At 65.2% G+C, this 45678-nt stretch carries 53 protein-coding genes, 2 other RNA genes and 1 pseudogene; 33 read left to right on the top strand and 23 right to left on the bottom strand.

The window, feature by feature from the left end; genetic code table 11:
* Window positions 1–114: 114 nt before the first annotated feature.
* From SPR01S_RS12055 to SPR01S_RS12030, 7 genes are all read right to left on the bottom strand, one after another.
* On the bottom strand, window positions 115–558 hold the full coding sequence (locus SPR01S_RS12055; RefSeq protein WP_245661977.1) for a DUF6628 family protein: 444 nt from the start codon (window positions 556–558) through the stop codon (window positions 115–117).
* Window positions 559–624: 66 nt separating this feature from the next.
* Window positions 625–1953, bottom strand: coding sequence for a bifunctional folylpolyglutamate synthase/dihydrofolate synthase (locus tag SPR01S_RS12050; protein WP_066589919.1), 1329 nt, complete (start codon window positions 1951–1953; stop codon window positions 625–627).
* A gap of 188 nt (window positions 1954–2141) precedes the next feature.
* A complete protein-coding gene (gene accD, locus SPR01S_RS12045; RefSeq protein ID WP_066589918.1) occupies window positions 2142–2999 on the bottom strand; it encodes an acetyl-CoA carboxylase, carboxyltransferase subunit beta in 858 nt (285 codons plus the stop codon).
* A complete protein-coding gene (trpA, locus tag SPR01S_RS12040) occupies window positions 2996–3796 on the bottom strand; it encodes a tryptophan synthase subunit alpha (protein ID WP_066589917.1) in 801 nt (266 codons plus the stop codon). The genes accD and trpA overlap by 4 nt, the downstream gene beginning before the upstream one ends.
* Window positions 3793–3969: a hypothetical protein gene (locus SPR01S_RS21595; protein ID WP_157082206.1), complete on the bottom strand. Its 177-nt coding sequence runs from the start codon at window positions 3967–3969 to the stop codon at window positions 3793–3795. Before SPR01S_RS21595 ends, trpA begins: the two co-directional genes overlap by 4 nt.
* Window positions 3966–5207 carry a tryptophan synthase subunit beta gene (gene trpB / locus SPR01S_RS12035; RefSeq protein WP_066589916.1) on the bottom strand — a complete coding sequence of 414 codons (1242 nt, stop codon included), beginning with the start codon at window positions 5205–5207 and terminating at the stop codon, window positions 3966–3968. Before trpB ends, SPR01S_RS21595 begins: the two co-directional genes overlap by 4 nt.
* Window positions 5208–5300: 93 nt before the next feature.
* Window positions 5301–5936, bottom strand: coding sequence for a phosphoribosylanthranilate isomerase (locus SPR01S_RS12030; RefSeq protein ID WP_066589913.1), 636 nt, complete (start codon window positions 5934–5936; stop codon window positions 5301–5303).
* 29 nt (window positions 5937–5965) lie between these two features.
* Here SPR01S_RS12030 and SPR01S_RS12025 point away from each other — a divergent pair, with 29 nt between their 5' ends.
* Complete coding sequence (locus SPR01S_RS12025) at window positions 5966–6568, top strand: P-loop NTPase family protein (protein ID WP_066589911.1); 603 nt, start codon at window positions 5966–5968, stop codon at window positions 6566–6568.
* Here SPR01S_RS12025 and SPR01S_RS12020 read toward each other — a convergent pair.
* The 4 genes from SPR01S_RS12020 to SPR01S_RS12005 all read right to left on the bottom strand — a co-directional run bounded on the left by SPR01S_RS12020 (window position 6535) and on the right by SPR01S_RS12005 (window position 8836).
* Window positions 6535–7041 (bottom strand): GNAT family N-acetyltransferase, encoded by a 507-nt coding sequence (locus tag SPR01S_RS12020; protein ID WP_157082204.1) that lies wholly within the window; start codon window positions 7039–7041, stop codon window positions 6535–6537. The genes SPR01S_RS12025 and SPR01S_RS12020 overlap by 34 nt on opposite strands.
* Window positions 7042–7052: 11 nt before the next feature.
* Window positions 7053–7727, bottom strand: a complete 675-nt coding sequence (gene pyrF, locus SPR01S_RS12015) for an orotidine-5'-phosphate decarboxylase (RefSeq protein WP_066589909.1) — start codon at window positions 7725–7727, stop codon at window positions 7053–7055.
* On the bottom strand, window positions 7724–8086 hold the full coding sequence (locus tag SPR01S_RS12010; protein WP_066589907.1) for a hypothetical protein: 363 nt from the start codon (window positions 8084–8086) through the stop codon (window positions 7724–7726). Before SPR01S_RS12010 ends, pyrF begins: the two co-directional genes overlap by 4 nt.
* A gap of 93 nt (window positions 8087–8179) precedes the next feature.
* A complete protein-coding gene (locus SPR01S_RS12005) occupies window positions 8180–8836 on the bottom strand; it encodes an alpha/beta hydrolase (RefSeq protein WP_066589905.1) in 657 nt (218 codons plus the stop codon).
* Between the two features lie 101 nt (window positions 8837–8937).
* Between SPR01S_RS12005 and SPR01S_RS12000 the strand changes: the two genes are divergently transcribed.
* The 5 genes from SPR01S_RS12000 to ffs all read left to right on the top strand — a co-directional run bounded on the left by SPR01S_RS12000 (window position 8938) and on the right by ffs (window position 11879).
* Entirely contained in the window at window positions 8938–10014 is a 1077-nt protein-coding gene (locus tag SPR01S_RS12000) for a cysteine desulfurase family protein (protein WP_066589904.1), read from the top strand.
* Window positions 10011–11090 (top strand): cysteine desulfurase family protein, encoded by a 1080-nt coding sequence (locus SPR01S_RS11995; protein WP_066589900.1) that lies wholly within the window; start codon window positions 10011–10013, stop codon window positions 11088–11090. Before SPR01S_RS12000 ends, SPR01S_RS11995 begins: the two co-directional genes overlap by 4 nt.
* Entirely contained in the window at window positions 11087–11419 is a 333-nt protein-coding gene (locus SPR01S_RS11990) for a 2Fe-2S iron-sulfur cluster-binding protein (protein WP_066589899.1), read from the top strand. The genes SPR01S_RS11995 and SPR01S_RS11990 overlap by 4 nt, the downstream gene beginning before the upstream one ends.
* 111 nt (window positions 11420–11530) lie before the next feature.
* Window positions 11531–11731, top strand: coding sequence for a hypothetical protein (locus SPR01S_RS21590; protein ID WP_157082202.1), 201 nt, complete (start codon window positions 11531–11533; stop codon window positions 11729–11731).
* A 50-nt stretch (window positions 11732–11781) separates the two neighbouring features.
* Window positions 11782–11879: signal recognition particle sRNA small type (gene ffs / locus SPR01S_RS11985), an RNA gene on the top strand.
* Window position 11880: 1 nt separating this feature from the next.
* On the opposite strand, the gene SPR01S_RS11980 is transcribed toward ffs, so the two are convergent.
* Window positions 11881–12294: an NIPSNAP family protein gene (locus SPR01S_RS11980; protein WP_218016751.1), complete on the bottom strand. Its 414-nt coding sequence runs from the start codon at window positions 12292–12294 to the stop codon at window positions 11881–11883.
* Between the two features lie 167 nt (window positions 12295–12461).
* Here SPR01S_RS11980 and SPR01S_RS11975 point away from each other — a divergent pair, with 167 nt between their 5' ends.
* From SPR01S_RS11975 to SPR01S_RS21585, 4 genes are all read left to right on the top strand, one after another.
* Window positions 12462–12812 (top strand): hypothetical protein, encoded by a 351-nt coding sequence (locus SPR01S_RS11975; protein WP_066589897.1) that lies wholly within the window; start codon window positions 12462–12464, stop codon window positions 12810–12812.
* 40 nt (window positions 12813–12852) lie between these two features.
* The gene (locus SPR01S_RS11970; protein WP_066589896.1) at window positions 12853–14487 is read left to right on the top strand and encodes a DNA polymerase III subunit gamma/tau; all 1635 of its coding nucleotides are present in this window, start codon (window positions 12853–12855) and stop codon (window positions 14485–14487) included.
* The gene (locus SPR01S_RS11965) at window positions 14484–14807 is read left to right on the top strand and encodes a YbaB/EbfC family nucleoid-associated protein (protein ID WP_066589895.1); all 324 of its coding nucleotides are present in this window, start codon (window positions 14484–14486) and stop codon (window positions 14805–14807) included. The genes SPR01S_RS11970 and SPR01S_RS11965 overlap by 4 nt, the downstream gene beginning before the upstream one ends.
* 196 nt (window positions 14808–15003) lie before the next feature.
* On the top strand, window positions 15004–15540 hold the full coding sequence (locus SPR01S_RS21585) for a hypothetical protein (protein WP_157082200.1): 537 nt from the start codon (window positions 15004–15006) through the stop codon (window positions 15538–15540).
* Window positions 15541–15687: 147 nt separating this feature from the next.
* On the opposite strand, the gene mtgA is transcribed toward SPR01S_RS21585, so the two are convergent.
* From mtgA to SPR01S_RS11940, 5 genes and pseudogenes are all read right to left on the bottom strand, one after another.
* Complete coding sequence (gene mtgA, locus SPR01S_RS21260; RefSeq protein ID WP_084251140.1) at window positions 15688–16395, bottom strand: monofunctional biosynthetic peptidoglycan transglycosylase; 708 nt, start codon at window positions 16393–16395, stop codon at window positions 15688–15690.
* 117 nt (window positions 16396–16512) lie between these two features.
* Window positions 16513–17706 (bottom strand): annotated as a pseudogene (locus SPR01S_RS11955) (flavin monoamine oxidase family protein); the annotation flags it as partial.
* A 55-nt stretch (window positions 17707–17761) separates the two neighbouring features.
* Entirely contained in the window at window positions 17762–18445 is a 684-nt protein-coding gene (locus tag SPR01S_RS11950) for a hypothetical protein (protein ID WP_066589892.1), read from the bottom strand.
* Window positions 18446–18572: 127 nt separating this feature from the next.
* A complete protein-coding gene (rpoH, locus tag SPR01S_RS11945; RefSeq protein ID WP_066589889.1) occupies window positions 18573–19475 on the bottom strand; it encodes an RNA polymerase sigma factor RpoH in 903 nt (300 codons plus the stop codon).
* A 70-nt stretch (window positions 19476–19545) separates the two neighbouring features.
* A complete protein-coding gene (locus tag SPR01S_RS11940) occupies window positions 19546–20496 on the bottom strand; it encodes an RluA family pseudouridine synthase (RefSeq protein ID WP_066589888.1) in 951 nt (316 codons plus the stop codon).
* Between the two features lie 18 nt (window positions 20497–20514).
* Here SPR01S_RS11940 and SPR01S_RS21255 point away from each other — a divergent pair, with 18 nt between their 5' ends.
* From SPR01S_RS21255 to SPR01S_RS11880, 13 genes are all read left to right on the top strand, one after another.
* Entirely contained in the window at window positions 20515–21378 is an 864-nt protein-coding gene (locus tag SPR01S_RS21255) for a Mov34/MPN/PAD-1 family protein (protein ID WP_157082198.1), read from the top strand.
* Between the two features lie 63 nt (window positions 21379–21441).
* Window positions 21442–22086 (top strand): histidine phosphotransferase family protein, encoded by a 645-nt coding sequence (locus SPR01S_RS11930; RefSeq protein WP_066589887.1) that lies wholly within the window; start codon window positions 21442–21444, stop codon window positions 22084–22086.
* 58 nt (window positions 22087–22144) lie between these two features.
* Window positions 22145–24457, top strand: a complete 2313-nt coding sequence (locus SPR01S_RS11925) for a chemotaxis protein CheA (protein WP_066589885.1) — start codon at window positions 22145–22147, stop codon at window positions 24455–24457.
* Window positions 24454–24897 (top strand): chemotaxis protein CheW, encoded by a 444-nt coding sequence (locus tag SPR01S_RS11920; protein ID WP_066589883.1) that lies wholly within the window; start codon window positions 24454–24456, stop codon window positions 24895–24897. The genes SPR01S_RS11925 and SPR01S_RS11920 overlap by 4 nt, the downstream gene beginning before the upstream one ends.
* A gap of 62 nt (window positions 24898–24959) precedes the next feature.
* The gene (locus SPR01S_RS11915) at window positions 24960–25325 is read left to right on the top strand and encodes a response regulator (RefSeq protein WP_066589882.1); all 366 of its coding nucleotides are present in this window, start codon (window positions 24960–24962) and stop codon (window positions 25323–25325) included.
* A 16-nt stretch (window positions 25326–25341) separates the two neighbouring features.
* On the top strand, window positions 25342–26400 hold the full coding sequence (locus SPR01S_RS11910; RefSeq protein ID WP_066589880.1) for a chemotaxis protein CheB: 1059 nt from the start codon (window positions 25342–25344) through the stop codon (window positions 26398–26400).
* Window positions 26394–27212 (top strand): CheR family methyltransferase, encoded by an 819-nt coding sequence (locus tag SPR01S_RS11905; protein ID WP_066589879.1) that lies wholly within the window; start codon window positions 26394–26396, stop codon window positions 27210–27212. The genes SPR01S_RS11910 and SPR01S_RS11905 overlap by 7 nt, the downstream gene beginning before the upstream one ends.
* Window positions 27213–27268: 56 nt before the next feature.
* Window positions 27269–27958: an N-acetylmuramoyl-L-alanine amidase gene (locus SPR01S_RS11900; protein WP_066589877.1), complete on the top strand. Its 690-nt coding sequence runs from the start codon at window positions 27269–27271 to the stop codon at window positions 27956–27958.
* Window positions 27959–28036: 78 nt separating this feature from the next.
* Entirely contained in the window at window positions 28037–28324 is a 288-nt protein-coding gene (locus SPR01S_RS21580) for a hypothetical protein (RefSeq protein WP_157082196.1), read from the top strand.
* A gap of 34 nt (window positions 28325–28358) precedes the next feature.
* An RNA gene (rnpB, locus tag SPR01S_RS11895) (RNase P RNA component class A) lies at window positions 28359–28724 on the top strand.
* Window positions 28725–28775: 51 nt separating this feature from the next.
* Window positions 28776–30743 carry an energy transducer TonB gene (locus tag SPR01S_RS11890; RefSeq protein ID WP_157082194.1) on the top strand — a complete coding sequence of 656 codons (1968 nt, stop codon included), beginning with the start codon at window positions 28776–28778 and terminating at the stop codon, window positions 30741–30743.
* 40 nt (window positions 30744–30783) lie between these two features.
* Complete coding sequence (locus SPR01S_RS11885; RefSeq protein ID WP_066589873.1) at window positions 30784–31323, top strand: J domain-containing protein; 540 nt, start codon at window positions 30784–30786, stop codon at window positions 31321–31323.
* The gene (locus SPR01S_RS11880; protein WP_245661975.1) at window positions 31305–31685 is read left to right on the top strand and encodes a (2Fe-2S) ferredoxin domain-containing protein; all 381 of its coding nucleotides are present in this window, start codon (window positions 31305–31307) and stop codon (window positions 31683–31685) included. Before SPR01S_RS11885 ends, SPR01S_RS11880 begins: the two co-directional genes overlap by 19 nt.
* Here the strand turns inward: SPR01S_RS11880 and SPR01S_RS11875 are convergent.
* Window positions 31649–32803 (bottom strand): glycosyltransferase family 4 protein, encoded by a 1155-nt coding sequence (locus SPR01S_RS11875; protein WP_066589871.1) that lies wholly within the window; start codon window positions 32801–32803, stop codon window positions 31649–31651. The two genes, SPR01S_RS11880 and SPR01S_RS11875, sit on opposite strands and share 37 nt — an antisense overlap.
* Window positions 32804–32872: 69 nt before the next feature.
* Here SPR01S_RS11875 and SPR01S_RS11870 point away from each other — a divergent pair, with 69 nt between their 5' ends.
* On the top strand, window positions 32873–33583 hold the full coding sequence (locus SPR01S_RS11870) for a glutathione S-transferase N-terminal domain-containing protein (protein ID WP_066589869.1): 711 nt from the start codon (window positions 32873–32875) through the stop codon (window positions 33581–33583).
* Here SPR01S_RS11870 and SPR01S_RS21250 read toward each other — a convergent pair.
* Window positions 33580–33969 (bottom strand): endonuclease domain-containing protein, encoded by a 390-nt coding sequence (locus tag SPR01S_RS21250; protein ID WP_369405272.1) that lies wholly within the window; start codon window positions 33967–33969, stop codon window positions 33580–33582. The two genes, SPR01S_RS11870 and SPR01S_RS21250, sit on opposite strands and share 4 nt — an antisense overlap.
* Window positions 33970–34101: 132 nt before the next feature.
* Between SPR01S_RS21250 and radA the strand changes: the two genes are divergently transcribed.
* The 5 genes from radA to SPR01S_RS11845 all read left to right on the top strand — a co-directional run bounded on the left by radA (window position 34102) and on the right by SPR01S_RS11845 (window position 38805).
* Window positions 34102–35472: a DNA repair protein RadA gene (radA, locus tag SPR01S_RS11865; RefSeq protein ID WP_066589865.1), complete on the top strand. Its 1371-nt coding sequence runs from the start codon at window positions 34102–34104 to the stop codon at window positions 35470–35472.
* A gap of 14 nt (window positions 35473–35486) precedes the next feature.
* Complete coding sequence (locus tag SPR01S_RS11860) at window positions 35487–36128, top strand: CvpA family protein (RefSeq protein WP_084251136.1); 642 nt, start codon at window positions 35487–35489, stop codon at window positions 36126–36128.
* A gap of 66 nt (window positions 36129–36194) precedes the next feature.
* Window positions 36195–36635, top strand: a complete 441-nt coding sequence (locus tag SPR01S_RS11855; RefSeq protein WP_066589923.1) for an iron-sulfur cluster assembly scaffold protein — start codon at window positions 36195–36197, stop codon at window positions 36633–36635.
* Window positions 36635–38470 carry a cation:proton antiporter domain-containing protein gene (locus SPR01S_RS11850; RefSeq protein WP_084251135.1) on the top strand — a complete coding sequence of 612 codons (1836 nt, stop codon included), beginning with the start codon at window positions 36635–36637 and terminating at the stop codon, window positions 38468–38470. The genes SPR01S_RS11855 and SPR01S_RS11850 overlap by 1 nt, the downstream gene beginning before the upstream one ends.
* Complete coding sequence (locus SPR01S_RS11845; RefSeq protein WP_066589863.1) at window positions 38467–38805, top strand: DUF423 domain-containing protein; 339 nt, start codon at window positions 38467–38469, stop codon at window positions 38803–38805. The genes SPR01S_RS11850 and SPR01S_RS11845 overlap by 4 nt, the downstream gene beginning before the upstream one ends.
* A 6-nt stretch (window positions 38806–38811) precedes the next feature.
* Here the strand turns inward: SPR01S_RS11845 and SPR01S_RS11840 are convergent, their stop codons facing one another.
* The 4 genes from SPR01S_RS11840 to SPR01S_RS11825 are packed head-to-tail and all read right to left on the bottom strand — an operon-like array spanning window position 38812 to window position 41681.
* Window positions 38812–39579, bottom strand: coding sequence for an energy transducer TonB (locus SPR01S_RS11840; protein ID WP_066589861.1), 768 nt, complete (start codon window positions 39577–39579; stop codon window positions 38812–38814).
* Between the two features lie 40 nt (window positions 39580–39619).
* Window positions 39620–40051, bottom strand: a complete 432-nt coding sequence (locus SPR01S_RS11835) for a hypothetical protein (RefSeq protein ID WP_066589859.1) — start codon at window positions 40049–40051, stop codon at window positions 39620–39622.
* A complete protein-coding gene (gene aroB, locus SPR01S_RS11830) occupies window positions 40048–41145 on the bottom strand; it encodes a 3-dehydroquinate synthase (RefSeq protein WP_066589858.1) in 1098 nt (365 codons plus the stop codon). Before aroB ends, SPR01S_RS11835 begins: the two co-directional genes overlap by 4 nt.
* Window positions 41142–41681: a shikimate kinase gene (locus tag SPR01S_RS11825; protein ID WP_066589857.1), complete on the bottom strand. Its 540-nt coding sequence runs from the start codon at window positions 41679–41681 to the stop codon at window positions 41142–41144. Before SPR01S_RS11825 ends, aroB begins: the two co-directional genes overlap by 4 nt.
* 115 nt (window positions 41682–41796) lie before the next feature.
* On the opposite strand from SPR01S_RS11825, the gene SPR01S_RS22120 reads away from it, so the two are divergent.
* The 4 genes from SPR01S_RS22120 to SPR01S_RS11810 are packed head-to-tail and all read left to right on the top strand — an operon-like array spanning window position 41797 to window position 45596.
* Window positions 41797–41919: a hypothetical protein gene (locus tag SPR01S_RS22120; protein WP_281178784.1), complete on the top strand. Its 123-nt coding sequence runs from the start codon at window positions 41797–41799 to the stop codon at window positions 41917–41919.
* Complete coding sequence (locus tag SPR01S_RS11820) at window positions 41900–43726, top strand: hypothetical protein (protein WP_066589856.1); 1827 nt, start codon at window positions 41900–41902, stop codon at window positions 43724–43726. Before SPR01S_RS22120 ends, SPR01S_RS11820 begins: the two co-directional genes overlap by 20 nt.
* Window positions 43726–44637 carry a tyrosine-type recombinase/integrase gene (locus SPR01S_RS11815; RefSeq protein ID WP_066589855.1) on the top strand — a complete coding sequence of 304 codons (912 nt, stop codon included), beginning with the start codon at window positions 43726–43728 and terminating at the stop codon, window positions 44635–44637. Before SPR01S_RS11820 ends, SPR01S_RS11815 begins: the two co-directional genes overlap by 1 nt.
* An 11-nt stretch (window positions 44638–44648) precedes the next feature.
* Complete coding sequence (locus SPR01S_RS11810; RefSeq protein ID WP_066589853.1) at window positions 44649–45596, top strand: acetyl-CoA carboxylase carboxyltransferase subunit alpha; 948 nt, start codon at window positions 44649–44651, stop codon at window positions 45594–45596.
* Window positions 45597–45678: the final 82 nt, after the last annotated feature.

The raw sequence follows: 45678 nt of genomic DNA, 5'->3' as shown, positions 1-45678 counted from the left end.
GGGGGGGGGCCGGACGCCACCAACTAACGGCCTGCGTCCTCCCCCTCCGACGCGCTTCGCGCGCCACCTCCCCCTGGCGGGGGAGGATTGATCTAGGATCGATCTTTCCAACTCCTACTCAACGCCGATCGGCAGACCCGCATCCGCGAATGCCGCGGACAGCGCTGCCGCCGTCGCTACGATGGCATCGGCACGGCGCTGCGCCATCAGGTCGGCGAGCAGCAGGCGCGCGGTTTCGGGGCGACGCTCCGCATGGCCGATCGCGGTGATCATCGTCTGCTCCGCCCAAGTCATTCGGGCGCAGCAGCACGGCGCGATCGGAATCGTCGTGGTCGAGGTTGCGGCGAGTTCGGCCATGAAGGCGCGTGCCAGTATTAGCGGCCGGCGGAACCCTGTGCCGAACGCGCTCAGAAAGGTGTTGGCGGCGACCGCATCGTTGAGCCCATGCGCGCCCATCCGCCGGATCGCGAGGAGCAGGAGGCGCGCGGCCATGTTTTCCGGCAGGCTGTGCGGCAGGGCTTCGCTGACCAGCGAGGCGGGCATTGGGGAAGGGGCCATCGAGCGACTCCGTGGTGGAGCCGCATAGTCGGAAACTCGCTATTGATAGTCAATCGCAATAATTTGTCATGCCGGCGCTTCGCCGTTCGCCGCGAGCACTTCGCCTGCCAGATAAAGCGAGCCGAGGATCATCACTGTCACTGGTCCCTCGGCGTCATCGGCGATCGCGTGCAGGGCGGTCTCCACTGTCTCCGCAGCCTGCGGCCTGATGCCGATGTCGCTGGCGACCGCGCGCAGCACCTCGGCGCTATGACATTCATGGCCGCCGACCGGAACGGCGTGAAAGCTCGTGGCCAACCCCGCGAACGGGCGCAACAGTCCTGCTGGATCCTTGTTGGACAACATGCCGACGATCATGTGTGCACCGTCGGTGTCGCGACGATCGAGCACCTCGCGCAGCGCCTCGGCAACGCTGGCACCGGCGGCTGCGTTGTGGCCGCCATCGAGCCAGATCTCGCTGCCCGCTGGCAATATGCGCGTCAGCGGCCCGTCGCCGAGCAATTGCATCCGCGCCGGCCAGGTGGCGTGTTCGGCTGCAGCAATGAAGGCTTCCGGTGGAATGGTCAGCGTCTTCTGATGATGGAGCATGGCGATCGCCAGAGCGAGATTGCCGGGCTGGTGCGGCCCGACCAGCACGGGCAGCGGTGTCTGCACCTTGCCGGCGGCGTCGCGATACGTGAGGTGGCCGTCATCCGCTGCCCAGAACCAGTTCCTGCCTTCGGGCGACACGGGGGCACCGGCGGTTCGCGCGACCGCATTGATCCGGGCTTCGACCGAGGGCGCGTAGCGCATGGTGACCAGCGGCACTTGCGATTTGGCGATGCCAGCCTTTTCCGCGGCGATGTCCTCGATCGTCGTGCCGAGGAAACGCTCGTGGTCGATGCCAAGCTGAGCGATGCCGGTGACGATCGGCTGCGCAATGACGTTAGTCGCGTCGAGCCGGCCCCCCAGTCCGACCTCTACGATACAGGCATCGGCGGGGGTACGGGCGAAGGCCAGGAACGCCGCGGCAGTCGTCACCTCGAAAAAGCTCGCACCGATATCGCCGCCGGCATCGAGCACTTCCTCGAGCAGGGGTGCCAGCACGGCATCCTCGATCAGCGTGCCCGCGAGCCGGATGCGCTCGTTGAAACGCACGAGATGCGGGCTCGAATAAACGTGCGTCGTGTAGCCAGCCGCCTCGATCGCCGCCCGCAGGAAGGCGCAGGTCGATCCCTTGCCGTTGGTGCCGGCGACATGGAGCACCGGCGGCAAGCGCTCGTGCGGATTGCCGACGCGGTCGAGCAATTCCGTGATCCGCTCTAGCCCGAGAATGTCGGCGCCGGGGGAAAGCGCCCACAACCGATCGAGTTGGCGCTGTACCGCAGGGTCGGACGAGACGGCGTGATCAGGCATCTACTTCCCCTCCCATTTATGGGAGGGGTTAGGGGAGGGCGTGTTCGCTACCACGGACGCCACATGCCCTCCCAACTCGCTGCCTGCAACTGGCCGAAATACGCCCCGCGCATTTCTCAATCATGCCGGGGGCATGATTGACCAGTTACAGGCAGTGAGTTCCTCCCCGCAAGCGGGAGGGGAGTTGTTCAGGCCGCTTTCCGCTGTCCGCCGACATAATCGATCAGCCGCGCCAGGGTCGGGCGCAGCTCCGCGCGCGGCGTGACCATGTCGAGCATGCCATGCGCGAGCAGATATTCGGCGCGTTGGAATCCCTCGGGCAGTTTCTCGCGGATCGTCTGTTCGATCACCCGCTGGCCGGCAAAGCCGATCAGCGCTCCGGGTTCCGAAATCTGCACGTCGCCGAGCATTGCATAGCTCGCCGTGACGCCGCCGGTGGTCGGGTCGGTCAGCACGACGATATAGGGCAGGCCGACGTCATGGAGCATCTGGATCGCGACCGTCGCGCGCGGCATCTGCATCAGGCTCAATATGCCTTCCTGCATCCGCGCACCGCCCGCCGCTGTGAAGATGATATAGGGCGCACCTTCGCTGATCGCCGCTTCGACCCCGCGGACGAACGCCTCGCCCACGGCGAGGCCCATCGATCCGCCCATGAACGCGAAATCCTGGACGCCGACCACCGCCTTGCGGCCCTCGATGGTCCCGGTCGCGTTGATCAGCGCGTCGCTCTCGCCGGTCGCGGCACGCGCCGCCTTGATGCGGTCGGTATATTTCTTCTGGTCACGGAACTTGAGCGGGTCGTCCTGTACCTTGGGCGGGGTCAGCGTCGTGAACGAGCCGGGGTCGAAAATCTGCGCGAACCGCACGTCGGGCCCGATGCGCTCATGAAAGGCGCAATTGGGACAGACGTAGAGATTTTCGGCCAGTTCCTTGGCGAACACCATTTGCCCGCACCCCTTGCACTTGTGCCAGAGATTGTCGGGACTTTCCTTCTTGGGGATGACGTACGACAGCGCATTGCGGACGTTGGTCAGCCAGCTCATGCCATTTCCTTCCTTGCGGCGCGGATCGCGCCGGCGAGACTCTCGATATAGGCGCGGACCGGCTCGGCCGCATCCTTGCCATACTCGCCGACCAGTTCGACGATCGCCGAGCCGACCACGACGCCGTCGGCGACACGCGCGATCGCGGCGGCCTGATCGGGCGTGCGCACACCGAATCCGACCGCGACGGGCAGGTTGGTGGCGGCCTTGAGCCGGGCAACGGCTTCCTCGATCGAGGCCTGCACCGCTTGCTGTTTGCCGGTGATGCCCGCGACCGAGACATAATAGAGGAAGCCGCTGGCGCCATCGAGCACCTGGGGCAGACGGGCGCTATCGGTGGTCGGGGTGGCAAGGCGGATCAGGTCGATGCCGTTCCCGCGAAGCGCCGGTCCGAGCGAATCATCCTCTTCGGGCGGGATGTCGACGCAGATCACGCCGTCGACGCCCGCTTCCTTGCAGCGTTCGGCGAACCAGTCGGCGCCGCGCCGGGTCATGGGATTGGCATAGCCCATCAGCACCAGCGGCACGGTCGGATGGCGCTGGCGAAACGCCATGGCGATCGCGAGGATGTCCGCCGTCGTCGTGCCCGCCGCGAGGCTGCGCAAATTCGCTGTCTGAATGGCCGGGCCGTCCGCCATCGGATCGGTGAATGGCATGCCGAGCTCGATCACATCGGCGCCGCCCTCGACGAGTGCGTCGAGAATCGGTCCGGTCGCGAACCGGCCGGGATCGCCGGCAGTGACGAACGCGACGAGAGCAGGATGGCCCTTGGCGAAAGCGTTGGAAAGGCGGGTCATCGCTTTTTTGAGACCTCGACAAGGCGCGAGGCGCCGATGGCCACGCCCAGGCCGGCCGCAAAAGCGACTTGGCTGCTGCTCAAGGCGCCATGATGTATGAACAAGCCGACGAGGATAGCGGCGATGCCGCCGACCACCGCACTGGTGACGGCCTGACGCAAGTTCAGCGTCATATCTCTACCCCCAACGCTTCGGCGACGGTGAAGATGTCCTTGTCGCCGCGCCCGCACAGGTTCGCCAGGATGATTTGATTCTCGTCCATTTCCCGTGCCTTCTTCGTCACGGCGGCGATGGCGTGCGAAGGTTCGAGCGCGGGGATGATCCCCTCGGTGCGGCACAAGAGCTGGAAGGCGTCGAGTGCTTCCTGGTCGGTCGCGGAGGTGTAGTCGACGCGGCCGGTTTCCTTGAGCCATGCGTGCTCGGGACCGATGCCCGGATAGTCGAGCCCAGCGGAGATCGAGTGCGCCTCCGCGATCTGGCCGTCGTCGTCCTGGAGCAGATACGTCCGGTTGCCGTGGAGGATGCCGGGGAAGCCGCCCGCCAGGCTCGCGGCATGCTTGCGCTCGAGCCCTTCGCCCGCGGCCTCGACACCGAGCATCTTCACGTCGGGATCGTCGAGGAAGGGATGAAACAGCCCAATCGCGTTCGATCCGCCACCGATCGCCGCGACCAGCAGGTCGGGCAGCCGATCGATGCGCGCCAGCATCTGCGCGCGCGCTTCCTTGCCGATCACAGACTGAAAATCGCGGACCAACTCGGGATAGGGATGCGGCCCCGCCGCGGTGCCGATGATATAGAAGGTGTCGTGGACGTTGGCGACCCAGTCGCGCAGCGCCTCGTTCATCGCGTCCTTTAGCGTGTTGGCGCCGCTGGTGACCGGGATCACTTCCGCGCCGAGCAGCTTCATCCGGAACACATTGGGCTGCTGCCGCTCGACGTCCTTGGCGCCCATATAGATGACGCAGGGCAGGCCGAAGCGCGCGCAGACCGTGGCGGTGGCGACGCCATGCTGGCCCGCGCCCGTTTCGGCGATGATCCGCGTCTTGCCCATGCGGCGCGCGAGCAGGATCTGGCCGATGCAATTGTTGATCTTGTGTGCGCCGGTATGGTTGAGCTCGTCGCGCTTGAACCAGATCTGCGCGCCTTTGCCGGGCTCGGAGCCCGCGCGGATCGCGGCTGTCAGCCGTTCGGCGAAGTAGAGCGGGCTTGGGCGTCCGACATAATGTTCGAGCAGATCGTCGAATTCCTGCGCGAACGCGGGATCGGCCTGCGCCGCGCGATACTCGCGTTCGAGGTCGAGGATCAGCGGCATCAGCGTCTCGGCGACGAAGCGGCCGCCGAACTGGCCGAAATGCCCGCGATCGTCGGGCTGGGTGCGGTACGAATTCGACAAAAGAGCAGGGTCCGACATTACCGTTATTTCCTCATCACAACATGGGTCCAATCGCTTCGAACAGCGATCAGCGCCATCGTTGCGGAATGCGCGGGGCAGGGAGGATCGGCATCAGCATTGCGCGACCGCTTTAAGGAACGCGGCGATCTTGTCCACATCCTTGACGCCGGGGGCGGTTTCGAGCCCGGATGACGCGTCGATCAATGTCGCGCCGGTCCGCGCTGCGGCTTCAGCCACGTTATCGGGCGTGAGTCCCCCCGATAGCGCCCAGGGCATGGCGTGGCGGAACCCGTCGAGCAGGCTCCAGTCGAACCTGATCCCCATGCCGCCCGGCCGGGTCGCGCCTTCGGGGGTCTTGGCGTCGAACAGAATCCTGTCGGCCGCGCCGTGATAGTCGAGCGCGCTATCCAGGTCGGCTCGCGTCTTGACCGCGATGGCCACCCACACGGGAATCCGCGCCTTGATCGCGGCGGCACGAGCGGGTGTAGCGCCATGGAGTTGCACCGCATCGAGCTTGCCGGCCGCAATCGCGGCTTCGAGCAGGGCGTCGTCGGGGTCGACGAACACGCCGACGCGCGACACGCTTGCCGGTATGCGGGCGGCGAGGCCTGCGGCGGTGTCGAACGACAAATTGCGCGGCGAAGGGGCGAAGAACATCAGCCCGACATGACTCGCCCCGCCGGCGATCGCGGCGTCGAGCGTTTCGGGCGTGCTGAGGCCGCAGATCTTGGCGGTGACGCGAGGCATGGCGGCGCTATAGACAGGTCGGAGGGCGGATGACCATGCATCACGGAAAACAGCCATTCCGCCGCATCGCGGTGATCGGCAGCTCGGGCGCGGGCAAGTCGACGCTGTCACGCCTACTGGGCGAGGTTACCGGATTGCCCGTGGTACATCTCGACAAAGAGCATTGGCAGCCCGGCTGGACCGAGCCCGACCGCGACAGCTGGCAAGCCCGGCTCGCGGAGATGGCGCTCCGGTCCGATTGGATCATCGACGGTCAATATGGCGACTCGCTGACTGAGCGGCTGGCGCGTGCCGACCTCGCGATCTTCCTCGACTTGCCGACCCAAGTCTGCCTGATGCGGGTGATGAAGCGGATCGTATCGACCCATGGCCGCGTGCGTCCGGACATGGGCGAGGGATGTCCGGAGAAATTCGACCTCGGGTTCCTCCACTGGGTCGCGACTTTTCGCCGGCGGCAGCGGCCAAAGATGCTTGCCGCGCTCGCCGATTCGGGTGTGCGGACGATCTGGCTTTGCTCGCGCAGTGAACAGGCCACATTCGCTGAGCAACTGCAGGTCGAGGGGTTGGAGAGGGCCGCCGCCGGGGCGCAGCTAATCCCTCAGTCGAGCGGCTTTTCCAGCACGACCATGTGAAGCGGCGGGTCGACCACGACCGGAAAGTCGCGCGTGCCGGCATGGGCGTAGCCGCGGCGCTCATAGAAGGCGATCAGCTCGACGCGACGGTCGATCACCGTCATCTCGATCCGGTCGGCGCCGAACGCTTCATGCGCGGTCTGTTCCGCGGCGGCGATCAATTGCTTGCCATAGCCGCCCGCCTGTAACTGCGGATCTACGCAGAGCAGACCCAGATAAGCGAGCCCCCCGCCGCTGTTCGCGACCCGGACGCAGCCGATCATGCGCTCGCCGTCGAACCCGATTAGCAGTCGCTCGGCCGGATCCGCGATCATCGCCTCCAGTTCGTCGATACCGATCCGTTCGCCATCGAGCAGATCGGCCTCATGCGTCCATCCGGCGCGCGCATCGTCGCCCCGATAGGCGCGCTGGATCAGTGGCTGCAGCGTCACAAGGTCGTGGCGTCGAGCGACGCGAACCGACAGGTCGGGCATGGTGATAGCCCCTACAGCGTCGCGCCGATCTCGCGCGCGGCGAGGTCTGGGTCTTCCGCCGCGGTGATCGGGCGGCCGACGACCAGGATCGAGGCGCCGGCATCGACCGCCGCGCGCGGCGTCACTACGCGTTTCTGATCGCCAATCGCACCGTTCGCTGGGCGTACTCCCGGCACGACGAAGAAACCTTTGGGCCACAATTTGTGCGCCGCTTTCACTTCCTCGCCCGAACAGACAATGCCGTCGACCCCGGCGTCCATCGCCAGTTCGGTCAGGCGCAGCACCTGGTCGTGCGCCGACCCCGTTACGCCCGTCGCGCGCAGGTCGTTCTCGTCGAGGCTGGTGAGCATGGTCACCGCGACGACCTTGGTGTTGCTCGGCGCCGCCGCCTTGGCATCCTCGAGCATCGCGCGTCCGCCGCTGGCATGGACCGTCAGCACCGCCGGCTCGAGCCCGCGTAGCGCCTGGATCGCTTTTCCCACGGTATTGGGAATGTCGTGCAGTTTGAGGTCGAGGAAGATCGGCAGGCCGAGGTCGTGCATTTCCAGCACGCCATGGCGGCCATTGGCCATGAAGAATTCCAGGCCCAATTTGATTCCGCCGACATGATGGCGCACGCGCGTGGCGATCGCCTTCGCCTTGTCGATGTCGGGAGTGTCGAGCGCGACGTAGATACGGCTGGTCATGGAGTCAGCTCGAGCGGCGGCTGTCTCGGCGGCTCGGGCGGCGTCGGCGGTGCGGTCGCTTCGACCGGCGCGGCAAGCACGGGGCCGGGATCGGCACCCATCGGCACCACGGGCTTGAGATCAGCGATGATCCGCTCCGCCGTCGTCAGCCGCTGCGACAGGCGCCAGCGGATCGTCCGGTAATAGAGCCAGGTCGGGATCACCCCGGCCAGGAACATGAACAACATCATGAAGGGAAGGTTCACTTCCGCGACCAGCCCTCCCCACAGGTTGATCGTCACCCAGCTCCAATTGCCATAGGTGAAGATCGCCGCGGCGAAGCTGATCAGGCACCAGAAGAGGATCTTGAGGAACTGCATGCGCGGGACGCTAGCGGGACCGGTCCAGTTTGGCCAGACTTCCCGCGATCCTCCCGTCGACGACGGGGAGGACCGAAGGGGTTGGCTTCAGGCTCACCGAATCGGCGAGTTCGGGTCGAGCCGCATATCCAGATACTTGTCGACGCTGCCCATCAGCTCGCCCATTTCGTGCTCGAAGAAATGGTTCGCCTTGGGGATCGTGTCGTGGTGGATCGTGATGTGCTTCTGGGTGCGCAATTTATCGACCAGCTTTTGCACCGCGATCGGGGTGACGACCTCGTCATTTTCGCCCTGGATGATGATGCCCGAAGCCGGGCAGGGGGCGAGGAACGTGAAATCGAACATGTTCGCCGGCGGCGCGATCGAGATGAAGCCGCGGATTTCGGGGCGACGCATCAGCAATTGCATGCCGATCCAGGCACCGAATCCGAACCCGGCGACCCAGGTGGTCGAGGCTTCGGGATGGAAGCTCTGCACCCAGTCGAGCGCCGAGGCCGCGTCGCTCAATTCGCCGATGCCGTTGTCGAACACGCCCTGGCTCTTGCCGACGCCGCGGAAATTGAAGCGCAAGGTCGCAAAGCCGCGGCGCTGGAAGGTCTTGTAGAGCTCGATCACGATGCGATTGTTCATCGTGCCGCCCGACATCGGGTGGGGATGCAGGATCATCGCGACCGGAGCGCGCGGCTTCGGCGCGGGGGCGAAACGACCTTCGAGGCGGCCCTCGGGACCGGGAAAAATGACTTCTGGCATCGTATCCTGTTCTTTTAGCCGCAGAGGCGCCGGTGTGGCGCTAAAGGTTGCGCGCTATATAGGCAGCAGGCCCAAACACGCAATTGGAACGAATCGGACCAATGGTCACAGAGCGCATCTATCTCGACCATGCCGCGACAACGCCGCTGTTGCCGGCGGCGCGAGAGGCGATGGCTGGCGGATTCGCGCGCTGGGCCAATCCGTCGTCGCCGCATGCCGAGGGCCGCGCGGCCAAGGCGATGTTGGAGAAGGCGCGGACGCAAATCGCCGCGCCTTATGGCTGGGCCGGCGAGGTCCTGTTCACCAGCGGATCGAGTGAGGCGCTGGCGATCGCAATGACCCGGTCGGCGGTGACGCGCCGATTGGCGAGCGCGGTCGAGCATGATGCCGTCCTTCGCGCGGCGTACGATATCTCACTGGTTCCGGTCGGTTCGACTGGGCTGGTCGATCGCGAAGCGCTGGACGCCGCGATGGCCGGGGAAGGGCGTGCGGTCGTCGCAATACAATGGGCCAATAGCGAGACCGGCATTCGCCAGCCGATTTCCGAGCTGGCCGACCAGGTCCACGCCGCCGGTCATCTGCTCCTGGTCGATGCAGCACAGATGCCGGCCGGCACCGATCGCGATGTCGCGCGCCACGCCGATTTCGTCGCGCTTTCGGCGCACAAGCGCGGCGGACCGATCGGTGTCGGCGCGCTGCTCGTTCGCGACCTCGCGACGCTCGATCCGACTGGCGGGCAGGAGCGGGGATATCGGCCGGGGACGGAGAATATGCCCGGCATCGTCGGCTATGCGGCGGCGCTGGCCGAGCCCGAGGACATCGCCGGGTATCGGGTATTGCGAGCCTATTTGGACGAGGAGATCCAGGCGTCGGGCGGCGAGCCGGTGCTTGCCGGCGCGCTTCGCCATCCCGCAATCGGTTCGTACCGCATGCCCGGCGTCGCGGCCACGACACAGCTGATCCGCTTCGATATGGCCGGGGTCGCAGTCTCGGCGGGGAGCGCCTGCGCGAGCGGCAGCATGAAGCCGAGCCATGTCTTGTCGGCGATGGGATGGGACATGCAGGCGTCGCAGCAAGTGGTGCGGGTGAGCTTCGGGCGGTCGACGACGCGCGCCGAGCTCGACGCGTTTGTCGCCATCTGGCGTGACATCGCACAATCGTTGGCGCGCGCGGCATGATCTATCTCGACTATCAGGCGACCACGCCGCTAGCGCCCGAGGCGCTCGACGCGATGCTGCCATGGCTACGCGACCAGCATGCCAATCCGCATTCCGCGCATGGGCCGGGCCGGGCAGCCAAGGCGGCGATCGAGGTTGCGCGTGCGCAGGTTGCCGCGTTGCTGCCCGCCGGGGGCAATGTCAGCTTCACCGGCGGCGCGACCGAGGCGCTCAATTGGGCGATCAAGGGCGTCGGCGGCCCCATCGTCACCATCGCCACCGAACATGCCGCGGTGCTCGACACCGTCGAGGCTGTGGGGAAGGCGCGGGTGCTGCCGGTGGGGAGCGACGGTCTGGTCGACATCGACGCGGCGCGCGCGGCGATCCGCCCCGGCGTAAAGCTGGTCGCGGCGATGCTGGTCAATAACGAGATCGGCGTGATCCAGCCGATCGCCGAATTGGCCGCGCTGGCGCATCAGGCTGGGGCCCTGTTCTTGTGCGATGCGGTGCAGGGCTATGGCCGCATGGCGATTCCGGAGGGCTGCGATCTGATCGCGCTGTCGGCGCACAAGATCCACGGACCGAAGGGTATCGGCGCGCTATGGATCCGCGAAGGGATAGAGCTGGCGCCGCTGCTTCATGGCGGAGGGCAGGAGGCGGCGGGGCGATCCGGCACGCTCAGCCCAGCTCTGTGCGCCGGATTTGGCGCTGCGGCGGCACTAATGGCGGCGCGGCGCGATTCCGACGCGGCGCATGTCGAGCGGTTGTGGACGGCGGCGCGTGCAACGCTGGGTGCGGACTGGATCGTCAACGGATCGGGCGAGCATCGCTATCGCGGCAATCTCAACGTCCGGCGCGACGGGCTGGACGTCGCGCGATTGATGTCCGACCTGCGCGACATCGCCTTCTCGGCCGGCTCGGCTTGCGCCAGCGGGTCGGGGCGGCCTAGCCATGTGCTCGAAGCGATCGGCTTGAGCGACGCGCAGGCCCGCAACAGCATCCGGATCGGTTTCGGACGCTATACGACCGAGGAGGAGTTGGTGGACGCGTTACAGCGCATCGATGCCGCGGCACGGGCGCAGAGAATCGCGGTATGACCCGCGTGATCTTCATCGAGCGCGACGGCGCCACGCGCGAAGTCGAGGCGCGGCCGGGGGATCGCCTCCTCGACCTGGCGCAAAATGCCGGCGAGCCGCTCGAAGGGACGTGCGAAGGCCAGATGGCCTGTTCGACCTGTCACGTGATCATCGATGCCGACGACTTCGCGAAATTGCCTCCCGCGGTAGAGGAGGAAGAGGACATGCTCGACCTCGCCGCCGGCGCGACACGATACAGCCGCCTCGCGTGCCAGATCTGGCTGAGCGACGCGCTCGAAACACTGACCGTGCGCATTCCGCCCGACTCCAAGAATATGCAGGGGCGCTGACCTAAATTCCGCCTGTTTTACCGTGGGCACACATTATTCCGTTCGTGGAACGGTCCGCCCATGATAGGCGTTTGGACCCGCCGGGGGGATGAAAACATGGAGAGACACGCCATGAAACTTCTTGCTGTTGTTGCTGCCGGAATTCTCGCCGCGTCGGCACTCACGCCGGTTACTTCCGCCAGCGCGGCGCCTGCGCCGGATCGCTGGAGCCATGGCCATCATCATGGGTGGAAGTGGAAGAAGGTATGCACAGTGCGCTGGCATCATGGCCACAAGGTCCGGACATGCCGCAAGGTGCGCGTGCGCTGGTAAGCGCCAAATTCTAATTGCTTGAAAGCGCCGCTCGATCCCGCCATATGCGCGGCGGGAGTCGGGCGGACGCAATCGTCGCCAACCCGGTCAGGTCCGGAAGGAAGCAGCCGTAACGATTTCGTTGCGGGTCGTTCCGGCTCCCACCCATCTCAAGGAAATCGCGGCGAATAGTCGGTCAGCCGCATCGTGCGATCCTCGATCTCGCCCATGATCGGCGCGTCGGGAGAGTTCGTCTCGCGCTTGGTCCGACTCCATTCCTCGTCGGCCCGGAATGCGGCCCACGACGCCTTCATCGTCGCTTCGTCCTTCCACCGCAGCAGATAGACGAACTCGGGCTTGCCGTCGCGAGACGCCTCCCAAGTCGCGACGATGTCGAAGCCGTGCCGCCGCATGATCGCCATGGCATGGTCGCGAAACCGGGCATTGAACACGGCCTTGCTGGGTTCGAATAATTGATAGGCGCGTAACTGGTAGAGCGGCGCCGGCGCGGTCTCCGCTGCGGCTGCCGGGATGGTCCCGATCGCCAATGCGAGCGACAGGATTAGAGTGCGGGGTCGGATCAAGTCTCGTCTCCTTCGCAAAAAATGCGTCGCGCAGTGGGGCAGATGAGTTGCATCCAGAATGCGGCTAATCAATCGACTAAGATCTGGATTTTGATACGGTAGCGGAACACGGCGGCGCCTTCGCGCATTGCGACAGTGCCTCTGACCTACAAGGAAAGGAGTCCTGTATGCGTATCGTTCAAATATTCGCCGTGCTGCTGGCCCTCGCCGGCGTTTCGGCCGTTACTCCCGCCGCAGCGGAAACCGCGCTGACCAAGCCAGCCTCGATCGCGACGCCACTGACCCAGCCGTCGGGCACGGCCGCCACGGCCGATCAATATCGCGATCGTGGCCGCCATTATGGCTGGCGCAACGGCAATCGCGGCTGGCACGGCGGTTACCGCTCGGGCTGGCGTCGCGGCTATTATCGCCCGCGTTACGGCTATGGACGTCCGTATCGCTGGCGCGGATCGCGGCTCGTGTGCCGCACCTCGTGGCGCTGGGGCCGGCCACATCGCGTGTGCTTCCGTCGCTGGTAAGGCTTCGACATTCAGGCTCGCCGACCCTAGATAGGCGGTGATGTCCGACTCTTTCGATCTCGGCGAGCCGCCGCAGCCAAAGGATACCGCGTACCGCGTGCTCGCGCGCAAGTACCGGCCGCAGAATTTCGATCAGCTGATCGGCCAGGACGCGATGGTCCAGACCTTGGGCAACGCGATTCGGCGCGGGCGGCTGGCGCACGCCTTTCTGCTGACCGGCGTGCGCGGGGTCGGCAAGACCTCGACCGCGCGGCTCATCGCCAAAGCGCTCAATTGCATCGGCCCGGACGGGCAGGGCGGCCCGACGATCGACCCCTGCGGTGTGTGCGAGCCCTGCGTCTCGATTGCCGAAGGCCGCAATATCGACGTGATCGAAATGGACGCCGCCAGCCATACCGGCGTCGACGATATGCGCGCGGTGATCGACGCCGCCCGGCTCGCCGCCTTCGGAGCGCGGTTCAAGATCTACATCATCGACGAAGTCCACATGTTGTCGAAGAATGCGTTCAACGCACTTCTGAAGACATTGGAAGAACCTCCTGAACATGTGAAGTTTCTTCTCGCGACGACCGAAGTGCAAAAGGTGCCGGTGACCGTTCTGTCGCGGTGCCAGCGGTTCGACCTCAGGCGCATTCCGGCGGACAAATTGGCGGCGCATTTCGCGTACGTCGCCGAACTCGAAGGGGCCGAAGCGGAGCCAGAGGCGCTGGCGCTGGTTGCGCGCGCTGCGGACGGATCGGCGCGCGACGGTCTCTCGATCCTCGACCAGGCGATCGCGCATGCCGGGATGGAAGGCGGCGGCGTGACCGCGACTGCCGTGCGCGCGATGCTCGGCCTATCGGACCGTGCCGCGATTCGGGACTTGTTCGCGTTATTGCTCGACAGCGACGCACCCGGTGCGCTCGCCGCGTTGCGCCGGCAATATGATCTCGGCGTCGACCCGCAATCGGTACTGCGCGGGTTGCTCGAGACGGTCCACGCGGTGACCCTGGCAAAGCTGGGCGGCGATGCCGATCCTGCGCAATCGGCGGAAGAGCGCGACGCCTATCAGGGCTGGGCGCGGTTACTGTCGTTCCCGGCGCTTCACCGGCTGTGGCAATTGATGCTCAAGGGGCATGAAGAAGTCGCGCGCGCCGCATTGCCGATCGAGGCCGGCGAAATGGCGTTGCTCCGCGTCGTCCATGCCTCCAGCCTGCCCGATCCCGGCGAACTCGCGCGGCAGATAGCGTCGGGCATCCCGCCATCGGTCGCGCCGCCCTCGACGAGCACCGCCCCGTCGTCCGCTCCCGCTCCCGTTGCCGTCCAGACACTGCCCGCCAGTTTCGACGCGATGGTCGAATTGGTCCGAGCCAATGGCGGCGGCGCTCTGCTGTCGCATTTGACCGCCAATGCCAGGGTGGTGCGCTACGAGGCGCCCGAGCTGGTGCTCAGCACATCGCGGCCCTTGCCGGCGGATCTGCCGACGACTCTCGCGGGGAGGCTGGGCGAGCTGACCGGCGCCAAGTGGAAAGTTACGACCGAGGACGCCGAGGGCGAGGCGACGCTTGCCGAACGCCGCAAGGCCGAGGAAGAGGCGGAACGCGCCGCGGTCATGGAAACCCCCATCGTGAAGGCAGCGTTGGAGACATTCCCCGACGCGGTGCTCGAACGCATCAACAAGGAAGCACTGGGATGAAGAGTCTCGAAGACATCATGGCGATGGCGCAGAACGTCCAGGCCGAACTGGCCAAGGCGCAGGACGGGCTCGACCAGATCGAGGTCGAGGGCGCCTCGGGTGGCGGCATGGTCAAGGTCAAAGCCTCGGCCAAGGGCCGCATCATCGGCGTCGACATCGATCCGTCGCTGCTCCAGCCGTCCGAGAAGCAGATGCTCGAGGATCTGATCGTCGCCGCGTTCAACGACGCGCGGGCAAAGGCCGATGCGGCATCGAACGCTGAAATGGCGAAGATGACGCAGGGCCTGCCGCTGCCGCCAGGGTTCAAGCTGCCGTTCTGAGCGGATCACCGCAGATTGCGCATTGACCGCGAGAGCGGGATTTACGTGCAACCGTACATTTGGCTGGTGCTGCGGCCTGATCGAACGGCACGGCAGCAAGCGACCCCAATGGAAGACATTGCGCGACAGCCGGCGAGGCCCATAAATCAGACCTTCCCGACGAAATGTGCGGGATGGTCTAAAGGATAGGCACGTCATGCCGGCTTCGTTCTGGTTTGTTGAGGAACCCTGCCAAAGCAGCGAAGTGCTTCAATGGTTTCGAGCTTTGCCAAGTCCGCCAGAAGAGATTGCGTCAGCGAAGGGCTACACGCTCTATTTTCGGGCCGCCGGACCACTCGCGCTGAAGGTTGACGGATCGATTGATGGCTCTCGATCGCCAGTAGTAACGGTGATCACGCCGTCATTTCGTCGTGGGGTGATGTGGACAACTGGATCAGTCCATTTCCTGCCGATGCCCGTTAGCCAGTTCCCTGACGTTGCAAAGATCAGGAAGCAGTTCGGGCGATGGGTCGAGGAGCATCCGCTTGCCTACGATCCGCACATCAACGCCGATAACCCATTCGCGTACTATCTCGAAGGCTCTGCTGCAAATAGGGGAGCGTTATATGGCCTCCCGAGCGGAATGGCGGCTCTGGCTCGCGGACAATTCTTCGTGGACGATCTCGACAATGACTTGGTTCTTGATCGAGTGTGCCGAAGTCTGAGACTGCGCGGCATCGAATGCGAGAGTTAGCGCGACAGACTTTGGTTCGAAGGGCGGCTTTCCAGCATCGCCCCACCAAAAACAGACGGTCCGCTTCCCACCACTAGTGGACATTCACACAGGTCCGAACAGGTATGCCCCAGTGGGTCGGATTGGCGCTTTCGCGCTTATGCGAAACTACCGCACGCAGCTGTCGAGCCCGTTGCCGCGCACCACGTTGACGTACTTCGCCAGCGCGTTGCCATGACGGCGGACGAAGCCGCGCGGGTCGATCGCGGCGCGCTTCTTGGGCAGCGGCAGGACCGCGGCGATGCGCCCCGCCTCGGTCGGCGACATGCGCGACGCGTCGTGGCCGAAATAGCGGATCGACCCGGCATTGGCGCCGTAGGTGCCGATCCCCGTCTCGGCGACGTTGAGATAGACTTCCATGATCCGGCGCTTGCCCCACAGATGCTCGATCAGGAAGGTGAACCACGCCTCGAACCCCTTGCGGACATAGCCCCCGCCCTGGATCAGGAAGACGTTCTTCGCGGTCTGCTGGCTGATCGTCGATCCACCGCGGATGCGGCCGCCTTTCTGGTTGCGCTGATAGGCCTGCCTGAGCGCGTTGAAGTCGAACCCGTCGTGCAGGCAGAAGCGCGCATCCTCGCCCGCGATCGCGGCGCGGGGCATGTTGGGGTCCATGCGGTCGATCGACATCCATTGCTTGGTGATCAACTGCCCGTGCAGCACGTCGCCCAGCATCGTGAAGGTGAAGGGCGGGTTGATGAAGCGGTAGATGCCGACCCACAGCACGCTGACGATCAGGAAGGCGAGCGCGCCTTTCCAGATCCAGCCGAACAGGCGGCGTAGGAAGGGGCGTCGGGGTTTGGCTCGGGCGGGCATGGGATCGGAATCGGCCTGTGTCGTCGCGATGTCGCTCGGGTTGGGCGAGGGCGCCGTCATCAACGGCATGCTCGCCACTATCCGCGGTCGGCGGTCGGCGGCAAGAGCGTCGTCAGCAGCGGCGATGCCGGTCTCGTACGCGCCATGCGCGGTGGAGAAATCGCTCGCCGAACAAGCCTCGCCGGCAAAGAAGATGCGATCGTCGTGCGGCTGGGCGAGCACCCGGCGCTGCCCGGCCTGGCCGACCCGGGCATGCGAATAGCTGCCGCGAATGAAGCGTTCGGCGCGCCAGCGCGTCCGGGCGAGCGGCTGGAGCCGCAATCGCCAGTCGTTGCCGAGCAGGCGGGCGAGCTCACCGATCGCGAAATCGGCGGCGCCAAGGTCGCTTTCGCGCTCGATCGCCTCGGCGCAGTCGCCGCCGAAAAAGGCTTCGACCACCGGCCGGCCGAGATAGCCGATCTGATAGCTGGCGGTGCATGCCGCATGCGGGTTGCCGATCACATGAGCATTGTGCGGATAATCTTCGCCGCGAATGCCCAGGAAGATCTTGTCGGCGAGTCCGAGCGGAAGCGCCGCTGCGGCCTCATGCTTGGCGGCGATCGGCGGATCGAATGTCAGGTCGCCGTCGGCAATGATCGGCGTTGGCACGGCGACGATCACGCGGTCCGCCTCGATCAGTCCTTGCGGCGTCACGAGGCGCAGGCGTGGACCGCGATGGTCTATCCTCGACACGGGGCAATCGAGCCGGACGGGCAGGCGCTTGCCGTAAGCGGCGATGAGCGTGCCATAGCCCTCGACCAGGCGCCAATTGTCGTCGCTCGCGGCGTCTTCATACGCCGCCCAGTCGTGCAGCGAGACGGCGCCCAGGTTCGCGCCATTGGCATAACCCGAAATCGCATCGATCAGCGGGCGCCACGGATTATCGGGCTGGATGAAGTCGGACAGCGGCCGATCGGGCCCGTTGCGATAGGCCAGAGCGCGCTCGGAGAATTGCCGATATGCCGCCTGGAATGCTTCCTGATCGGCGGGCGGAAACCCGACATCGCGCCATTGTTCGCGCCAGTGCGCCGGCGTGCGGTCGATCTGGAACCCTTCCGCCAGCGCGATCCGCGTCCAGGGATTGCGATCGGCTGAATGCAGCCACGCACAGCCGAGATCGAGCGCCTCACGGCCGACGCGGACAGTGTGCGCCCGTCCACCGATCCGCCCGCTTGCTTCGAGCAACAACACGTCGGCGCTTGAATCGAGGATACGCCGCGCGGCAGCGATACCGGCGGCGCCTCCTCCGATAACGACGAACTTGCTGCTCATGATCGCTCTATAGAGCGAATCGGGCGGCGGTCAGCCCGCAACCCGACGATGAGCGTCAGAGCGTGAAGCCGGCGACGTTGAAGCTCATCTGCACATTGCCGCGCTGGAATACCTCGGCCTCGATCATCACGCGCTTGGCGGTTCGCAGCTTGGAAACGAACCCATCGCCCTTGGTAAGGAACGCCAGCCCGAACTTGTCTCCGACCGAACCGGTGCAGTTATAATGTTCGATCGGGCCGTCGTCGAACTTGACCGCCAACTGCCTGGTGACGAGCGTACTGCAGGTAAATTGCAAATTGGGGTTGATGATGTCGACGTCATAACCCTTGGCCTGCTTTTGCACCTCGAGAACCGTGCTCTGCTCGTCGCCTACGCCGATGCTGTTCGGAAATTTTTCGCTACTCTGCACTTGCGCGTATTTGACCGTCGTGCCGCGCATCTGGTCCTTGTCCTCATTATAGGTCCAGGATGAGGTTGGCGCAGCGGGGGCCCGGCTGTTGCCGTCGGCGGCAGCACCGGAATCGGCAGTCGCGGTCGATGTCGTCTTGGTCGTGCTGGGCGCCATGTTCGTTATGCCTGTGGCGGCGCCAATGATCGGCAGGCCGATGAAGATGGCCGCCCCGGTCGCGATGGCGCGGCCGCGCGTCGCATACATTGGCAGCGCGGGCGACGGCCGGATAATGAACCAGATCGACGCGAGGGTCCCGACCAGCCACAGAATTATGATCAACGCACCCATGCTATCCCTCCGTTATGTCGGAGGAATATTCTTCAGCATGGAGTACGGATCAAGAACATCGGTCAATAATGGATCAATCTCCCCGGCCGCCGCGCACAGCGGCAGCCGGGGACCGATTGATCGGTAATCAAGCCGCGATCAGCCGCTTTTCCCCGGCCAGCCGCATCATCACCTTCTGCAGCTTCTCGAACGCGCGCACCTCGATCTGGCGGACGCGCTCGCGCGACACGCCATAGACCTGGCTCAATTCCTCGAGCGTCTTGGGATCGTCGGTCAGCCGGCGCTCGGTCAGGATGTGACGCTCGCGCTCGTTGAGGCCGTCCATCGCTTCGGTCAGCAGGTTATGGCGGACATCCGCCTCCTGCGCCTCTGCGACGACCGAATCCTGCAGGGGCGATTCGTCCTGCAGCCAATCCTGCCACTGGCCTTCGCCATCCTCGCGCATCGAGACGTTGAGCGACGTGTCGCCGCCCATCGCCATGCGGCGGTTCATCGAGTTGACCTCGTCCTCGGTAACGCCGAGATCCTTGGCGATCTTGGCCACATTTTCGGGGCTCAGATCGCCATCCTCGAACGCATCGAGCTTCGACTTCATCCGGCGCAGGTTGAAGAACAGCTTCTTCTGCGCGGCGGTGGTGCCCATCTTCACCAGGCTCCACGAGCGCAGGATGAATTCCTGGATCGAGGCGCGGATCCACCACATTGCATAGGTGGCGAGGCGGAAGCCGCGATCGGGCTCGAACTTCTTCACGCCCTGCATCAGGCCGATATTGCCTTCGCTGATCAGTTCCGAGACGGGCAGGCCGTAGCCGCGATAGCCCATCGCGATCTTGGCCACGAGACGCAGGTGCGAAGTGACGAGCTGCGCCGCCGCCTCGGTATCGCCATGCTCCGAAAAGCGTTTGGCGAGCATATATTCCTGTTCCGGGGTCAGGATCGGGAACTTCTTGATCTCGGCCAGATAGCGGTTGAGGCTTGCCTCTCCGCCGAGAGCAGGAATCGTCGCGGGGACGTTGCTGCGATTTGCCATGATCTAGTCTCCCTTACCTTCGCAGCCGTCACGCCCCTTCCAGAGGCGACGTGCCGCACTGCAACAAAACTCAATCGCTGAGTGTATCGAACAGTTCCCGCATGTCCGCTGGGATTTCACTATCGAACGACAAAGCGTTTCTTGTGATGGGGTGGATGAACCCGAGATGCGCCGCGTGCAATGCCTGGCGGCGGAAATTCAGGGTTTCCAGAACCTTCCTGTGAACCTGTTTTGTTCTACCATAAACCGGGTCTCCAATCAAGGGGTGGCCGATCGACGCCATGTGCACGCGCACCTGGTGGGTACGGCCGGTCTCCAGTTTGCACTCGACCAGGTCGGCTTCGTGCAAGCTCCTGATCTTGCGCCAATGCGTCACCGCGCGTTTGCCGGTCCGGACGATCGCGACCTTCTTGCGGTTCTGCGGACTGCGCGCGAGCGGGGCATCCACCGTGCCGCTGGCGGCCATCAGATGCCCCGAGACCAATGCACGATAGCGGCGATCGATCGAATGGTCGGCGAACTGCTTGGCGAGGCCTTCGTGCGCGCGATCCGTCTTGGCCGCGACCATCAGGCCGGACGTATCCTTGTCGATGCGATGGACGATTCCGGGACGCGCGACGCCACCGATCCCCGACAGGCTGCCACCGCAATGGTGGAGCAGAGCGTTGACCAAGGTGCCGTCGAAATTTCCGGCGGCGGGATGGACGACCAGCCCCGCGGGCTTGTCGATCACGATCAGATGCTCGTCCTCGAACGCGATATCGAGCGGGATGTCCTGCGCTTCGTTATGCGCCGGTCGTGGGACGGGAACGGTGACGGTAAAAGTTTCGCCGCCCGCGAGCTTTCGCGACGGATCGCGCATCAACGTGCCCGACGGATCGCTGACCGCGCCCGACGAGATGAGCGCTTTCAGCCGCTCGCGTGACAGGGTCGGCACGGCCTCGGCCAGCGCCCGATCGAGCCGCCAGCCCTTGGCCGCGCCCGAAACCACTGCTTCGATGATGGAAACCCCCGGAACCATTCGTGTAGGAAGATGGGGATGAGGTTGGAAATTTCAAGGGAGGTCCTGGCTGGGATTCGCGCCGCGGCGGCCGCCGCGCATCCGGAAGAAGCATGTGGGTTACTGTTCGGCGGCAACGGGCTGATCAATGGCTGGATGGAAGCTCGCAACATCGCCGGTCGGCCCGAAACCGAGTTTGAAATCGATCCGGCCGCCTTATTCGCGGCATTGCGCGCCGAGCGAGCGGGCGGGGCACAACTGATCGGCTATTGGCATTCGCACCCCAATGGCAATGTCGAGCCATCGCGACGCGATACCGAGCTTGCGGACGCGGACGGCAAGGTCTGGGTGATCGTCGCCGGTGAAGACATCGCGGCTTGGCAACTCGTCGAGACCCCGCTCTACGGTTGTAGCGAATACAGAATTGAGCAACGCGATGGCTATCGGGCGGCGGTACCGAGTTTTTGCGGCATGGCGCGGCGATTCCGGCATGTCCCAATGGCGACCGGTGAAGTCCGCCACCTGATCCCCAAAGACAAGGGCGATGACATCGTCCCGTTGATCGCCGAAGCAGGATATCCGGCGATAGCGCCTATCCTCAATGATTTGATGGTATGGACCGTCGATCCGAACACGCCGATTTGTAGGGCGCTGATCGACTATTTGAATACCTTGGGCGAGCCGATGGTGGAGCCCATCCGAAAGGTCCTGCGGGGAAATGACGGCGACCACAAATCGTTATGTCTCAGAGAGATGGTGCCGGCTCTTCCGCGAGCCGCGCGAATACGACTGATGGATGATTTGCGAGCTTTGGCCGAGCATCCCAGCGAGGCTGAACACTATGAGGGCGTCGATGACGAAGCTCGATCGGTGCTCGCCGGACTTGCCGAATCGGGCGCTTAGGAGGTTGCGGGCGGGGCCCCGCTGCGCCAGAAAGCCAATAACTATAGGAAAGAAACGTCCCTAATGACCATGACCCCGGTCGACTTCGCAAGCCTGCTCTGCTCGCGTCTCTGTCACGATCTTCTCAGCCCGGTGGGCGCGCTCAACAACGGACTCGAATTGCTTGCCGACGAGCATGATCCGGAAATGCGCGCGCGCTGTCTCGAATTGCTCAACGAGAGCGCACGGGCATCGGCCAACAAGCTCAAATTCTTCCGCCTGGCGTTCGGCGCGGCCGGCGGGTTCGGCGAGACGGTCGACACGCGCGAGACGCGCTCGGCGATCGAGGGGTTGTTCAGCGACAATGCCAAATTGTCGATCGGCTGGATGGTCGAAGAAGCGACCTTGCCCAAACCCGCGACCAAGGTGTTGCTCAATCTGGCCTTGATCGCCGGCGACGCGCTGGTGCGCGGCGGGCAACTCGATATCGGCGCCGAAGAGAATGCGGGCAATATCGAAATGGTGGTGCGCGCGGAGGGGCCGCGGTTGGTGCTCGATCAGGAATTGCGCACGACGTTGCTCGGCGAACAGGGCGATACGGTCATCACGCCGCGCGCCGCGGCGGCCTATCTGATTCAATCCCTGGTCAGCGACGGTGGCGGCAGCGTGCAGATTTCGGAGCCGGATGCTCCCGTGCTGCTCTTCGGCGTGACAATTCGCGCCGGGTAAACGTCTCTTTTACCACTGTTCGTCCAAGGTCGCTTCCGCGCATCAAGCCCGGGGACCCATGGACGATCTGCTCCAGGAATTCATTGCCGAAACTCGCGAGACGCTCGACGCTCTCTCGGGCGAGATCGTCGCGTGGGAAGCCGATCCGGCCGACCGCGCGCGGCTCGATGCCATTTTCCGGTTCGTCCACACGGTGAAGGGAAGCTGCGGCTTCCTCGATCTGCCGCGCCTGGCGCGCCTGAGTCATGCCGCGGAAGACGTGCTTGCCGCGGTTCGCTCGGGTGAACGGATGCCCGACCAGAAGCTCGTGACCGCGGTGCTGGCGATCGTCGACCGCATCGGCGAGATCGTCGAGGCGATCGATGCCGGTGCCGCGCTCGACGATAGCGGCGAGGAGTTGCTGATCGCCGCGCTCAATGCCGGCGCCGAAGCGGTAGCCCCCGCCGCGCAACAGGCCCCCACCGGCCAGCGTGTCGGCAATCGCAGCGTGCGGCTGTCGACCGACCTGCTCGATCGTATGATGTCGGGCATGTCGGACATGGTGCTGGCGCGAAACGAACTCGCGCGTCGCATGCGCGACCAGAATGTCGATCCGACGATTGAAGCCGCGCTCGACCGCCTGTCGCTGACGGTGGCGGAGATGCGCGACACCGTGACGCGAACGCGCATGCAGAAGGTCGACGCGCTGTTCTCCGCCTTGCCGCGGATGGTGCGCGATACCGCCGCCGAAGTCGGCAAATCGGTGCAACTCCAGATCGAGGGATCCGACGTCGAACTCGATCGTGAAATGATCGAGATGATGCGCGATCCGCTCGTCCACATCATCCGCAATTCGATCGACCACGGCATCGAAAGCGCCGAGGAACGCCGTGCCCTGGGCAAGCGCGAAGTCGGGCGGCTGGTCGTTTCCGCGCGCCAGTCGGGCAATCAGATCATCCTGGAAGTCGCCGACGATGGCCGGGGGATCGATACCGATCGGCTGGTTCAGAAACTCACCGTGTCCGGGCAGTCGCGCGGCCGCGACCTGTCGATGCTGAGCGAACGTGCCAAGATCGACCTGATCTTCGAACCCGGCCTGTCTACCAAGGACGAGGTTACCGCGATTTCCGGCCGCGGCGTCGGGATGGACGTCGTGCGCGCCAATATCGAACAGATCGGCGGGCGGATCGACCTGGTCAACACCAAGGACCGCGGACTGCGGATCCTCATCCACGTCCCGCTGACATTGTCGATCATCCCCGCGATCGTCATCGGCATCGCCGGCCAGCGTTTCGCTGTCACGCGCCAGGCGATCGAGGAAATCGTTCACGTCTCCGGCAATGCGATCCGCGTCGACCTGCTGGGCGATACGCCGGCGGCGACGGTTCGCGATCGCCGTATGCCGCTGGTCGATCTCGCCGCATTGCTCGGGCTGCGCGCCACCGATCCGATGTCGGCCGACATGCTGGCGATCATCAGCGCCAGTGGCGGCAGCTTCGCCGTCGCGGTCGATTCGGTGCTCGATCACGAGGAATTGGTGATCAAGCCCGCGTCGCCGGCGGTGATGGCGACGGGCATCTATGCCGGCCAGACCTTGCCCGACAGCGGCTCGCCAATGCTGTTGCTCGATTGTGCCGGGGTCGCCGCGGCGGCGGGGATCAACTTTGCGCGCGACACGGCGGTCGAGGAGGAGGAAGCGATCGAGCCCGAGGCCATCTCGGCCGACGCGCTGCTGTTCAACGATCTCGACGGCCGGCGCCGCGCGGTGCCGCTGGCGATCGTCGACCGCGTCGAAACGGTCCACGCCTCCAATGTGCGGTTCAGCGGTGGCCGGATGCGCTTGTTGGTCGATGATCGGATCGTTCCGCTGGCCGCGCTCGGCGAGATTGAAGGCCATGCCGAACTCGCGGTGCTGAGGATCAAGGATGGCGACGCCGAGATCGCCTATGCGATCGCCGAGCCGGTCGACATCGTCGCCATTCCGGCCGACGTCTCTCCCTCGGCGCAACCTGGGCCGATCCTGGGCGTCGTCGTGATCGGCGACGAACAGGTCGAACTGATCGATCCGCAATGGCTGCTCGGTCCCGATGCGCAGGACATCGTCCGGCCAGGTGCGCCGCTCTGCCTGATCGACAGCCAGTCCGACAGCTGGATCGCCACGTTCCTGAAGCCGGTGCTCGAGCAAGCCGGATATCGTGTTTCGACCAAGGCGAGCGCCGACGAACAGCCGGCCGTGATCCTGACCACCGACGCCGCGCCGGCCGCGGCGCGCGACGGCCGGGTGCTGCGTCTCAGCAATGATCGGCGCGACACCGGCGGCGACGATCGCGTTTATCGCTACGACCGCGCCGGATTGCTCGCGGCGGTCGCCAAACGAGTGAATGTGGCATGAGCGAACAGCTTTTCCTGATCGCCCATATCGCCGGCCGCGGGGTCGCGATCGACTCGGCACAGGTCGAGTCGGTGGTCGATATAGGTGCGGTCGTCCCGACGCCGCGTGCAGCACCCCACATTCGCGGGCTGGCCGCGTTGCGCAGCCGGGTGGTGACGGTCATCGATACGCATGCCGCGCTCGGCCTGCCCAAGCTCGCGATCGCCGGATCGCGTGCGGTCATTACGGTGGTCGACGGGCATCATTATGCCGTGCTGGTCGATAGCCTGGAGGATGTCGCGCCGTTCGTCGCCGCGCCACTGCCGTCGGGGATTGGGCTCGACGCCGGGTGGCGCCAGGCCGGTTGTGGGGCGGTCGAGCGCGATGGCGAGCCGATTCTGGCGATCGACCTCACCGCGCTCGTCCACGGACCGCCAAATGACGCGAATGCAATCAATTAACCGGGTGATCACGGTTTAGGGGGTAAGCCCTTCAATGGGCCTAGTAACGGGGTGTTTCGGTCATGAAGACGTGTCTGGTTGTCGATGATTCCAAGGTGATCCGCAAGGTCGCCCGCCATATCCTCGAGACGTTGAATTTCGAGGTGAGCGAGGCCGCCGACGGCAAGGAGGCGCTCGACAGCTGCATGGCGTCGGTCCCCGACGTGATCCTGCTCGACTGGAATATGCCGGTCATGAGCGGGATGGACTTCCTGCGTGCGCTTCGCGACACCGCATTGTCGAGCCGACCCAAGGTCGTGTTCTGCACGACCGAAAACGGCATGGCCTATATCCGCGCCGCGATCGAAGCGGGCGCCGACGAATATGTGATGAAGCCGTTCGATCGCGAAACGCTGGAATCGAAGCTGCAGATCGTCGGCCTGGCCTAAGAGCACCGGTGCCGTGATGGCGAGCAAGGCTCCCGACATTCCCCATTTCGAGGCGCCGCCCTCGGTCCTGATCGTCGACGATTCGGTCGTTGCGCGCGCCGTGATCGCGCGCGCGATCGACAGCGGCGGCCGCTTCCTGGTGGCCGGCGCAGTGCAGGACGCCAAGGCGGCGCTGGCGTTTCTGGCGCGGCATCGCGTCGACGTCATCCTGCTCGACATCGAGATGCCGGGCGTCGACGGCCTGACGGCTTTGCCGGATCTGATCGCGGCCGGGCAGGGCGCCCGCGTGCTGGTCGTGTCGTCGGCATGCGCCGATGGTGCCGCATCGACGGTCCAGGCCTTGGCGTTGGGCGCGGCGGATACGCTGGTCAAACCCGAGGTCGGGGCCTTTGCCGGGCGCTTCGGCGATCAACTCAACGAACGCCTCGTTCGACTGGTGGAGGCTGATGAGGTCGTCGCGCCGCGGACTCCGGCGGCGGCCATCGCGCCGGGAAACGACTATGATATCGTGGCGATCGGCGCCTCGACCGGTGGCATCCACGCGCTCAGCCAATTGCTCCGGGCGATCCCTGCCGAGTTTCGCTTGCCGATCCTGATCACCCAGCATCTGCCCGAATCATTCATGCCCTATTTCGCCGCGCAGGTCGCGGTGCTGGCCAATCGTCCCTGCGAAGTGGCGGAGGACCGCGCGCGCGTGCGGCCGGGCCGCATCCTGATCGCTCCGGGTCGCGCGCACATGCGCTGCGTCGCGATGGGTGATGGCGTGGTGATACGTCTTTCGACCATGGCATCGGCCAGCGGTTGCCTGCCGTCGGTCGACCCGATGCTGCAATCGGTGGCCGAGGTCTATGGCGCGCGAGCGCTTGGCGTGATGCTGAGCGGGATGGGCCGCGACGGCGCGATCGGGGCGGGGCATCTGGCCGCCGCGGGCGGTAGCGTCGTCGTGCAGGACCGCGCGTCGTCGGTGGTCTGGGGTATGCCGGGCGCCGTGGTTTCCGGCGGAATCGCGGATGCGATCCTGCCGCCGGACGAGATCGGCCAATTGATCGCGCGCCGTCGGCGGCCTTCATGCTGACCCCGCGCCCCGCTGGCGCGGTCGCGGAATTCATCGCCCTGCTCGAGGCGCGCACCGGGCAACAAATGGGAGCCAACCGCAACTGGCGCATCGAAACCGCGCTGAAGCCGGTGATGCGCGATACCGGCCATCACACGCTGGAGAAGCTGGCCGAGGCGATCCGCGCCGATCGTGGCGGACCGCTCGCCGACCGGGTAGTCGACGAATTGCTCAACCAGGAGAGCTCGTTCTTCCGCGACGCCGCGGTATTCGACATCGTCGAACAGGCGGTCGCGGCGATTCCCGATACGCGGCGTCCGCGGATCTGGTCGGCGGGCTGCTCGAACGGGCAGGAGCCGCTCAGCCTGGCGATGCTGTTCGCCGAAAAACTCGACCGCCAAATGCCCGAGATCCTCGCCACCGATGTCTCCGAATCGGCGCTGAACAAGGCGCGCGCCGGGCGGTACACTCAGTTCGAAATCCAGCGGGGCTTGCCGATCCGACGGATGATGCAATGGTTCGATTCGGTCGATGGCGACTGGATCGCCAATCCTGGGCTGACGCGGATGGTTTCGTTCCGCCGGATGAACCTGGTCGCCGACTCGCTGCCGATCGGCCGCTTCGACGTCATCCTGTGCCGCAACGTGCTGTTATATTTCTCGCTCGAAATGCGTCGCGCGGTTCTCGGGCGGCTTGCGCAAGTGCTTCGGCCCGATGGTGTGTTGGTGCTCGGCGCCGGAGAGACGGTGATCGGCCAGACCGATGCCTTCCGCCCCAGCCAACGCTATCGCGGCCTCTACGAGCCGAACTGGGCCGCCGCCGCGGCTGCCTGATTCCGAAAGCGGCGGGACGGTTTACTTTCGCCGCGCTTCGCCGCAATCCAGCGCGCGTGAACATCGTCGATACCCCGTCGCCCAATTTCAACGAGCGGCAGCTGCCGGTCTCGATGATCGTGCTGCATTATACCGGCATGGAAAGCGCCGCGGCGGCGCTGGGGCGCCTGACCGATCCGGCAGCCGAGGTGTCGGCGCATTATCTGATTGACGAGGACGGGACGATCCATCGCCTGGTGGCCGAGGACAAGCGCGCCTGGCATGCCGGCAAATCGCATTGGCGCGGGATCACCGACGTCAATTCGGCCTCGATCGGGATCGAACTGGTCAATCCAGGACATGAGTTCGGCTATCGCGAGTTCGCGCCCGCGCAGATCGAAGCGCTGATCCCGCTGCTCGGCGAGATCAAGGATCGCCATGACATCACGCGCGGCAATGTCGTCGGCCATTCTGACATCGCGCCGACCCGCAAGCAGGATCCGGGCGAATTGTTCCCCTGGGGTCAGTTGGCGCGCTTGCGTCTCGCCCTGCCGCGCCCGACGAAGAATCTGATGGACCCATTGTGGAGCGATGCGGGGTTCCTTCTGGCGCTCGAACGCTTCGGCTATGAAGTCACCGACAAGCTCGCCGCAGTTGTGGCGTTTCAGCGCCGTTTCCGGCCCGAATTGATCGACGGCGAAATCGACGGTGAATGCCGCTGTCTGTTGCTGGCGCTGTTGCTGCCCAAGCCTCAGGGGGATGAATAGGCGGTGCGCCGGCGGCGACGAGCGTCCGTCGCTCTGCAACGGTGGGTAGATCACGATCTTGCGAAGAATATCCGGCCGGTGTCGCCGATGGTCGGCGCAGCGCCGATCTTCCTGATGTGGTGTTTTGGTCGAGATGTTTCCGGACAATGGCGGGCTCTCGGTTGGAGTCTGGCAGTCGGAGCCAGTGCGATCTGTATCGGTTTTGTCGGGTGGCGGTGGTGGTTGATCTACCGCGCCGCCATGCTCGACGCCGACCGCGCTTATGACGAGCGGATCAAATACACGCTTCCTCCCGAGTATCGCGACACCGAGAGCGCAGGAGAGGTGCGCAGGCGCAAAGCGCGTGAAAAACTGCGCAAGGGGTAGGCAGTTTGCTCCGCTTGCTTTAGGTCATCGCCGGCCAGAGGGTCGGGCGGCCGCGGGTGCGCAAGCACGCGAGGAAAGTCCGGGCTCCGCGGAACAACGGTGGCGGGTAACGCCCGCCGGGGGTAACCCCAGGGAAAGTGCCACAGAGAGCAGACCGCCAACCCGGTTCGCCGGGAGGTAAGGGTGAAAGGGTGCGGCAAGAGCGCACCGCGCTTCTGGTAACAGCGGCGGCATGGCAAACCCCACCGGGAGCAAGACCGAATAGGGGCGGCATATGGGTGTGTTCCCACCCGTCGCCCGGGTTGGTTGCTTGAGGCGGCGCGCAAGCGTCGTCCTAGAGGAATGGTCGCCCATCCGCGCAAGCGGTGGACAGAACCCGGCTTACAGACCCTCTGGCGCTCTTTTCCTGATGTCGAATGTCGGCTAACCTGCGCCAAAAGCAGGGGGAAATATGCGGGGATTGCTTCTCGGCGCGGCTGTGCTTGCGATGGTTCCGATGCTCGCGCTGGCGGATACCACCCCGCCGCCGCCCACCATTCAACAAGCATTCGACGCCGCCACGGTGCTGCAGGATAGCGGCAAGTATGTCGAAGCGTTGGCCGCCTGGGAAAAGCTGGAACCGCGCGTAGCGAACAAGCCGCGCAGCCTGGCCATCGTCCGGTTGCGCAAGGGGCTGGCGCTCTATCGGCTCGATCGCCGCGACGAATCGGTGATAGCGACGCGCGCTGCACTCGAGGTTCTGCCGACAACCGAGCCGGCGCTGCGCGACGATCGTATTCAGGGCTATAATGTGCTCGCCAAGGTGGCCGAAGCGTCGCTGGACTATGCGACCGCAGCCGACAATTACCGCCGCGCCGAAGCACTGGCGATTACGCCGATCGAGCATCTCGGTGCGCTGCGCGGGATAGTCGAAACGGAGACGTTTTTCGACTCCGACGCGGCGGTCGCCGAGCTCGCTCGCGTCCAGCCCTGGCTCGCGGACAAGTCGGTCGACAACGTCTCGCGGGCGGCGCTCAAGCGCGTGGAAAGCCAGTTGCTCCTCAATCGCGGCGATTTCGCGGGCGCGCGGACTGCTGCCGGAGAGGCGGTCAAACTGCTCGGCGGACTGACCAGCAGAACCGACTTGAACGATGTCGCCGCGCGATCGAATTACGCGATCGCAGCGATGATGCTGGGCGACCGTGACGATGCCCGCAAATATATGGCCTATACCGGTGCGGGGCGCGTTCAATCCGGGTCGTTCGACCCCGCGGTGCAGATGACGCCTCCCGATTGCGGAGGCGATGCGGATCTGCGGCCCGACGACACCGCGGTGGTCGAATTCTCGATCGCCGACGATGGCGCGGTCAGCTATGCAGCGCCCGTTTATTCGTCACGCGGGGGCAAGGTCGCACTGCCCTTTGCCCGGGCGGTCCGCAACTGGTCTTGGACGCCGGAGCAGGTCAAGGCGCTTCCTGCCTTCTTCCGCTATCGCGCACGCGTTGAACTGCGCTGTTCGACCGAATTCCCTAAACCGTCGCTGCTCGATTATCTCGACAAGAGGCTGTCGAAATGGCTCGATGAACGCGGGATCGATACGCCGTTGAAGCGTGACGGTGCCGATGCCGCCTTGCTGGCCGAGGAACGCAAGGAATTGGTCGATCTCGAAAAGGCCAAAGGTGCCGACGCTCTCGCTTTGGTGCCGGTCCTGCACGCGTTGTCGCGCAATTCGGTGCTGCAAATCGAGGAGGCCGCAGGGTTGGCGCAGCGCGAGGCCGCGATTCTGACGGCCAACAAGGCGCCGGCGATGGCGCGGCTGGGCGCCGATTTGAAAGGGTGGCAGAGCAAGAATTCCGATAGTTGGGGTGGTCGGCGCTATTTCCGCGGTCTTGAAGCGGCCGCCACGAGCGGACCCTATGCCGACGATCCGGAAGCTCGCGCGGTGCTACGCCTGATGATGTCCGACGTATCGCGCGGGTTCGACAGGGAGCGTAGCCTGGCGTTGCTCGATCAGGTCGCCACCGATACGGCGCTGCCCGCGGAGGATGGGTTCAAGGTCGGCGCGCTCATCCGCAAGGCGTCGATCCTCACCCAGCGCGGCGATCTCGCCGCCGCCAAGGCAGCATTTGCGCAGACCGGCACCACTGCGGATCAATGCTCGCTGATCGATTCGTCGCCCCGCCGGCTCGGCGTCGGCGGGACCTTTCCGGACGAAGCCAAGATGTGGGGATTCGAGGGCTGGGTGTCGGTGCAATTCGATGTCGGTGCCGATGGCCGGACGATCAACCAGCGGGCAGTCATCTCCTACCCCCCATTCATTTTCACCAAGGCGGGTGATGACACACTCAAGACCGCCCGTTACGAAAAAGCCTTCCGGCCCGACGGCGGGATAGGGTGCGGCGGCGTCACTGAACGCGTCAGGTTCACGATGCGTAACTGACCGCGCTTGCGCTCGCACGCCCAATGCCTATGTCGCGCACATGGCGCGTCCGACCCGATCCGACAATTGGGGCTTCCCCCGCTGGGGCAGCTATGGCTCGACTCGCGAGGCGACTCGGGTGCGGATGTGCGATCGCCATGGATGCGACCAACCCGGCAATTGCCCTGCGCCGAAATCACCCAACAGCCCCGAACGCTGGTATTTCTGTCAGGATCATGCCGCCGAGTATAATCGCGGCTGGAATTATTTTGAGGGCCTGAGCGCGGAAGAAGCCGCCGAGCGCGAGGCGGCCGAGACGCGCACGGCGAATGGCTATGCCGAATCGCGACATTATGGCTGGGGCGGATCGGGCGACGGCAGCCGTTCACGCGACGAGATGCGCGCGCTCGACGTGCTCGAACTCGATTCGGACGCCGATTTTGATGCCGTCCGGGCGGCGTGGCGCAAGCTGGCCAAGGAATGGCATCCCGACGTGCGCCAGGGAGACGAGGAAGCCGCGAAACGCTTTCAGGCGATCCAGGCTGCCTATGACGTTCTCCGCGTCGCCGAGGAAAACAGGGCGTGGCGACCGACAAGCTAGTCGACCAAGAATTGGGCGCGTTGGGTCGGGGGCTGGAGAGCCGTTGGTCCGGCGCGATCCTGGTCTGCTCGAAATGTTCGAAGAAGCTCGACGGCGGGTTCGGGCGCAAGGGCAGGACCAGCTTGGGCAAGGCGCTGCGCAAGCGTTTCGGCCTCAAGAAGGGGCGCAAGTCGCCGGTCGGGCTGATCGAGGTCAAATGCCTGGGCGTCTGTCCAAAAGGCGCTGTGACGTTGGTCGATACCAGCCGGCCCGGCACCTGGCGGCTGGTGCCCGCCGGCGCGGACGTCGAGGCGATCGGCCGCGACCTCGGACTTGATCCGGGAGGTCAGGCGCCGGCGCGCCGCGCCATCACGTCGAGATAAGTCTGCAGCATCACTTCATTGACCGGGGCCCAGACATAGGCCTGCGCCTTGGCGTGACCCGACGCGCCCGCCGATGCGCGCAGCGAATCGTCCTCGATCAGCCGTTGGATCGCGTCGGCATAGGCATTGACGTCGCGCGGCGGGACCAGGAAGCCGTTGACGCCTTCTTCGACCAGGTCGACCGCGCCGGTCGCGCGAGCGGCGACCACGGCGACACCCGCCGCCATCGCTTCCGACGTGACGTTGCCGAACGTCTCGGTGACGGAAGGGTTGAAGAACACATCCATCCCGGCCACCGCGCGGCCAAGATCGTCGCCGCTCTGAAATCCCGCGAACACGGCGTCGGGCACACGATCGGCGAACCAGTCTCGCGCGGGGCCGTCGCCCACCACCAGCACCTTGTGGCGGATGCCGCGCCGGGTCAGCTCGTTGACCACGTCGGCAAATATATCGAGGCCCTTTTCTAGCACCAGCCGGCCGAGAAAGCCGACCGCCACCTCGTCATCGGCGATGCCCAGCGAGCGGCGCCAGGCGAGGTCGCGCCGGCCCGGATTGAAGCGCTCGTGATTGACGCCGCGCGACCAGATGCTGACGGGGACCGTCACGCCCCACGACTTGATCAGCTCGGCGACCGAGGGAGAAGGCACGACCACTTCGTCGACGCGATTGTAGAAGCGGGTCAGCATGCTGGTCAGCAACGGCTCGACGAACCCGATGCGATAATAACGCGGATAGGTTTCGAACCGGGTGTGGAAGGAGGCGACCGAGGCGAGGTTGTTCCGTCGCGCCCAGGTCAGCGCGCGATGGCCGAGGATCTCGGGCGCGGAGACATGGACCAGATTGGGGGCAAACGCCTCCAGGTCGGCACGCACCTTTTTGGGCAAGCCGCGGGCCAATTTGTACTCCGCGCGGCCGGCCGGCATCGGGATCGCCGGCACGCTCACCAAGTCTCCGGTCGGAGGAAAGGCCGGCTCGTCGACGGTCGGCGAATAGATGCGCACCTTCACCCCGCGATCGAGCAAATGCCCGACCAGCAGATTGAGCGCCTGATTGGCGCCGTCCCGCGTGTAATTGTAGTTACCGCTGAACAGCGCGATACGAAGATCGCCTGGTTGCATCCTCCGCCCATAGCGGCGCGCGGGCGGCTTGCCTATCTACTCGCCAATCGCAACTCGAGGAGATGCCACGTGGCCGATTTGTCGTCCTTCCCGATCACCAGGAAATGGCCGGCGGCCGATCCGAACGTCCTCCAATATTATGGCCTGCCGACGCCGAATGGGGTGAAGGTGACGATCATGCTGGAGGAATTGGGCGTGCCGTACGAGGCGCACCTGGTCGATTTCGCCAAAGACGACCAGAAGTCGCCGGAGTTCGAAAGCCTCAATCCGAACGGCAAGATTCCCGCGATCATCGATCCCGACGGTCCCGGCGGCAAGCCGATGGGGCTGTTCGAAACCGGCGCCATTCTGCTCTATCTTGCCGACAAGACCGGTAAGTTCATTTCCGCCGACCCGGCGGCTCGATGGGAGACGATCGCCTGGCTGATGTGGCAGATGGGCGGCCTGGGCCCGATGTTCGGCCAGCTGGGCTTCTTCAACAAATTCGCCGGCAAGGACTATGAGGACAAGCGCCCGCGCGACCGCTACGTCGCGGAAAGCAAGCGGCTGCTCGGTGTGCTCGACGGGCGGCTGGATGGCCGCACCTGGATCATGGGCGACGAATATACAATCGCTGACATCGCGACGCTGGGCTGGGTGCGGAACCTGATCGGCTTCTACGAAGCGCGCGACCTCGTCGAGTTCGATACGTTCAGGAATGTTGCGGCGTGGCTGGAGCGGGGACTGGCGAGGCCAGCGGTCGCGAAAGGACTGACGATCCCGGCGAGGCCGGCAAGTTAACGGTAGCGCGGGCTTCTCATTCTCCCCTCCCTGGAAGGGAGGGGTTGGGGGTGGGTGCCGCCGAGGCACTCGGCGGTCTGGTTGAGTACGAACGTAGCGGCTCCATCAGGATTGCGGAGCACGTCGCTATTCCACAGCCTAATCACCCGCCAGCCTTGTGCTTCGAGATAGGCGGTTCGCTCGGTATCGTACGTCGCTTGATCGTGATGCTGACTGCCGTCGATCTCGACGGCCAGCTTCGCCTCTCGGTTGGCGAGATCGACGATGTAGAGGTCATCGATCGAAAGCTGCCGAGTGAAAGCTGGACGGTAGCGTGAGATGAGTCGCCATAACGCTCGCTCCGCCGGCGTTGCATTCTTGCGGAGTGATCTCGCCCGATCGGTCATCACTTTCTTGACTCGTCGCATTCCGATCGCTCCCGATGCGAGCTGCGCTCGCATACCCACCCCTAACCCCTCCCTTGCAGGGAGGGGAATATCGATGTTCCCTAATCGTTCCAATTCGGATACATCCCGGCCATGGCCAAACCCCAGAAGCGTTACGTCTGTCAGGCATGCGGATCGGTTGCGACCCGATGGCAGGGGCAGTGCGTCGATTGCAGCGAATGGAACACCTTGGTCGAGGAGGTGGGCGGCAACGTCACGCCGTTCCAGGCCAAGCATAACCTGCAATCGGGCGGGCGGGCGATCGCGCTGATCGGGCTGGATGCCGAAGTGAAATTGCCCGATCGCCTGGCGACGGGGATCGCCGAACTCGATCGCGCGCTGGGAGGAGGGTTCGTCGAAGGGTCGGCGACCTTGATCGGTGGCGATCCGGGGATCGGCAAGTCGACGTTGCTGCTTCAGGCGGCGGCGTGCCTGGCGCGGCGTGGTGAGCGCGTCGTCTATGTCTCGGGCGAAGAGGCCGCGGATCAGGTGCGGCTACGCGCACGACGCCTCGGGCTCGGCGATGCCCCGGTCGAACTCGGCGCCGCGACCTCGACGCGCGATATCCTGACGACCTTGGGGCAGGGACAGCGGCCGGCATTGCTGGTGATCGATTCGATCCAGACGATGCATTCGGACCTGATCGAGGGCGCACCGGGCACCGTCAGTCAGGTGCGCGCGTCGGCGCAGGAATTGATCCGTTTCGCCAAGGAACGGGGCAGCGCGGTGGTACTGGTCGGCCATGTCACCAAGGACGGGTCGATCGCCGGGCCGCGCGTGCTCGAACATATGGTCGACACCGTGCTCAGCTTCGAAGGCGAGCGCAGCCACCAATATCGCATCCTCCGCGCGATCAAGAACCGTTTCGGCGGCACGGACGAGATCGGCGTGTTCTCGATGGAGACCTCCGGCCTGAATGAGGTCGCCAATCCGTCGGCCTTGTTCCTGACCCACCGCGAAGAGGGAATGACCGGCGCGACAGTTTTTCCGGCATTGGAGGGCACGCGGCCGGTATTGGTCGAGATCCAGGCGCTGGTCGTGCGGCTGGCGTCGGGCGCAACGCCGCGGCGCGCGGTGGTGGGCTGGGATTCGGGCCGGCTGGCGATGATCCTGGCGGTGCTCGAGGCGCGGTGTGGGCTCAGCTTTTCGACTTGCGAAGTCTATCTCAACATCGCCGGCGGCTATCGCGTGCAGGATCCGGCAGCCGACCTTGCCGTCGCGGCGGCGCTGATCTCGGCACTGAGCGAGCGGCCGGTGCCTTCGGATGCGGTTGCGTTTGGCGAGATCGCGCTGTCGGGCGAAGTCCGCCCCGTGGCGCACGCGCCGCTCAGGATGAAGGAGGCCGCCAAGCTGGGCTTCGACCGCGCGCTGGGGCCTGCTTCGACCAAAAGCGAGAATGAAATCAAGATCAGCGGTTTCCGCACGCTCGGTCAACTCGTTGACCATATGTTGGGTCGGGGCTAGCTGTCGGGCCGGGTATGGGGCTGACCGGATTAGATATCGCCGTCCTTCTGGGCGTTGGCGCGGCCGCGGCGCTCGGCTGGTGGCGCGGTTTCGTGACCGAGGTGCTGTCGCTGCTTGCCTGGGTGCTGGTGGTGTTCGCGCTGAAGGCGCTGCACACGCCCCTGACCACGGCGCTGACCGGGATCGTCGGGACGAGTTCGGGGGCGGCTATACTCGCCTTCGCGCTGATCGCCGGGATCGCCTATTTCGGCGGACGGATGCTGGCGCGGGCGATGGGCAGGCGTACAAAGCAATCGATCCTGGGCCCGCTCGACCGCGCGATGGGGTTCGGGTTCGGTGCGCTCAAGGGCCTGATTCTCGCCAGCCTCGCCTTCCTGTTGCTGGTATTGGTCTACGATACGATCGATGGCGGGCCGAAGCAGCGCCCCACGTGGCTGACCAAGTCGCGAACCTATCCGTTGCTGAACGCGACCAGTGCGTTCGTCGCGGATTTCGTCGCCAAGCGCCGCAAGGGACAGGCGATGTTTGGCAGCGACAATGCCAGCGACGCCGCTACCAATGCCAACGATGCTGCGGATGCCGGTAATGCGAGCGATGCTCCGGCTCCCAAGAAGGCCAGCAAGGTTGGGCCGCATCGTTCACGCTCTGCGCATTAGGGTCCGCTCCCAAATTCGGCCGAAGGGGTCGCGCTTTTCGTTACGCTCGCCTACATGGCCGTCAGGATGAACGCGCCGCTCTACAACACTGAAATTCTGCGGCTCGCAGCGTCGATCCCGCATCATCAGCGGCTCGCCGAGCCGATGGGAACGAGCGAGAAGCGCTCGCCGATTTGCGGCAGCCGCGTGACCGTCGACGTCAATCTGGCCGATGGTCGCGTCAGCGAAGTCGGGATGCTGGTGCGTGCCTGCGCGCTGGGCCAGGCATCGTCCTCGCTGCTCGCCGCTAACATCCTCGGGAAGACCCCCGCCGAACTCGCGACGGCGCGCGACGAGCTTACGGCTTGGCTGGCGGGAGAAGGCTCCGCGCCGAGCTGGCCCGATCTCGACATCTTCATCCCCGCGCTGACCGTCACCGCGCGCCATCCCTCGATTCGCCTGGCGTTCGAAGCCGCGGCGGAAGCGGCGGCGATCGCGGCGATGTCGACCACCGGAAACGACGCCTGATGCACGGCGCATCGATGCTCCGCGACGGCGTCGTCATGCTCGGCGTCGGGATGGTGTTCGTCCTGTTGTTCCGCCGTCTCGGCCTGGGCGCGACCCTGGGCTTCCTCGTCGCCGGCGCGCTGATCGGGCCGCAGGCGTTCAACCTGATCGGCGACGCGCAAGGAAAGATCAGCGTCGCGGAGCTCGGCATCACGCTCCTGCTGTTCATCGTCGGGCTCGAACTCAATTTGTCACGCCTGTGGAAGATGAAGCAGGACATCTTCGCGATCGGGCTGATCCAGGTGCTGACGTGCGGCCTGGCGATCGCGTTGATCGTTCATGGCATAGTCGGTTTCTCTTGGCAGGCCGCCCTGGTCGTCGGCATGCCCCTGGCGCTGTCCTCGACCGCGCAGGTGTTGCCGATGCTGCAATCTGCCGGGCGCTTGCGCACGCCGTTCGGCGAACGCGCCTTCGCAGTGCTGCTGTTTCAGGATTTGTCGATCGTTCCCTTGATCACGCTCGTCACGATCCTGTCGCGCAATCCTGCGGATCAGCAGGGGCCGCCAGGCTATCTGCTGTTCATCTATACCGTGCTGGCGATTACCGGGCTGGTGCTGGCGGGCCGGTACCTGCTGCGGCCATTGTTCCGCGTGATCGGCAATCTCGGCGAGCGAGAGATGTTCGTGTTCGCCGCCCTGTTCACGGTCACCGCATCGGCGGCGGTGATGGAATATCTGCATTTGTCGACCGCCCTGGGCGCGTTCGTCGCCGGCGTGATGCTGGCCGATTCGCCGTACCGCCATGAGCTGGAAGCCGATGTCGAGCCGTTCCGCTCGATCCTACTGGGACTGTTTTTCCTGGCGGTCGGCATGTTGTTAGATCTCCACGTGATCGCCGATCGTCCGTTCTTCGTGATTGGCATGGCGCTGGCCCTGATCGCGACCAAGGCGGCGATCATCTTCGCCATCGGGATGGCGTTCCGGATGAACTGGCGCGGCGCGCTGGCGCTCGGCCTGTTGCTCAGCCAGGGGGGCGAGTTCGGGTTCGTGCTGTTCGCGCAGGCGCAACGCGCTTTCCTGATCGAGCCCGCCGCCGTCAGCGTCTTCAGCGCTGTGGTCACTCTGTCGATGGCGACGACGCCTTTCCTGATGATGGCGACGGCGCGTATCCGCGAGGCGCCCGAGGTCACCGGTGACCGCGAAGGGCCGCGCGCCGACGGCGCCAATGCATTGGTGGTCGGCTATGGGCGATTTGGCCAGACAGTGTCGCAGATGCTGATCGCCGCCGGCGTGCCGGTGACGCTGATCGATACGGATATCGAGATGATCGACGTCGCCGCCGAATTCGGCGCCAAAGTCTATTATGGCGACGGCACGCGGCTCGATCTCTTGCGCCAGGCCGGCGCGCATGAGGCGGAACTGATCCTGTTCTGTATCGATGGCGACCAGCTCGACGCCGACCTGATCGAGGGTGTGCACGAGGCATTTCCCAAGGCCGCCATATTCGCGCGCACCTACGACCGACGTGCGCTGATCAAGCTCAAGGGCTCGCCGATCTCCGGTGTCGTGCGCGAAGTGATGGAATCGGCAATCAAGATGGGACGGATGGCGATGAACGCGATCGACATCGATCCGGCCGAAGCCGACCGCGCCGAGGACATGTACCGCGCGCGCGACAAGGAGCGGCTGAAGCTCCAATATGAAACCGGCGATTTGCGCGCGGCGCGCGACCGCATCATCACCAGCGACGAGCGCGAGGAGATTTTCGCCGCGACCCGGCGCGAGATCGCGGCCGATGCCGACGCCGCATCCGAACCGGTGGGCGCGGAGGAATTGGGAAGAGGGCAGGAACCATGAACTGGATCGCGATCCTGGCCGCTTTGTCGGGTGCGCTGGCGGTCGGCGCGGGCGCGTTCGGCGCGCATGGCGCGAGTGGGCAAGCGGCGGAGTGGCTCAAGACCGGTGGACAATATCAGCTGATCCACGCGGTCGCGGCGTTGGTGGCGCTGAAGATGGAAGCCAAGGGACCTGCCGCGTTGTTCGTGATCGGCGGCTTGGTGTTCGCCGGCACGCTTTATCTGATGGCACTCGGCGCGCCGCGCTGGTTCGGCGCGATCACGCCGATTGGCGGCTTGGCGCTGATCGGGGGATGGCTGTGGCTGGCGTGGAGCGTGGCGAAAAGCAGCGCGTGATACGGTCTATCGCTGATCCGATAGCGACCAATGCACTGCGAGAACCGAAAAACGATCTGCCCCATCTTTGCGAACATAACGGGCATGGGCCCGCGCCATGTCACAAGTTCCCTTGTCGAGGTCCGGGTCGCCCGTGGTGGCCACGATGCGGCATCCTTTTACCTCACCGTTGGGGTCGACAGTAAGGACGATCGTAGCGTTTCCTTGCACATGTCGTCTGGCTGCTGCCGGGGGATAGTCATCATCAGTGAACCACTGGCCAGGGTTGCCTAACGGCGTCGCCCTCGCAGCCGGATCGACGCCCCAGCTTCGCATAAGGTCATCGTTGCACTTCTCCGCAGCGTCGATCACCGGTTGAAGCTTTCCCGTCTCCAGTGTTACCGCTTCCTTTCCGGCAGTGATCGCCAAGCTTGTCGCCTGCCCGATCTGGGCCATCGTGTCTGCGTCCAACGACATTTCGTAACTTCGAGCCCCATCAAGTTGGGAGTCGCGGCTGACATATCCGAGCGTCTTTTCGGTGTTAGCAGGTTGCAGCGAGATTTTAGCTGTTCCGTTCCTGACACCACTTCCTTCGATATTCGGTGCCACGAGGATCAGCTTTGCGCCTATGACATCCAGCGATACGTACGGCTGGAGCGCTATATAGGTGGCGGGTTCGGCACCGAATGGGCGCGATGCGACGCACTTGTCGGCGCGATAATCGACTGTCCATTTCCCTGATGGCGCCAACCCGGCGTCGGTGCCGGCAGGTGCGAGCAAGCTCGTCAAAAGCATCGAACCCTCCTTAAGTCATGACCGCGGCGATATCCGGAAATCAGCGTCCTGTATCGAGCTTTGGTGATGGAGCAGGGGGGGCATAAACCGGGCGGAGCCGCCCCTGGCGATCGCGGTACAGATAGCGATCCTCATCCTCCTCAATCGCATGCGGCGACACGCGATCAGGCGCCGTCGCGAACTCGCCGGCGATCGCCTGAGCCTCGCGGTCGGAGCGCCGGCCGCGACGTACCCAGATAATCCCGATCCACAGTAGCGCGGGCCCGGTGACGATGATCGGCAGGATCTGGACCGCCGTCGCCAGTACGTTCCAGCCATCACAACCGCCGGTGCACCGCCCAGTCAGCCAGTCGAACAGCGCCTGGAGCTCGACGGCCCCCGACACCTGGATGGTCATCAAGACCATCGCCGGCAGATAGACCACACACCCCAGCGTCAGCAGCGCGACGCGAACGAGGTGCTTTCTGGTCACCGCTCGGCGTCGAGGAAGGCCTCGACATCGGCAAGGTCGACCGAATGGTCGAGATAGGTCCGGCCGATGCCGTGCGCGAGGAGAAAGGGCAGGGTGCCCGCGTCCATCTTCTTGTCGTGCCGCATATGGTCGACCAACGTCGCGCCGCTCGCGTCAATTCCCGCGGCTTTGATCCCGTCCGGCAGGCCGACTGCGCGCAGATGTACCGCGACGCGCTCGGCGTCCTGGCCGGGACACAGGCCGCGCCGCGCCGAATAGGCGAAAGCCAGCGCCATGCCCGCCGCGACGCCTTCGCCATGGAGCAGGCGGTCCGAAAACCCCGTCTCCGCTTCCAGCGCATGTCCGAACGTATGGCCAAGATTGAGCAAGGCGCGCTTGCCCGTCGTCTCGCGCTCGTCCTCGGCGACGATCCGCGCCTTGGCACCGACCGAATGCGCGATGGCATGTTCGCGCGCTTCGGGATCACCGGCGAGCAGCTTGTCGCCATTCGCCTCGCACCATTCGAAGAAGGCAAAATCGTCGATCAGGCCGTATTTGACGACTTCGGCGTAACCGGCGCGCGTCTCGCGGGCGGGCAAGGTGTCGAGCACGTCGGGATCGATCAGCACCAGCCCCGGCTGGTGGAAGGCGCCGATCAGATTCTTGCCGGCGCGCGTATTGATCGCCGTCTTGCCGCCGACCGAACTGTCGACCTGGGCAAGCAGGGTCGTCGGTATCTGGACGAAGCCGCACCCGCGTTTGACGATCGAGCTCGCGAATCCGACCAGATCGCCGATCACGCCGCCGCCCAGCGCGATGACATAGTCACCGCGCTCGACGCCGTGCGCGAGCAGCCGGTCGGTCAGGGCTTCGAGCTGAGCCCAGCTCTTGGTGCCTTCGCCGGGCGGCAGTACGATGGCTTCACTTGCGATGCCGGCAGCAGCGAGCGCGGCCTGCAGAGTCGCAAGATGCGGCGCGACATTGGCGTCGCTGACGATGGCCATCGACCTGCCGCGCGACAGCGGCTTCAAATGCTCGGCGGCGCGGTCGAGCAGTCCGCGCTCGATCACGATATCGTAGCTGCGCGAACCGAGCGAAACGGGAACGATGGTCACAGGCCGATGGCTTTCAGGATGGCGTTGACGGCCGATTCGTGCGGCGCCTGGTCGCTGGCGATGCGAATCGGAGCCTGGGCATAGATCGGATTTCGAACCGCGGCGAGTTCGTCGAGCACCTCGCGCGGGTTGCGGTTGCGCAGCAAGGGGCGCGTGTCGCGGCGGCCCACGCGTTCGGCCAGGATCCTGGTCGGCGCATCGAGCCAGATCGCGATCGATTGATCGAGGATCAGCGCCCGCGTTTCGTCGTTGATGAACGCGCCGCCGCCGGTGGCGATCACCTTGGGCTTCCCGTCGACCAGGCGCGCGATGACGCGCCGTTCGCCGTCGCGGAAATACGCTTCACCGAATTTCTCGAAGATTTCGCTGACGGTCATGCCGGCGGCTTCCTCGATCTCGGTATCGGCATCGACGAAGGGCAAATGCAGCCGCGCGGCGAGGCGGCGGCCGACGGTCGACTTGCCGACGCCCATCAACCCGACGAGCACGATCGGCTTGCCGGTCCAGGAAAGAAAGGGAGGAGCGCTTTGCAACATGGGCTTGGGGGCTATACAGCGCACCGCACGCTCGGGCACAAGCGCCGAGCCGGGCGGCGTGTCGGTTTGAACGCCGAAAGAGTGTAAAGGTTATTGTCGCATGTCGCGAATGTTGGTGGTGCTGATCGTCGTGCTGGTGGTGTTGGTGGGGGGCATGTTCTTCCTGTCGAACCGGGCGCATGAGTCGCAGCAGACCCGGGTGGAAAAGGCTGTCTCGCTTGCGAATCTCCAAGGCTAGCGCTGGCGCGTCGGCGCTGGCGATAGCGCTGCTCGCCGCAGGCGGCGCGGCGCTCGCGCAGAAAAAGCCCGAATCGATCCTGCCGCCAGGGTTCGACCAGCCGGTCGCGCCTGCTCCCGCGCCGCGTCCGTCGCCGCGTGCCCAGACCCCGGCGCCGACATCGGCTCCGGCGCCGGCTCCCGCGCCGACGACGTCTCCCGCTATCAGCGTCGCGCCGACGGCCAGCCCGGCCGCTCCCGCGTTGCCGCTACCCGCGCCGGCCGCGACCGATCCGTTGACCGGGCTGCCGATCGCGGCTCCGACACCCGCGGCGACATCGGGACAGGTACATTACACCTTGCCCGAATCGTCGCGCCGCAATCTGGCGATGATCGGCATTTTGCCGACCGCCGAGCGGATGATGAATCCCGCGGCGTTCGGGAATGCCGATGGCCGCTACATAGAGCGGCTGATGCGCGACACGCGCGCACCGATCGCCTCGCGCTGGGTGTCGATCGCGCTGCGCCGTTTGTTGCTGCAGCCGATCAGCACGCCCCGCAACGTCAACGGTGCGGATTTCGCCGCCGAGCGCGCCTGGTTGCTGCTGCGTATGGGCGAATCGGTCGGCGCGCGCGCGATGGTGCAATCGGTCGACCCGCAGGATTACACGCCGAAACTCTATCAGGTCGCTATGCAGGCGGCGCTGGCGACCGGTGATGTCGGCGCGATGTGTCCGTTGGCCAACGACGCGGTCAAGGTATCGAGCGAGCCGGCCTGGATATTGGCGCGCGCAATGTGCGCTGCTTTATCGTCGGCGCCCAGCCAAGCGACGCCGTTGATGAATCAGGCCAAGCGCGTCGCCGCCGGCGTCGACCTGGCGCTCGCGCAGAAGATCGCGGGGCGCGGGTCGAACAAGGGCGACGTGGTGATCGAATGGGACGGCGTCACTAACATCAATACGTGGCGTTACGGCCTGGCGATGGCCGCCGGCGAGAAGATTCCCGATACGCTGTTCGAGGGCACCGGACCTCAGATGCGCTATTGGCAAGTGCTCGCGCCCCAGGAAACGCCGGTGGAGCGATCGCAATTCGCTGACCAGGCGGCGGCGCAGGGCGTTCTCTCCAACCTCGCATTGGTCGATCTCTACGGCCTGATCGATGCGGGCGACGATCAGGGCAATCCGGCCAACGGCGTCGCGAGCGACCTGCGCACCGCTTATGCGGGCGAATCGCGCGATGCGCGGCTCGGTGCGCTGCGGGGGCTGTGGGGCCAGAATAGCAACGGCCTCACCGGCTATGGCCGGCTGGTGCTGACGGCGCGTGCCGCCAAGCGCATTCCGGTCGCGGACAAGACCGATGGCAGCGACCAACTGGTCGCCTCGATGCTCAGCGCCGGGCTCGATCGATCGGCGGCGCGGTGGCGCAATACGGTGGCGCGGGGCAGCCTGGGGTGGGCGCTGATCCTGGTGTCCGATCCCGACAGCAATGCGCGTTATGGTTCGGGCGAAGTCGGGGCCTTTTCGGGCGATGCGGCCAAACAGCGGATGTTCGCGGCCGCGCTTGCCGGGCTCGCCAGGCTCGATCCGGCAGTGGCGCAAAGCTATGGAGCGGACGTGCAAGGCGGCAATAGCTGGACTCGTGCGATCGATCGCGCCGCGGCGCAGCGCCATCCCGGTGAAGTGCTGGTGCTGAGCGCGGTCGGTTTGCAGACGCAGGACTGGCGCGGTGTGTCGCCGGCGGCAGTGTTCCACATCGTCAACGCATTGCGGATCGTAGGGCTGGGCAGCACCGCGCGGATGGTCGCCGCCGAGGCCGTGACGCGGGCCTGATGGCCGCGACCGACCTTCACGATCATGCGCTGATCGAGCGGTTCCTCGAAATGCTGGTCGCGGAGGCCGGCGCCGCGAAGAACACCGTTGCCGCTTATGCCAGCGACTTGCGACTTGCCTCTGAGGCGCTGAAAGGGCGGTTGGCCTCTGCCGGCGTGAAGGACGTCGAACGACTTGGGAACGGCTGGCGCGATCTTTCGCATGCGACGGTCGCGCGCAAGGCGGCGGCGCTGCGCCGCTTCTTCGCGTTCCTGTCCGATGAAGGGCATCGCGCCGACGATCCAGGCGGCGCCTTGCCGCGGCCCGGCGCACGGCGGCCTTTGCCCAAGGTACTCAGCCATCAGGATATCGATCGCCTGTTCGCGGCGATCGCCGAGCGACAAGCGCGCGTTCCGCCCGATCCCAACGACCTGCGTCTCTCGGCCCTGATCGAATTGCTGTACGGATCGGGACTGCGCGCGACCGAACTCGTCTCGCTGCCGCGCAACGCCATCCAGCCCGATCGCCCTTATATCATCTTGAAAGGCAAAGGCGGACGCGAGCGGTTGGCGCCGGTCTCCGACCGAGCCCGTGCCGCCGTGGCGGCATGGCGCGCGCATGTTTCGAGCGACCGGCCATGGCTGTTTCCCTCGGGTAAGGGGCATTTGTCGCGCATCCGCCTCTACCAGTTGATCAAGGCGCTGGCGGCCGATGCTGGCATCCCGCCCGACCGCATCAGCCCGCACGTGCTGCGCCACGCCTTTGCCACCCATTTGCTGGAAGGGGGCGCGGACCTGCGCGCGCTCCAGGCGATGCTGGGGCATGCCGATATCGCGACGACCGAAATCTACACGCATGTCGACAGCAAACGGCTGATCGAGTTGGTCAACACGCGTCACCCGCTCGTTGACGTTGCCCCGAGGCGGGCCTAACCCGCCCGGCCATGGCAACCTTCCTTGAATTCGAGAAGCCGATCGCTGAGTTGCAGGGTCGGATCGATGAACTTCGCGACACCGCTTCGGATGGCGCGATCGACATCGATTCCGAGGTCAAGCGGCTGCAGACCAAGTCGGACGCTTTGCTCAGGGCGACCTATGCCAGGCTGACGCCGTGGCAGAAGACGCAAGTCGCACGCCATCCGGATCGACCGCATTTCGGGGACTATGTCGCCGGGTTGTTCGAGGATTTCATGCCGCTGGCCGGCGACCGCGCCTTTGCCGACGATCAGGCGATCCTGGGCGGTTTCGCGACGTTTCGCGGGCAGAAGGTGATGGTGATCGGCCACGAAAAGGGCAACGATACCGCCAGCCGGCTCAAGCACAATTTCGGCATGGGCAAGCCCGAAGGCTATCGCAAGGCGATCCGCCTGATGGAACTCGCCGACCGGTTCGGCCTCCCGGTGCTGACCCTGGTCGACACATCGGGCGCGTTTCCCGGCGTCCAGGCCGAGGAGCGCGGCCAGGCTGAAGCCATTGCGCGCTCGACCGAGGCGTGCCTGAAGCTCGGCGTACCGATGATCGCAGCAGTGGTCGGCGAGGGCGGATCGGGCGGTGCGATCGCGCTGGCGGCGGGCAATCGCGTGCTGATGTTCGAACACGCCGTCTATTCGGTGATCTCGCCCGAAGGCTGCGCCTCGATCCTGTGGCGCACCGCCGACAAGGCGCCCGACGCCGCCGAGGCGATGAAAGTCACCGCGCAGGATCTGAAGGGGCTGGGTGTGATCGACACTATCGTGTCCGAACCGCTGGGCGGTGCGCATCGCGACCCCGACGCGGCAATTGCGGCACTGGGCGACGCGATGGCCGACGCGCTGAGCGGGCTGCACAATCTCGGCCCCGATGATCTGCGCCGGGACCGTCGCGACAAATTCCTGGCGATGGGCCGGCTTTAAAATCCCTCTCCCATTGGGAGAGGGAGGGAGCCGCGCGTTGCGCGGCGGAAGGGTGAGGGTAGGCGCTTTTCGCTCCACTCGA

The sequence above is a fragment of the Sphingomonas pruni NBRC 15498 genome (genome assembly GCF_001598455.1).
GTDB classification, from domain to species: Bacteria; Pseudomonadota; Alphaproteobacteria; order Sphingomonadales; family Sphingomonadaceae; genus Sphingomonas; species Sphingomonas pruni.
This window is presented reverse-complemented; position numbering and strand designations above follow the sequence as displayed.

Excerpts from the sequence above, each read along its gene's own strand:
- SPR01S_RS11925 (WP_066589885.1), top strand. The coding sequence starts at position 22,145 with ATGGACGATCTGCTCCAGGAATTCATTGCCGAAACTCGCGAGACGCTC.
- SPR01S_RS11920 (WP_066589883.1), top strand. The coding sequence starts at position 24,454 with ATGAGCGAACAGCTTTTCCTGATCGCCCATATCGCCGGCCGCGGGGTC.
- SPR01S_RS21595 (WP_157082206.1), bottom strand. The coding sequence starts at position 3,969 with ATGACGCTGAACTTGCGTCAGGCCGTCACCAGTGCGGTGGTCGGCGGC.
- pyrF (WP_066589909.1), bottom strand. The coding sequence starts at position 7,727 with ATGACCAGCCGTATCTACGTCGCGCTCGACACTCCCGACATCGACAAG.
- SPR01S_RS12055 (WP_245661977.1), bottom strand. The coding sequence starts at position 558 with ATGGCCCCTTCCCCAATGCCCGCCTCGCTGGTCAGCGAAGCCCTGCCG.
- SPR01S_RS11850 (WP_084251135.1), top strand. The coding sequence starts at position 36,635 with ATGCACGGCGCATCGATGCTCCGCGACGGCGTCGTCATGCTCGGCGTC.
- SPR01S_RS11815 (WP_066589855.1), top strand. The coding sequence starts at position 43,726 with ATGGCCGCGACCGACCTTCACGATCATGCGCTGATCGAGCGGTTCCTC.
- SPR01S_RS11845 (WP_066589863.1), top strand. The coding sequence starts at position 38,467 with ATGAACTGGATCGCGATCCTGGCCGCTTTGTCGGGTGCGCTGGCGGTC.
- SPR01S_RS11840 (WP_066589861.1), bottom strand. The coding sequence starts at position 39,579 with ATGCTTTTGACGAGCTTGCTCGCACCTGCCGGCACCGACGCCGGGTTG.
- accD (WP_066589918.1), bottom strand. The coding sequence starts at position 2,999 with ATGAGCTGGCTGACCAACGTCCGCAATGCGCTGTCGTACGTCATCCCC.
- SPR01S_RS12025 (WP_066589911.1), top strand. The coding sequence starts at position 5,966 with ATGACCATGCATCACGGAAAACAGCCATTCCGCCGCATCGCGGTGATC.
- SPR01S_RS11965 (WP_066589895.1), top strand. The coding sequence starts at position 14,484 with ATGAAGAGTCTCGAAGACATCATGGCGATGGCGCAGAACGTCCAGGCC.
- SPR01S_RS12000 (WP_066589904.1), top strand. The coding sequence starts at position 8,938 with ATGGTCACAGAGCGCATCTATCTCGACCATGCCGCGACAACGCCGCTG.
- SPR01S_RS12020 (WP_157082204.1), bottom strand. The coding sequence starts at position 7,041 with ATGCCCGACCTGTCGGTTCGCGTCGCTCGACGCCACGACCTTGTGACG.
- SPR01S_RS11910 (WP_066589880.1), top strand. The coding sequence starts at position 25,342 with ATGGCGAGCAAGGCTCCCGACATTCCCCATTTCGAGGCGCCGCCCTCG.
- SPR01S_RS11885 (WP_066589873.1), top strand. The coding sequence starts at position 30,784 with ATGGCGCGTCCGACCCGATCCGACAATTGGGGCTTCCCCCGCTGGGGC.
- SPR01S_RS12005 (WP_066589905.1), bottom strand. The coding sequence starts at position 8,836 with ATGCCAGAAGTCATTTTTCCCGGTCCCGAGGGCCGCCTCGAAGGTCGT.
- SPR01S_RS11915 (WP_066589882.1), top strand. The coding sequence starts at position 24,960 with ATGAAGACGTGTCTGGTTGTCGATGATTCCAAGGTGATCCGCAAGGTC.
- SPR01S_RS21255 (WP_157082198.1), top strand. The coding sequence starts at position 20,515 with ATGAGGTTGGAAATTTCAAGGGAGGTCCTGGCTGGGATTCGCGCCGCG.
- trpA (WP_066589917.1), bottom strand. The coding sequence starts at position 3,796 with ATGACCCGCCTTTCCAACGCTTTCGCCAAGGGCCATCCTGCTCTCGTC.
- rpoH (WP_066589889.1), bottom strand. The coding sequence starts at position 19,475 with ATGGCAAATCGCAGCAACGTCCCCGCGACGATTCCTGCTCTCGGCGGA.
- radA (WP_066589865.1), top strand. The coding sequence starts at position 34,102 with ATGGCCAAACCCCAGAAGCGTTACGTCTGTCAGGCATGCGGATCGGTT.
- SPR01S_RS12030 (WP_066589913.1), bottom strand. The coding sequence starts at position 5,936 with ATGCCTCGCGTCACCGCCAAGATCTGCGGCCTCAGCACGCCCGAAACG.
- SPR01S_RS11930 (WP_066589887.1), top strand. The coding sequence starts at position 21,442 with ATGACCATGACCCCGGTCGACTTCGCAAGCCTGCTCTGCTCGCGTCTC.
- SPR01S_RS11950 (WP_066589892.1), bottom strand. The coding sequence starts at position 18,445 with ATGGGTGCGTTGATCATAATTCTGTGGCTGGTCGGGACCCTCGCGTCG.
- SPR01S_RS11975 (WP_066589897.1), top strand. The coding sequence starts at position 12,462 with ATGCGTATCGTTCAAATATTCGCCGTGCTGCTGGCCCTCGCCGGCGTT.
- SPR01S_RS12050 (WP_066589919.1), bottom strand. The coding sequence starts at position 1,953 with ATGCCTGATCACGCCGTCTCGTCCGACCCTGCGGTACAGCGCCAACTC.
- SPR01S_RS11875 (WP_066589871.1), bottom strand. The coding sequence starts at position 32,803 with ATGCAACCAGGCGATCTTCGTATCGCGCTGTTCAGCGGTAACTACAAT.
- trpB (WP_066589916.1), bottom strand. The coding sequence starts at position 5,207 with ATGTCGGACCCTGCTCTTTTGTCGAATTCGTACCGCACCCAGCCCGAC.
- SPR01S_RS11940 (WP_066589888.1), bottom strand. The coding sequence starts at position 20,496 with ATGGTTCCGGGGGTTTCCATCATCGAAGCAGTGGTTTCGGGCGCGGCC.
- SPR01S_RS11990 (WP_066589899.1), top strand. The coding sequence starts at position 11,087 with ATGACCCGCGTGATCTTCATCGAGCGCGACGGCGCCACGCGCGAAGTC.
- SPR01S_RS11995 (WP_066589900.1), top strand. The coding sequence starts at position 10,011 with ATGATCTATCTCGACTATCAGGCGACCACGCCGCTAGCGCCCGAGGCG.
- SPR01S_RS11890 (WP_157082194.1), top strand. The coding sequence starts at position 28,776 with ATGCGGGGATTGCTTCTCGGCGCGGCTGTGCTTGCGATGGTTCCGATG.
- SPR01S_RS21250 (WP_369405272.1), bottom strand. The coding sequence starts at position 33,969 with ATGACCGATCGGGCGAGATCACTCCGCAAGAATGCAACGCCGGCGGAG.
- SPR01S_RS11905 (WP_066589879.1), top strand. The coding sequence starts at position 26,394 with ATGCTGACCCCGCGCCCCGCTGGCGCGGTCGCGGAATTCATCGCCCTG.
- SPR01S_RS21590 (WP_157082202.1), top strand. The coding sequence starts at position 11,531 with ATGAAACTTCTTGCTGTTGTTGCTGCCGGAATTCTCGCCGCGTCGGCA.
- mtgA (WP_084251140.1), bottom strand. The coding sequence starts at position 16,395 with ATGCCCGCCCGAGCCAAACCCCGACGCCCCTTCCTACGCCGCCTGTTC.
- SPR01S_RS11825 (WP_066589857.1), bottom strand. The coding sequence starts at position 41,681 with ATGTTGCAAAGCGCTCCTCCCTTTCTTTCCTGGACCGGCAAGCCGATC.
- SPR01S_RS11860 (WP_084251136.1), top strand. The coding sequence starts at position 35,487 with ATGGGGCTGACCGGATTAGATATCGCCGTCCTTCTGGGCGTTGGCGCG.
- SPR01S_RS12010 (WP_066589907.1), bottom strand. The coding sequence starts at position 8,086 with ATGCAGTTCCTCAAGATCCTCTTCTGGTGCCTGATCAGCTTCGCCGCG.
- SPR01S_RS11810 (WP_066589853.1), top strand. The coding sequence starts at position 44,649 with ATGGCAACCTTCCTTGAATTCGAGAAGCCGATCGCTGAGTTGCAGGGT.
- SPR01S_RS21585 (WP_157082200.1), top strand. The coding sequence starts at position 15,004 with ATGCCGGCTTCGTTCTGGTTTGTTGAGGAACCCTGCCAAAGCAGCGAA.
- SPR01S_RS11970 (WP_066589896.1), top strand. The coding sequence starts at position 12,853 with ATGTCCGACTCTTTCGATCTCGGCGAGCCGCCGCAGCCAAAGGATACC.
- SPR01S_RS11855 (WP_066589923.1), top strand. The coding sequence starts at position 36,195 with ATGAACGCGCCGCTCTACAACACTGAAATTCTGCGGCTCGCAGCGTCG.